This window comes from Kitasatospora sp. NPDC057223, from assembly GCF_042669755.1.
Taxonomy (GTDB): domain Bacteria; phylum Actinomycetota; class Actinomycetes; order Streptomycetales; family Streptomycetaceae; genus Kitasatospora.
In genome coordinates this window covers 1-55,444 of sequence record NZ_JBHUWW010000043.1, presented here as the reverse complement: position 1 = coordinate 55,444, position 55,444 = coordinate 1, and the positions used below count along the sequence as shown (strand labels likewise).

Genomic DNA, 55,444 nt, shown 5'->3' with positions numbered 1-55,444 from the left:
CACCGACAAGACCGTCACCGTCGGTATCCGCCCGGAGCACTTCGAGATCGTCCCGGCCGGCGGCATCGAGGGCGTGGCCGTCACGGTCAACGTCGTCGAGGAGCTCGGCGCCGACGGCTTCGTCTACGGCACCACCAAGATCGGTGGCGACGACAAGGACATCGTCGTGCGCGTGCACGGCCGTCAGATCCCCGAGCGCGGCGAGACCATCCACGTCGTGCCGATCGGCCACGAGACCCACGTGTTCAACTCCACCACGGGTGCCCGCCTGAGCGCCTGACGGCCTCGGGAACAAACGGACACGGCACAAGACGTATGACCTGAGCCCTGCCGGACGGCGGTCCGGCAGGGCTCAGTCGTGCCCGCAGCCGACCCGGGCCGGGCACCCGCGTCAACACGGTGACCGGACGAACCGGGACACGCTTCACTCATTGGTGTAACGGAATGCGATCCTGGGCATACCCAGCGCTACGCTCCTGAGCGTGAACCAGCTAGTGCGCCGCATCGGCCAGACCGTCGCCCTCACCCTGCCCGTGATCCTCGTGACCACCGGCACCCTCGCCGTGACCCGGGTGCCGTGGGCCCCGCCGACCTCGCTCGACCAGCAGGTCGTCGCGGCGTCGAGCAACGACGGCGCCGGGATCGGGCGCGCCGGCGCCGACAACACCTCCACCCAGGGCCTCGCCCCGCAGGACGCCCTGCGCACCGACCTCCTGGACGAGCTGCGCGCCAACAACCCCGGCACCGCGCTCGACCTGCTGGAGCGGACGATGCGCGAGAAGCCCTCGCTCACCCCGTACTGCAGCTCCCTCGCGATGGACCTGGGCAAGGCCGCCGTGCGCAAGTACCAGGGCGACGTCCAGCGCGCCCGGTCCTTCGCCCGCCCGGTCTGTGACGGCTCGTTCGCCTCCGGCGCCAACGGCTGACGGCGGGCGGGCAACGGCCGCCCAAGGGCGGCCGACAGCGGGCGGCGCCCGGCCGGATCCGCCGGCCGGCGGCCTATTGTTCTCGGCATGACCGCTGACTCCGCTCCCCTCGCCGCCCCCAACGTCACCCAGGCAGTGATCCTGGCCGGCGGGCAGGGCTCCCGGCTGCGCCCCTACACCGACGACCGCCCGAAGCCGCTGGTGGAGATCCCCGGCACGGGCACCCCGATCGTCGGGCACCAGCTGGCCTGGCTGGCCTCCGAGGGCGTGACGGACGTGGTGATCTCCTGCGGCCATCTGGCCGAGGTGCTGCAGGAGTGGCTCGACCGGACCGACCTGCCGCTGAACGTCCGGACCGTGGTGGAGAACGAGCCGCTGGGACGCGGCGGCGGCCTCAAGTACGCCTCCCGCGCGCTCCCCCGCCCCGAGGAGCCCTGGTACGCCACCAACGGCGACATCTGGACGCGCTTCAGCCTGCGCGAGATGGCCTCCTTCCACCACGAGCGGGACGCCGTCGCGACGCTCGCGCTGGCCCGGCCGCGGATCCCGTGGGGCGCCGTCGAGACCGACCAGTTCGGCAACGTGCTGGACTTCATCGAGGCGCCGCCCTCGCCGTTCCTGATCAACGCGGGCCTCTACGTCTTCAGCCCGGAGTTCGCGGCGCTGCTGCCCGATGTCGGCGACCACGAGCGCACCACCTTCCCGCAGCTGGCCCGCGGAAAGCGGCTGGCGGGCTACCAGCTGCCGCAGGGCGTCTACTGGCGGGCCATCGACACCGCCAAGGACCTCACCGAGGCGGCGAAGGAGCTGGCCTCCGTCGCGGGCCGGGCCCCGCAGTAGCCCCGGACGTACCGTGAGGCCCGCCGCGCGACCTGAGGGACCCTGGAGCGCTCCGGGGATCCCTGGGGACCGCTCCAGGGCGTGAGAGCAGCAGAGCCGGCCGGGACCCTCCCTGGGGAGGGTCCCGGCCGGCTCCTGTCGTACCCGGGTCGAACGTGCGTCAGGCCGACGACCCCGCACCGGGGCGGCTGCCGCCGCGCTGGGCACCGAGGGTGGGCAGTTCGGCGAGCGGGGCGCTGCCCAGCACGCCGCCGAGCAGTCCGGACCCGGGGCTGCTCTGGCTGGGCTTCGGCGCCGTACCGGTACTCGGTGCGGTGCTGCGGCTGCTGGGGGCGGGCCCGGAACTCCCCGCCGCCCCGGTCGCCGCGGGGGCACCGCCGGCGGGGGCGTTCGGCGTGCCGGCCGAGGGCGCGCCGTCGGTCTTGGTCGACCGGGGCTTGGGACTCGGGCTCGGGCTCGCCTTCGGCGAGGCGGGGGCGGACGGCGTCGGGGTGGCCGGGCGGGAGGGCGTGGGGGACGGCTTCGCGGACGGCGTCGGGGGCGTGCTCGGGGTCGCGGAGGCGCCCCCGGGCCAGACCGGGGTGCCGTAGTCGGTGCTGGGCCTGGTCGGCCCGGGGGCCGGACGGCCTCCGGTGCGGACGGCGGCGCCGAGCATCGAGCCGGTCAGCAGGGTGAGCCCGACGACCAGCGAGGTGACCACCGCGCCGCGCCGCAGCACCCGCCGGCGCAGCGCACCGGGTGCGGCCGCGCCGTGGCGCCGCCAGGCCTCCAGGGCGAGCCGGCCGTCCAGCGAGCCGAACGGCGCGCCGGCGATCAACAGGGGGCTCCAGGCCGCCAGGAAGATCAGGTCCGGCGTGTCGTAGACCGGCACGGAGCGCCAGCTGACGGTGAACAGCAGGACGGCCGAGAGCAGCATCGCGGTGCCGGCCGCCAGCCGCTGCCAGAGGCCGAGGATGGAGAGCACGCCGACGACGATCTCGGTGAAGGCGACGCCGAGGCCGGCCCCGACCGGGTGGGCCATCGCGAAGGCCAGCACCGGTTCGGCGACCCGCCAGGGGTGCAGCGAGGCGAGCCAGCGCATCATCGAGCCGCGTTCGCCGCCGTCGAAGTACACCGGGTTGCAGAGCTTGCTGAAGCCCGCGTAGACGGAGAGCGAGCCGAGCAGCACGCGCAGCGGGAGCAGCACGAGCCCGAGGTCGACGCGGCGGCCCGGGTACCAGGCGTGCCTGGAGTCGCCCGCCGCCACGGCGGAGACCTCCGGCAGCTCGCCGGCCGGTGTCCACCCCTGGGGCTGCCGGCCCGCCGGGGTGTGCGAGCCCGGCTGGCGCGGCACCGTCCGCGATCCGCCGTACGGCGGGATCACCTGGGTGTCGTCGTCCGCCCGGCTGCCCGAGGGGCCGCGGCCCGCTCCGGCCGGGGCCGGCACGGTGCTGAGCCGGACGGCCTCCAGCAGCCTGGTCGCCGCCAGGTCGCCGGGGGCGGCCTGGCCCGTCCAGGTGACGGCGGTGACCCGCCCCTTGCGCCGGGGCGCGCCGACGGCCGCGCCCGCGAGCAGCGGGACGGCGGCGGTGTCGACCACCACCTGGGGGGTGACCAGCGGGCGCCGGATGAACCCCTTGCTCGCGTACGGGTCGCCGAAGGCGGCGCCGTACGAGAGCAGGTCGGTGGGCGCGTCGATCAGGGGCGGCACCGGGGTGCCGAGTCTGAGCCGGAAGCTCGCCTGGGTGCTGCTCAGCCGGGCGGGGTCGGACGGTACCTTGACCGTGTTGAGACCGGGGCCGGAATCTATCCCCGCCGCGCCGCCGCCCTGCCCGGGGAACCGAGGTGTTCTGGTGTCCACACCCGTCTAACCGGGTGACGGGCGGTTAGGACACTCTCCCGGGTGGATTCTTGGCGGCCACTTGAAGTGATCATGAGAAAAGCGATCGGGCCCGGTCGGGCCCGATCGCTTTCATCCAACTGTGAGCAGGTCAGGAGGTCCGGGCCCGCAGACGGGCGGCCTCGTAGAGCACGATGCCCGCCGCGACACCGGCGTTCAGCGACTCGGTGGCGCCCGGCATCGGGATCCGCACCCGGATGTCGCAGGTCTCCGAGACCAGCCGGGACAGGCCCTTGCCCTCGCTGCCCGCGACGATCACGACCGGGCCGGTGAGCGCCTCCAGCTCGCCGACCTCGGCCTCGCCGTCGGCCGCCAGGCCGACCACCAGGCAGCCGGCCTTCTGGTACGCCTCCAGCGCGCGGGTCAGGTTGGTGGCGCGGGCCACCCGCAGGCGCGCCGCCGCACCCGAGGAGGTCTTCCAGGCGCCCGCCGTCATGCCGGCCGCCCGGCGCTCGGGGATGACCACGCCGTGCGCGCCGAAGGCGGCGGCGGAACGGACGACCGCGCCGAGGTTGCGGGAGTCGGTCACACCGTCCAGGGCCATGATCAGCGCGTCCTGGCCGAGGTCGGCCGCGACGCCGAGGAGGTCCTCGGGGTGCGCGTACTCGTACGGCGGGACCTGGAGCACCAGGCCCTGGTGGTTCAGGCCGCTGGTCATCTGGTCCAGCTGCGGGCGCGGGGCCTCCATCAGCGGGATGCCGCGCTCGTTGGCGGCCTGGAAGGCCTCGCGCACGCGGTCGTCGGTGTCGATGAACTGCATGACGTAGAGCGCGGTCGCCGGCACGCCGCCGATGAGCGCCTCGACGACCGAGTTGCGGCCGACCACCAGCTCGGCGGCGCCGGCCCCGCCACGGCCGCCACGGCCGCCGCCACCGCTGCGGCGCATGCCGGCGCGGGACTTCGCGTCCATCTCGCGCTTGACCGAGGCGTTGGCCTGGCGCTGCTTGATGTGGCCCTTGCGGGCGGAGGCGGGCGGGGTCGGGCCCTTGCCCTGCAGCGCCTTCCGGCTGTGGCCGCCGGTACCGACACTCGCACCCTTCTTCGACCCGGGGTTGCGGCGGTTCCTGCGTGCACTGTTGCCGGCCATGGCCTTACTTCCTGTCTGTCCGGCATGCCTCACTGCGACATGCTCTGCGTCCTGCGTGGGCCCTCCCCGCCCGCCCGCCGGAAATCCCGGCGGCCCGGACAAGGAGGGAGGGCCGCACCGTTCCGGTACGGCCCACCCTCACCCCTTCACAAGGGGTTACTGGTCAATTGATCGTCACAACGTGCTACTGGCTGTTGATCGTCCAGCGCGCGCCGGACGGGGTGTCCTCGATCGCCAGCCCGGCCAGGCCGAGCTGGTCGCGGATGGCGTCCGCGGTGGCGAAGTCCTTGCGGGCCCGGGCCGCCTGCCGCTGGTCCAGGACCAGCCGGACGAGCGAGTCGACCACGCCGTGGAGGTCCTCGCCGTGCTCCGCGCCGGCCCACTGCGGGTCGAGCGGGTCGAGACCCAGTACACCGAGCATCGCACGGACCTCGGCCAAACGTGCTACCGCGTTCTCCTTGTCGTCCGCCGTCAGCGCGCTGTTCCCCTGCCGGACGGCGGTGTGCACGATGGCCAGCGCCTGCGGAACGCCCAGGTCGTCGTCCATCGCCTCGGCGAAGGCCGGCGGCACCTCGGGCGCCGCCTCGACCGGCCCGCAGCGCTCCACGACCCGCTGGACGAAGCCCTCGATCCGGCCGAAGCCGGCCTCGGCCTCGCGCAGCGACTCCTCGCTGTACTCGATCATCGAGCGGTAGTGCGGGGCCGCCAGGTAGTAGCGGAGCACGATCGGGCGCCAGCGCTGCACCATCTCCGACACCAGCACCGAGTTGCCGAGCGACTTGCTCATCTTCTCGCCGCTCATGGTGACCCAGGCGTTGTGCACCCAGAAGTTGGCGAAGTCGTCGCCGTACGCCTTCGACTGGGCGATCTCGTTCTCGTGGTGCGGGAAGATCAGGTCCAGCCCGCCGCCGTGGATGTCGAAGGCGCGGCCGAGGTACTTGTGGGCCATCGCGGAGCACTCCAGGTGCCAGCCCGGCCGGCCCTGGCCCCACGGGGTGCTCCAGCTCGGCTCGCCCGGCCGCGCCGACTTCCACATCGCGAAGTCCCGCGAGTCCCGCTTGCCGGTCTCGCCCTCGCCCTCCGGCTGGCGGAGGTTCTCCAGCTTCTGGTTGGAGAGCGCGAGGTAGCCGGGGTAGGACTTCACGTCGAAGTAGACGTTCCCGTCCGCCGCGTAGGCGTGCCCCTTCGCGATGAGCGCCTGCATCATCTCGATCATCTCGGGGATGTGCCCGGTGGCCCGCGGCTCCACCGTGGGCGGCAGGCAGCCGAGCGCGGTGTAGCCGTCGCTGAAGGCGCGCTCGTTCGCGTAGGCGATCTGCCACCACGGCGTACCGAGCTCGCGCTCCTTGGCGATCACCTTGTCGTCGATGTCGGTGACGTTGCGCGCGAACGTCACCTGGTAGCCGCGGTAGGCGAACCACCGCTGCATGACGTCGAAGTTCAGGCCGGACCGGATGTGCCCGATGTGCGGCGGCGCCTGGACGGTAGCGCCACACAGGTAGATCGAGACACAACCCGGTACAAGCGGGACGAAGTCGCGTACCTGGCGGGTGCTGGTGTCGTACAGGCGAATGCTCACAGCGTCAAGCGTAGTGGGCACAGGGGGGTGCCCCGCGACATTCTGGAATGTCAATACTGCCGCGGGGTCGTTACGCGCACGTGGCCAACCGGAAGGCCGGCCTCCGCTCAGATGTTCCCGACCACCTTGCGGGGGGTCAGGCGGACGACGACCCGCACGTCGTCCGGGCCGTCGAAGCCGTAGGTCTTCTCGCCGCGGTACTTGTACGCCAGCTCGTCGATCAACTCGCGGCCGCCCTCGCGGGTCAGCGTGACCTCGCCGCGGGCCTCCAGGTACGTGTACGGGCTCTCGGCCGGATTGACCACCAGCGAGACCCGCGGGTCGCGGACCAGGTTCAGGTGCTTGCGACGGCCCTCGACCGTGGAGAAGAGCAGGTCGTCGCCGTCACGCTTGACCCAGACCACGGACGCCTGCGGGCTGCCGTCCGGCTGGACGGTGGCCACCACGGCGAATGCCTTGCCGTCGATCAGTGCCTTGGCCTGGTCGGAGAGCTGCGCGGTCATGAGGGCCTCTTCTCGTTCACTCGACGGTCGGGGTCGAGGGTTGACGGACAGTGCCAACGGTAGGGACGACTTCCCCCACCGACAGCGCTGAACACGCGTCACCCACGGGTCATTCCCCGCCCGTTCACCCCGTCGCGTAGACCAGCGCGGTGGCGAGCGCCGCCAGCCCCTCGCCCCGGCCGGTCAGACCGAGGCCGTCGGTGGTCGTCCCGGAGACCGAGACCGGCGCCCCGACCGCCGCCGACAGCGCCTGCTGCGCCTCGGCGCGGCGCTTGCCGATCTTCGGGCGGACGCCGATCACCTGCACCGACACATTGCCGATCTCGAACCCGGCGGCCCGGACCAGCCGGGCCGCCTCGGCGAGCAGCGTCACGCCGGACGCGCCGGACCACTCGGGCCGGTCGGTGCCGAAGTGCGCGCCCAGGTCACCGATCCCGGCGGCCGAGAACAGCGCGTCGCAGGCGGCGTGCGCCGCGACGTCCGCGTCCGAGTGCCCGGCCAGGCCGTCGCCCGCGCCCGGCCACTCCAGACCGGCCACCCACAGCGGGCGGCCCGCCTCGAAGGCGTGCACGTCGGTGCCGATGCCGACCCGCGGGATCAGCGGCGCCGGCTGCGGGCCGGCCGGGTCAGAAGCCATCGGAGGCCCTCCGTCGGGCGAGTACGGCCTCGGCGAGCACGAGGTCCAGCGGGCGGGTCACCTTGAAGGCCTCCTCGTGGCCGGGCACCACGACCACCCGGCCGCCGTACCGCTCCACCAGGCCCGCGTCGTCGGTGACCGGCGGCAGCCCGCCGCCGGCCTCCTCGGCCAGCGCCTTCTCGTGCACCTCGTGCAGCACGTCGCGGCGGAACCCCTGCGGGGTCTGCACCGCGCGGAGGGTGGACCGGTCGGGCGTGTCGAGCACCGGCTCGGGCCCGCCGCCGGGCTGCGGCTCGACCCGCTTCACGGTGTCGGCCAGCGGCACCGCCGGCACCACGGCCTCGGCCCCGCCCCGGACGGCGGCCGCCACCGCGTCCACCACCTCCACCGGGACGAGCGGACGGGCCGCGTCGTGCACCAGGACGATCCCGACGTCCGCCGGGATCGCGGCGAGCCCGAGCCGGACGGACTCCTGGCGGGTCGCCCCGCCGGCCACCACCCGGACGTCCTTGCCCTCCAGCCCGTGGCCGGAGAGCAGCCCGACGACCTCGGCCACCCCCTCGGGCGGCGCGGCCACCACCACCAGGCCGACCGCGCGGCTGCGCGCGAGCGCCCGGACGGCATGGACCAGCAGCGGCACCCCGCCGAGTTCCCGCAGGGCCTTCGGGGCACCCGGCCCCAGCCGCTCCCCGCGCCCGGCGGCCGGCACCACTGCTGCTGCGACTGCTCCTGCGGCGTTCAGGTTTCACTCCTTCGGCGAAGTGGGTATGGCCATGGCGTGCACGACGGACGCGAACCCTTCCGGACACGCCTCAGCGCCCGAAGTGCCACTGCACCACTGCGGGAGCGTGAGCACCCTCAGCGGCGCGCCGGCATCGGGCGCTGTGAGCGGGAGAGCGGACCTACGAGGCGAGCACCTCGTCGAGCAGCGTCTCCGCCTTGTCTTCGTTGGTGTTCTCGGCCAGCGCGAGCTCGCTGACCAGGATCTGGCGCGCCTTGGCGAGCATCCGCTTCTCACCGGCGGACAGACCGCGTTCGCGCTCGCGACGCCAAAGGTCGCGCACAACCTCGGCGACCTTGATAACGTCACCCGAGGCAAGCTTTTCGAGGTTCGCCTTGTAGCGGCGGGACCAGTTGGTCGGCTCTTCGGTGTACGGTGCGCGAAGCACCTCGAAGACCCGGTCCAGACCCTCCTGGCCGACAACATCGCGCACACCGACGAACTCTGCGTTCTCGGCGGGCACGCGCAGCGTCAGGTCACCCTGTTGCACCTTCAGCACCAGGTAGGTCTTGTCCACACCTTTGATCTGGCGAATTTCAATGGCCTCGATCAGCGCAGCCCCGTGATGGGGGTAGACCACCGTGTCGCCAACCTTGAACGTCATGTGACAGGACCCCTTCCGTGGCTTTCCAGAATAACACGCTTTTCGGCGCACCCGAAGGGCGTTTTCGCAGGTCAGGGCGGGTCTCGGGGCTTGACAAGGACCCCCATGACGTGCTGCGGCCGGGGTTCGCGGCGGGCTTCCCGCAGGTCGGAGGCGGTTCCGGTGCTCACCGAAACCTGCTGCAACACTCACGAAACCATGATTGGATCTTGAGTTTTCGTCGTTTATCGCGTCGTTTCCGGATCGTGATCCACAGTCGGCCGGTGACCGCGGTTCCCGGCCCGGCCTGGTTCGTGGACGTTCCTGAACGTTCGTGACCGGCAACCGGGCCGGCGCGGCGCGCAGGAGCGCCAGAGGGCGCACGTGCCCGCCCGCACCACCGGCGGGCGCCGCCCCACCACCGGCCCCGCTGCGGACCCCGCCCCGGACCCCACGGCCGGCCGCCCGGAAGTACTCCGACCACGACACGGGGCCACCCCGTGACGAGCCGTCGACAACGGTCGGTAACCTGAGGTCCGACCACCCGAAACGTGACAAAGGAGAAGCCGCCGCCGTGAGCCGCAGCCTTCGACGCGGCGGCCTCGCCGCCATCGCCGCCCTCGCCATCGCCTCGCTGTCAGCCTGCGCGGCCGGCAACACCGCGGAGACGCTGGAGGTCAAGCCGGACACCGCCTCGGCGACCCTCGGCACGAGCCTGCTACTGAACAACATCGTGGTCGTCACCGGGGCCGAGTCCTCGGGCGAGCACACCGGGCCCGCCAGCGTGACCGTCAACATCAGCAACACCGGGACGACCGACGCGACGCTGAAGACGGTCACCGTGGGCACCGGCACCGCGAGCCTCACCGACGCGGCCGGCGCGAGCGTCGACAAGCTCGTGATCCCGGCCGGCGGCAGTGTGCTGCTCGGCGGTCCGGGTGCGCCCTCCGCCCGGGTCGCCTCGACCAGCGTGCAGGTCGGCGGGTTCGCACCGACCGCGTTCGCCTTCGGGGAGCCCGGCGAGAGCGGCAAGGTCGAGGCCCAGGCCTCGGTCTACTCCGACAGCGGCATCTACAAGGGCTTCGGCCCGAAGGCCCCGGCGGCGACGGCCTCCCCCGGCGCCACCGCCTCGGCGAGCGCCACGGCCCTGCCGCCGGCTGCCTCCGCCAGCCCCTCGGCCACCGGCAGCCCCTCGGCCACCGCGACGGCAACAGCGACCGCCACCGCGACCGGCAGCCCCAGCCCCACCGCGCACTGAGCGACGCGAAGGGCCCTCCCCGCGGGGAGGGCCCTTCGTCATGCCACCGGCGGCGCGGTCTACGGCTCGAACTTGTAGCCCAGGCCGCGCACCGTCACCAGGTAGCGCGGGGCTCCCGGGTCCGGCTCGATCTTGGCCCGGAGGCGCTTCACGTGCACGTCCAGGGTCTTGGTGTCACCGACGTAGTCCGCACCCCAGACCCGGTCGATCAGCTGCATCCGGGTCAGCACCCGGCCCGCGTTGCGCAGCAGCATCTCCAGCAGGTCGAACTCCTTGAGCGGCAGGTCGACCTTGGCGCCGTCCACCGTCACCACGTGCCGGTCGACGTCCATCCGGACCGGGCCGGCCTCCAGCGCGCCGGGGCCGCCGCCGTCCGAACCGGGGCCGCCGTCCTCGCCGCGGCGGCGGAGCACCGCGCGGATGCGGGCGACCAGCTCACGGGTGGAGTACGGCTTGGTGACGTAGTCGTCCGCACCTATCTCCAGGCCGACCACCTTGTCGATCTCGCTGTCCTTCGCCGTCACCATGATCACCGGCACGTTGGAGCGCACCCGCAGCTGGCGGCAGACCTCGGTGCCGGGCAGGCCCGGGAGCATCAGGTCGAGCAGGACGAGGTCGGCACCGTTGCGTTCGAACTGCTCCAGGGCGTCGGGGCCGGTGGCGGCGATGGCCACCTCGAAGCCTTCCTTGCGGAGCATGTACGAGAGGGCGTCGCTGAACGACTCCTCGTCCTCTACGACCAGTACTCGGGTCACTTTCGGGCCTCCGGGGCACGCTGGGGGGTGGTGGTTGACAGGGGTCGGACCGTCGGCTCGGAAGTGGGCCGGTGGTCCTCGGGTGCCTGCCCGGCGGGCAGTCGGACGGTGAAGGTGGAGCCCTGGCCCTCGACGCTCCAGACCGAGACGGTGCCTCGGTGCGAGGCCGCCACGTGCTTGACGATCGAGAGGCCGAGCCCGGTACCGCCGGTCTGGCGGGAGCGGGCCGGGTCCACCCGGTAGAAGCGTTCGAAGACCCGCTCGCGGTCCTTCTCGGATATCCCGATGCCCTGGTCGGTCACCGAGATCTCGATCAGTTCGCCGTCCGCCTCGCCGAGCGCGGCGGCGCTGGAGATCCGCCGGGTGGCGATGGCCACCCGGGTGCGGGGCGGGCTGTAGTTGACGGCGTTCTCGACCAGGTTGCCGAGCGCCGCGGTCAGCTGGCCGCGGTTGCCGTGCAGGTAGAGGTCGGCTATGCCGCCGGCGGCGATGTGGATCTGCTTGGCGGCGGCCTGCTGGCGGCAGCGGTCGATCGCCTCGGCGATCAGCTCGTCCACCGGCACCGGCTCCGGGTCGACCATCAGGCGGTCGTCCTGGACCCGCGACAGGTCGATGATCTCCTGGACGAGGCTGGCGAGCCTGGTCGCCTCGATCTGCATCCGGCCGGCGAACCGCTGGACGGCCTCCGGGTCGTCGGATGCGTCGGCGACCGCCTCGGAGAGCAGCGAGAGCGCGCCGACCGGGGTCTTGAGCTCGTGGCTGACGTTCGCGACGAAGTCGCGGCGGACGGCCTCCACCCGGCGGCGCTCGGTGAGGTCCTCGACCAGCACGAGCACCAGGCGCGAGCCCAGCGGCGCGACCCGGACGGACACCGCCAGCGGATCGGTGGCGCGGGCCACCCCGGGGCGGGGCAACTCCAGCTCGGCCTGGCGGATCTCGCCGTCGCGGCGGGTCGCCCGGGCCAGCGTCAGCATCTGGTCGACGGCCATCGCACCGCCCCTGACCAGGCCCATCGCATAGGCGGCGGAGCTGGCCTTGACCACCTCGTCGCCGTCGCCCAGCACGATCGCGCAGGAGCGCAGCACGGAGAGCACCGTGTCCACCCCGGGGGGCAGAGGGGATTCCTGGGTGCTGGTCGTGCCACCCGCGTTCTTACCGCTGCTGCCGTTCCGGTCCCGGGCCTGTTCGCGTTCGCTCCAACGGAAGGCGATGGCGGCCGTGAGGCCGACGCCGAGCCCGGCTATGGCGCAGGCAGCGGCGGCGGCCACATTCACGTCCATGTGGCCAGCGTAAGCGCATCCCGACGGCCGTCCCCCCTGCTCGGATCAAGGCATCCGCCCTACGTTGCCGAGAATTCACCTTCAGGTAGCTGCCGGTTCACTGTGCGGGTCGTGCGTGGTCGCCCGGACGGCCCACTCTGGGTTGCGCGGCCCATGTGGGACGGGGAGACGGTACGCGGGCACCCGCCCGTCACCCCTGGTGCACGCGTACGATTCGCGCCACCAGCAGCGGCCGTCCCAGCAGTCCAGCGACTGCGGGGCGTCCGGTCGGCACCGCCACCGACACAGCTTTGAGGAGAGAGCATGCGCGACGCGTACCACGAGGAACTCGACTCGATCGGCGACAGCCTGGTCGAGATGGCCCGCCTGGTCGGCTCCGCGATGGGCCGGGCCACCACGGCACTGCTCGACGCGGACCTCGGCCTGGCGGAGAGCGTGATCGCCGCGGACGAGAAGGTCAACACCCTCCACCACGACCTGGAGAACCGGGCGATCGACCTGCTCGCCCGCCAGCAGCCGGTCGCCACCGACCTGCGCATCGTGGTCACCTCGCTGAGGATGAGCGCCGACCTGGAGCGCTGCGGCGACCTGGCCCGGCACGTCGCCAAGGTCGCCCGGCTGCGCTACCCGGCGTCCGCGGTGCCGCACGACCTGCACCCGATCGTCCTGGAGATGGGCCAGCTCGCCCAGCGCCTCGTCGCCAAGGCCGGCCTGGTGATCGCCACCAAGGACGTCGACGCGGCGCTGGAGCTGGAGCGGGACGACGACGCGATCGACGCCCTGCACCGCGAGCTGTTCGCGCACCTGATCGACGACCGCTGGCAGCACGGGATCGAGACCGGCGTCGACGTCACGCTGGTCGGCCGGTACTACGAGCGGTTCGCCGACCACGCGGTCTCGGTGGCCAAGCGGGTCGTCTACCTGGTGACCGGCGAGCACGTGGACGAGTTCGTCGCCTCGACGGGAACCGCGGCAGCGGAGTAGGCCCGGGCGCGGGCGGTGGGGGCGCACGGTGCGCCGGGCTCCCACCCCCGCGCGCCCGTTGACGGCCCGTCGGCGCGACGCTTCACTCGATATGTAGGCACCGACGTGTGCCCGTCACGAGGAGGGTCCAGCGCCATGAAGGCAACCCCCACCCGGCCCGCACCGCCGACCCGGTCGACCGATTCCCCGGCCCCGAAACTCCTGCCCGTCCTCGCCGCCGGCTGCGGCTGCGGCCCCGGGTGCGGCTGCGGCTGCCAGAGCGGCGCCCCCTGCCAGTGCGGCGGTGTGAGCGGAGGCTGCTGCGGCGGCCACTGAGTCCGCCGCTCCGCCCCGGGCCGGGTTCAGGGCCCGGCCCGGGGCGGGATCGCACTCCCTCAGCTGCTCAGCCGTTCGCCGGCCGGCCGGGCCTGCGGGTTCAGAACGTGAGGTCGGTGCAGGAGTAGAAGGCGTTGCCGGTGTCGGCGATCTCCCACACCGCCACGACCACCTGGTGTCCGGTACGACCGGTGGGCAGGGTCGCGACGTGGCTCACCGTGGTCGGCGGCTGGGCGCCGTTGTAGGGGACGGTGAGGAACGGCGTGAGGTCCAGGGTGGCCCTGGTCACCGGCTGGCTCGCGTTGTAGCCGGCCTTGGTGAGGAAGTACCGGAACGACGTGGTCGAGTGCCGCGCCGTGAACTTCCAGGTGAAGGTGAGTTTCTGCCCGGCCGTGACCTTGGTGGCCGGCCAGGCGCCGTTGCGCGGGGCGTCGAGCTGGGCGAACCGCGAGTTGCCGCCGGCGCAGATGGTGCCGTCCGAGGGCCCGGTCGTGGGGAACCCCTTCGTCCCCTCCACGCTCTGCGGCTCGTACTGGATGTCACCGCAGTTGGTGACGGTGCCCGCGGCGCACAGGGCGGCGCGGCTCGGCGGGGTGGAGATGTAGCCGTGCGACTGGGCGGGGACCGCGAGGCCCAGCGGGACGGCGGCGGCCGCGAGGGCCGCCGCGAGGATGTGACGCTTGCGCATGGTGCTCCTCCGTGGGGGTGGATGAACACGCCGGACACAGACTGCGCACGGGGGCGGCCGACAGAGATCGTTGGCATGTCTGCGCCAGGCCAATGCTCCCACGGTAGGATCCCGCCCGGCCGGGCGTCAATGGTCTGAACCATTTTCAGGACCCTTCACCCACAAGGGAGTTGACCCGCAGCGGACACCGGGGGCGCCAACGGGTCCGGCCCCGCCTCCCCGGGTCGGGGAGGCGGGGCCGGAAGGCCTGCGGTGAAACGGGTTACTTCTTGCCCTGGTTCTTGACCGCCTCGATGGCGGCTGCGGCCGCGTCGGCGTCCAGGTAGCGGCCGCCCTTGGCGAGCGGCTTGAAGTCGGCGTCCAGCTCGTACACGAGCGGGATGCCGGTCGGGATGTTCAGGCCCGCGATGTCCTCGTCCGAGATGCCGTCGAGGTGCTTGACCAGCGCGCGCAGGCTGTTGCCGTGCGCGGTGACCAGGACGGTCTTGCCGGCCGCGAGGTCCGGGACGATCGCGTCGTACCAGTACGGGAGCATCCGGTCGACGACGTCCTTGAGGCACTCGGTGGCCGGACGCAGCTCGCTCGGGATGTCGGCGTAGCGGGGGTCGTTCGCCTGCGAGTACTCGTTGTCGTCGGCCAGCACCGGCGGCGGGGTGTCGTACGAGCGGCGCCAGAGCTGGAACTGCTCCTCGCCGAACTCGGCGAGGGTCTGGGCCTTGTCCTTGCCCTGCAGGGCGCCGTAGTGGCGCTCGTTCAGCCGCCAGCTGCGGCTGACCGGGATCCAGTGCCGGTCGGCCTTGTCCAGCGCGATCTGCGAGGTGCGGATGGCACGGCGCAGCAGCGAGGTGTGCAGCACGTCGGGGAGGAAGCCCTCGGCGGCGAGGAGCTCGCCGCCACGTGCGGCCTCCTTCTCGCCCTTCTCGTTGAGGTCGACGTCGACCCAACCGGTGAACAGGTTCTTCTGGTTCCACTGGCTCTCGCCGTGGCGGAGCAGGATCAGTCGGTAGGTCGTATCAGCCATGGCCCCCAGCTTAGTGGAGGCAAGTTAACGGCTGGCAGCGGCCAGGGCCGCTGTGTAATGTACAACCATCGCTTGAGCCACTTACTGCCCCGCTGTTCGGTCCACCCCGCACCGCTCACCGGGACAACTGCTGCCCGGGAGCCCCGCCATGCCCGTCCCCGACCGCCTCCGGAGAGTCCTGACGGAGACGATGGGCGGGCTCCCCCGGCAGTTCTGGTGGCTCTGGACGTCGACCCTGGTGAACCGGCTCGGCGGCTTCGTCGTCACTTTTCTGGCCCTGTACCTGACCGCCGACCGCGGCTACTCCGCCTCGTACGCCGGTCTGGTCGCGTCCCTGTTCGGGCTCGGCTCGGCCGTGGCGTCCGTCGGGGCCGGGGTGCTGACCGACCGGATCGGCCGGCGGCCCACCCTGATGGCCGCCCAGGTCGGCACGGCGCTCTCCACCGCGGTGCTCGGTTTCGCGGACGGCCAGGTGGCGATCGCCTCGGTGGCGTTCCTCGTCGGGCTCTGCGGCAACGCCTCCCGGCCCGCCGTCTCGGCGATGATCGCCGACCTGGTGCCCGCGGCCGACCGCGTCCGCGCCTACTCCCTCAACTACTGGGCCATCAACATCGGCTTCGGGGTCTCGGCCGCCGCGGCCGGCCTGATCGCCGCCCACGGCTACCTCACGCTCTTCCTGCTCGACGCGCTCACCACGCTGCTCTGTGCGGTGGTCGTCTTCGTCAAGATCCCCGAGACCAGGCCCGAGGCCCCGGCCCTGCACCGGGACGCGCCGGCCGTGAGCCTGGGCACCGTGTTCCGGGACACCCGCTTCATGGCCGTGGTGGGGCTCACCCTGCTGCTGGCCCTGGTGGTCCAGCAGGGCAGCACCACGCTGGCCGTCGACATGGGGCAGGCGGGCATCTCGGCCGCCCGGTACGGGCTGGTGATCGGCCTGAACGGCCTGCTGATCGTGCTGCTGCAGATCCCGGTCACCCGGATGACGGAGGGCCGCAACCGGACGGCGCTGCTGGTCGCCGGCGCGCTGCTGACCGGCTGGGGCTTCGGGCTGACGGCCCTGGCCGGGTCCTCGGCGATCCTGTTCGCGGTCACCGTCGTCGTGTGGACGATCGGCGAGATCATGAACACGCCGACCATGATGGGCCTGGTCGCCGAACTCTCGCCCGCCCACGCGCGCGGCCGCTACCAGGGCGTCTACTCGCTGTCCTGGTCGCTGGCCTCCTTCCTCGGCCCGGCGCTGGGCGGTCTGCTGCTCCAGCACGCGGGCGGCGGCGCGGTCTGGGGCGGGTGCGCCCTGCTCGGGACGCTCGCCGCAGCGGGCCACCTGGTGCTCGGCCGCCGGACGGCCGATGCGCCCGCGTCCGCACCGGCTCCCGCCCCCGCGCCCGTGCCTGACGCCGGGTTGCCGAAGGCGGACGGCCTGCGGGCGACGAGCGCCTGACGCTACTCGGCGGGCCCCGAGGCGGTCGATCCTGAGGCGGCAGATCCCGGAGCGGCAGATCCCGGGTCGGCGGGCCCGGCCGCGGGCGGCGCGACCGGTGCGGCCAGGTGCGCGAAGGCGTCCAGGTTGCGGGTCGACTCGCCGCGCTTGGTGCGCCACTCCCACTCGCGGCGGATGGCGGAGGCGAAGCCGAGTTCGAGCAGGGTGTTGAACGGCTCGTCCGCGCTCTGCAGCACGGCGGCGAGCAGCCGGTCCACCGAGTCCGGGGTCAGCGCCTCCAGCGGGAGCCGGCCCGCGAGGTAGACGTCCCCGAGGGCGTCGATCGCGTACGCGATGCCGTACAGCCTGGTATTGCGCTCCAGCAGCCAGCGGTAAACGGCCTCGTGGTTCTCGTCCGGGCGGCGGATCACGAACGCGTTCACCGACAGGGTGTGGTCGCCGACCCGCAGGGCGCAGGCCGTACTCAGCTTTCGGACGCCCGGCAGCGCAGCGACCAGCGTGAACGGGTCGGTGGCGGCGGGCTCCCAGGCCACTCCTGTGTCGTCCAGGGCGGCGCGCAGGAGGGTCAGGGCCTCGTCCTTGGTGCGGATTGCCATGGAATTGACGTTACTCGGCGGTAGTGGCGGCGCGCAGCAGGGCCCGCCGGTCGGACCGGCCGCGGCCGGTCAGACCAGCCGCAGCCGGGAGGCGGCCAGCCGGCCGGCCTGGCGGGCCAGCGTCCCCGCGTAGACCTCGGCGGTGCTCGCGGCGGCGGCGCCCCAGCCGAAGACCGCGGCGTGCCGGGCCGCCGCCGCGCCCTGGCGCCCGACCAGGTCTGGCTCGGTGGCGTACGGCTTCAGGGCGTGCGCCCAGTCCTGCGGATCGTGGCCGCGCACCAGCGTGCCCGTCACGCCGTCCCGGACGGCGACCGGCAGGCCGCCGACCGCCGCGGCCACCACCGGTGTGCCGCAGGCCTGCGCCTCCAGGGCGACCAGGCCGAAGGACTCGCTGTACGAGGGCATCACCAGGGCCGTCGCGGCGCGGTACCACTCGGCGAGGTGCTGCTGTCCGACCGGCGGGTGGAAGCGCACCACGTCGCCGATGCCGAGCTGGGCGGCCAGCTTGTGCAGGCTCTCCGGCTTGGCGAGGCCGGTGCCGGAGGGGCCGCCGACGATCGGCACGATCAGGCGCTCGCGCAGCGCCGGCTCCCGTTCGAGCAGCACGGCGACGGCCTGCAGCAGTACGTCCGGGGCCTTGAGCGGCTGGATCCGGCCGGCGAAGAGCAGCACCGACGCGTCCTGCGGCAGGCCCAGCCGGGCCCGGGCGGCCTGCTGGTCGCCCGGCCGGAACACGTCCAGGTTCACGCCGGGGTGGACGACGGCGAGCTGGTCCGGCCGGGCCGCGTAGTGCAGGGACAGCTCGGCCGCCTCCTCGGCGGTGTTGGCGATCAGCCGGTCCGCCGCCTCGACGACCTGGGTCTCGCCGATCACCCGGGCCGGCGGCTCCGGACAGTCGCCGGCGGCCAGCGCGGCGTTCTTGACCTTCGCCATGGTGTGCATGGTGTGCACCAGGGGGACCCCCCAGCGCTGCGCGGCCAGCCAGCCGACCTGGCCGGACAGCCAGTAGTGCGAGTGGACGAGGTCGTAGTGCCCGGGGCGGTGGCCGGCCTCGGTGCGCAGCACCCCGTGGGTGAAGGCGCAGAGCTGGGCCGGGAGGTCCTCCTTGAGCAGGCCCTCGTACGGCCCGGCGGTGACGTGCCGGACGAGCACCCCGGGGGCCAGCTCGACCGTCGGCGCGTCGTCCGAGCAGATCGCGCGGGTGAACACCTCGACCTCGATGTTCAGCTCGGCGAGGCGCTTGGCCAGCTCGACGATGTAGACGTTCATCCCGCCCGCGTCGCCGGTGCCCGGCTGGTGCAGCGGCGAGGTGTGCACGCTCAGCATGGCTATCCGGCGCGGTCGGCGGGACCTGGCGCCGACAAGACTCTGGAGCCGGCCGCGGGTGGGCGGACTCGGCACACGACGAACCGACCGTACGGGGTGCTGGACCACGTGGCTGAAGCCTCCTCTGTGCTCCCCGATTTCCCTGCTGCTGCCCTGCTGGTACTGCTATCGGCGCTGCCGCGACTCCTGTCGGTCACGCCGGGTACTGCTCGGCGCCGCCCTGTCGTCACCCCCCGTGCCCGGACAGGTCTCGCCGCCAGTGTTCAAACCACCGGTCCGGCTCCCCGCATTCCCGCCCCGGCCCATGAATCTGCCGGGCTCCGCCGCGTACCCTGCTGGGATGGCCGCCACCTTCGACCCCGCACCCCCGTCCGCCCGCGGCCGGGCGGCCCGGCCGGTCGGAACGGTCACCCGCGGCACCACCAACACCAACCGGTTGCGCCGGATGGACCGCTGGATCGCGCACACGCTCGGCCCCGCGCTGCGCTCGGCCGCGCGGCCCCCCGTCGCGGTGGACCTCGGCTACGGGGCGGCGCCCTGGACTGCGGTCGAGCTGGCCGGCCGGCTGCGGGCGGTCCGGGCGGACGTCCGGGTGGTGGGCATCGAGATCGAACCCGAGCGGGTCGCGGCGGCCCTGCCGTACGCCGAACCACCGCTGCTGACCTTCCGGCGCGGCGGCTTCGAGGTGCCGCTGGACGGCGGCGGGCCGGCCCAGCTGATCCGGGCGGCCAACGTGCTGCGGCAGTACGACGAGTCGGCGGTGGCCTCGGTCTGGGACCGGCTGCGGGGCCGGCTGGCACCGGACGGACTGCTCGTCGAGGGCACCTGCGACGAGATCGGGCGGCGGCACGTCTGGGTCGCGATCGGTCCGGAGGGGCCGCGCACGGTCACCTTCGCGGCCCGCCTCGGCGGCCTCGGCCAGCCGTCCGATCTGGCCGAACGGCTGCCGAAGGCGCTGATCCACCACAACGTGCCGGGGCGGCCGGTGCACGCCTTCCTGTCCGACTTCGACCGGGCCTGGGCGGCGGCCGCGCCGTACGGGGCGTTCGGCGCCCGGCAGCGGTGGGCGGCGGCCTGCACCGCGCTCTCCTCGCACTGGCCGCTGGTGGACGCCCGGGGGCGGTGGCGGCAGGGTGAGGCCACGGTGCCGTGGAGCGCGCTGGCGCCGTAGGGCCCGTGCCCCGGACCTTCCCCCGGGCCCGGCTCCCGGGGCTGCTTCCGGGGCTGCTTCCGGGCCCGGCTCCCGGGCCGCTTCGGAGGTGCAGGTGAGCGAGCCGACGGATTCACTCGAACGAGTTATCGAATAACTCTGGCGTGTTGACGCCCCGTCACGCCACCATGGGAACAGCTGAATACGGCCGGGGCAGCGCTCTCCGCCGCACCCGCCCGTGCCCGCTCAGCCCTGCTGCCCCAACTCCTGCCGCACCCGATCGAACGCCGCGTACGACTCCGCCCCGAACAACACGAACCGCACCTCCTCCAGCCCCGACCCCGAAGCCGTTCCCGCTCCCGTTCCCATTCCCGATGCTGTTTCCGTTCCCGATGCCGTTCCCGATGCCGTTTCAGACTCCACCGTCGTCAGGGCGATCCGGGCCGCGTCGTCCAGCGGCCAGCCGTACACCCCGGCCGACACCGCGGGGAACGCCACCGTTCTCGCCCCGAGAGCAGCCGCAGCCCGCAGCGACTCCCGGTAACAGGAGGCGAGCAGGCCGGCCCGCTCCTCGTACTCCTCCGCCAGGTACACCGGCCCGACGGTGTGCACCACCCAGCGGGCCGGCAGCCGGCCGGCCGTCGTCACCACCGCCTGACCCGTCCGAAGCCCCTTGCCGTAGTGCGAGGCCCGCAACCTGCGGCACTCCGCCAGGATCTCGGGGCCGCCCCTGCGGTGGATGGCACCGTCGACCCCGCCCCCGCCGAGGAGGGAGGAGTTGGCCGCATTCACCACCACGTCCACCTGCTGCTCCGTGATGTCACCCTCGACCAGCGTGATCCGCGTCACCGCACCGTCCTCCCGTCCCGGGCCCGCCCCGGCCGGGCCACCCGCGTTCCGCACGCTATCCAGTCGGACCGGCAGCGGCGTGGCAATGACCACACCGGCGCCCACAGGCCGTAGAAACCCCCGGAGATCACGTTATGGTCGCGAGAAGTTCCCCGACACGCGGTGCCAGGCGGGCACTGCGCACGGACGCCGACCGTTGCCCAGTCGGGGAAAGGGAGGACCGACCGATGCCCGCACAGGGAGACGGGCGGGTACCGGGCGCCGACGAGCTGCCGGGCACCCCGGCCGATGCCCCGGACGGCCATGCCCGCAACAGCTCCGTCCGTGAGGACGGCGCCGCCCGCACCACCGTGGCCGCGGCCCCGATACCTCGCCCGCGCGCCACGCCCACGGGCGACACGGTCGCCTCCCCCGCGGCCACCCGCGCCACGACGGTCCCGGCCCGGGCGGCCGGCGAGGCCGCACCGCTCAAGATCCTGGTGATCGAGGACGACGCCGAGGGCGCCCGGCTGATCAAGTCCGCGGCCGCCGACAGCGGCACCGCCATCGAGGTCCACTGGGCCCGCGGCATGGACCACGCGATCGACCTGCTCGCCGCCGCACCGCCGTGGACGCGCCGCAACCGTTCGCGCGGTGCGGACTTCGGCTGCGTACTCCTCGACCTCGCCGAGCCCGGGACCCGGTCCGCGGCGGCAGCGGCCGAGGCGGACCCCGACGGCCTGAGCCGGCTCCGCGAGCTGCTGCAGCGCGCCCCGCAGACCGCCGTCGTGGTCCTCACCGACGCCGGCGGGGCCGAGCTGGGCGCTGCCGCCGTCGCCGCCGGAGCACAGGACTTCCTGGTCAAGCACGAGACGAACGGCCCGCTGCTCGCCCGGGCCCTGCGGTACGCGGTGGAACGAAAACGGGCCGACGAGTCCCAGCGCCGACTGGTCGAGGCCGAGCTGCGCGGCCAGGAGAACGCCCGCCTGCAGCGCCACCTGCTGCCCACCCCGCTGCTGGACGGCGCCGGGCTGTCCTTCACCCGCCGGTACCGCCCGGGCCGCCGCCGCGCCCTGCTCGGCGGCGACTTCTACGACGCCGTCCGCACCGACGACGGCACCGTCCACGTGGTGATCGGCGACGTCTGCGGCCACGGCCCCGACGAGGCCGCACTCGGTGTGGCCCTGCGGATAGCGTGGCGCACCCTGGTGTTCGCCGGCCTGACCGGCGAGGCCCTGCTGACAACCCTCCAGCACGTCCTCGAACACGAACGCCGCAGCGACGAGATCTTCGCGACCCTCTGCATGCTGGTGATCGAGCCGGACGGGAACGGCCCCGGCGCGGACGGCACCGACACCGGTACGAGCACCGGCAGCGGCACGGGGCCCGCCGTCGAGCACGCCCGGCTCTACCTGGCCGGGCACCCCGCGCCGCTGCTCCTCGGCGCCGACCACGGCCCGCTGCTGCTCCCGGCCGAGCTGGCCGGCCCGGCCCTCGGCCTGCTCCCCTGCGACGACAGCCAGGCGAACTGGCCGTCGCAGCGGCTGGAGCTGCAGCCCGACTGGCGGCTGCTGCTCTACACCGACGGCCTGATCGAGGGCCGGGTCGGCGCGGGCTCCCGGCGTCTCGGGCAGGACGGCCTGGCCGAGCTGATCGGCGACCACCAGGCGGCCGGGCTCACCCGGGGGCGACTGGTCGACAGCGCGATCGCCGAGGTGGAGGACCTCAACGGCGGGGCCCTCACCGACGATGTCGCCGTACTGCTGCTCGAACGCAACCCCGCACCGCTGATCCTCGGCTGACACGGACGGGCCGGGTGCCTGCGCACCCGGCCCGTTCTCCGTTCCGCCACACGTCCCCGCCGGTCACCAGGGCCCGTACGGCCCCGTGTTCCGCGAGTCCTTGCCGCCACGGCCGTCCGTCAGCTGCTTGATCGCCGGCCGGACGTCGACCATGTAGACGATCGCGGCCACCAGGCCGCCGAGGGTCAGGAAGCTGGTCAGGAAGTTGGCCCCGAAGAGCAGGTCCACCCCGAACGCGATGCCCAGGATGGCCAGCCAGAACGGCTTGCTCTTCTTGTCCGCCGCGCGGTAGGCCTCGTCCCGGCGGCTCGCGGCGTCGAGGAGAGCGGCCAGCTTGAAGCCCAGGATGCCGACCGCCAGCCACCAGAAGGGGTTCAAGAAGTCCAAGGCCAGGACTTGGCCCAATCCACCCACTGCGGTCTCCTCACTCAGGCCCTACCGGTCATCTCCGTGGCTACGGCGCCGTCCATCCTGGCACGGCCGCCCGCCACAGCCGGGACAACGTACCGGCCGGCCGGGATGTGCCCCGGAACGGCCCGGCTGCCGGTGCTCCCGCCACCCACCTACCCGCCGGGCCGCGGCCTCACCCACGACGGACTACTTGCCGGCGCCGGGCGCCTTCCGCGGCCGCGGGCTCTTCTTCGCGGCTTCGGGGGCCCCGGCCTCGTCGACGAGTTCGGCCTCGACGGGCTCCTCGTCCACGGGCTCCCCGTCCACCGGCACCTCGTCCGCGGGCTCGGCGTCGGCCCACAGCGGCGCGGCGGTCTCCGCCAGCTCGCCGGTCTCCTCCGTGCCCTCGGCGCGGCCCTTGTCCACGACGCCCTTGCCGCGCACGGCAAGCTCGTCGTAGGCCTCCTTGGCCTTCACCGCGAGCTCCACGGCCCGGCCCACCTGCTGGAGTGCGAAGGTCTGGGCCTTCTCCTGCAGCACCTTGATGTCGGTGGGCAGCGTGTTCACCGAACCGGCCACCTTCGCCTGCGCCTCGACCAGCCGGGCCTGCGCCTCCTGCAGTCGCGCGGCGGCCCTCTCCTGCGTGCCCTTGCGGTCCGCCGCGAGCGCCTCGACCTTGCCGGGCACCTCCCGCAGCTTCTCGTACGCCAGGTCGCCGGCGCCGGCGAGGGCGTACAGCGGCGTCGGGTCGTTGAGGGTCTTCTTGATCTCGTCCGTGATCGGCATGACAGGTCCTCCTGGCGTCTAGGTCTCTCGGTCGCTGCCGGCCGTGGCGGCCGGCTGCTCGGCCCGGGGTGCGTGCTGCCCCTCGGCGGCCTGGTCCTGCTTCGGAGCCGCCCTCTTCGGGGCCGGGCCCCGCGGAGGCGTGTTCTCCTTCAAGAAGGTGTCGTAGACCGCGAGCAGCGCCTGCTTCTGCTGCTCGTTGATCAGCGGATCGGCCAGGATCGCGGCCCGCAGTTCCAGGCCGTCACCCTGCCGCTCCTCCAGGATCCCGGCCTGGACGTACAGCGTCTCCGCCGAGATCCGCAGCGCCCTGGCGATCTGCTGCAGGATCTCCGCACTCGGCTTGCGCAGCCCGCGCTCGATCTGGCTGAGGTACGGGTTGGACACACCGGCGGCCTCCGCCAACTGCCGCAGCGAGTACTGCGCGGTGCGCCGCTGCTCGCGGATGTACTCGCCCAGCGAGCCGACGTTCAGGGAGGCCATGCCCACAGCGTGCCCGACCGTGCTTGCAATTGCAAGCACATCGCTAGCGCCAGCAAACGCGTGTCGCGACGACCGCGCGCACCCGGCCGTACCGGGCGCCGGGCACGGCCGGGCGGGCGGGCGGCCCGGGCGGCCCGGGTGGCCCGGGTGGCCCGGGTGGCCCGGGCATCGCGTGTCAGAGCCGGCCGGTGACCTTGTCCGGGGTGATGCGGACGACGACGCGGGGGCCGTCGTCCTTCGAGGCCGGGTTGAAGACGGCGTACTCCTGGCCCGTGTACTTGACCGAGAGTTCGTCCAGCAGCTCCCCGGTGGTGTCCGGCGTGACGGTGGCGCTGCCGCGGACCTCGGCGTAGGTGTAGGGGTTCTCCGGCGGACTGATCAGGACGGTGACGCGCGGGTCCCGGGCCGCGTTCTTCCCCTGCAGGCGGTCCAGCGTGGTGGAGAACAGCAGGTCCTCGCCGTCGCGCTTGATCCAGACGATCGTGAGGTGCGGTCGTCCGTCGGGCAGCACGGTCGCCACGGTGGCGAAGGCGCGGGAGTCGTCGAGGTACTTCTTCAGTTCGTCCGAGAGGACGGCTGCCATGGTCGGAGCCCTTCCTGGGAGGCGGATCCGGGTACGCCCCCGTCCGGGTGCGCGCCACTGCCAACAACCCACGGGGAAAAGGAAATTCCGGCCCGGGCGGGTGCCACCGGACCGCCGGAATCCAGTGGAGGGCCCGGCCGCGGCCGTGTGATGATCACGTCCATGCCGCACTTCACCGCATACGACGGGACCCTCCTGCACTACGACGTCTCCGGGGCCGGCCCGGCGCTGGTCGCCCTCGCCGGCGGGCCCGGAATGGACGCCCGCTACCTCGGAACGCTCGGCGGCCTGGACGGCCACCGGACGCTGATCACGCTGCACGCCCGGGCCACCGGACGATCCGAAGTGCCTGCAGACCGGGCCAGTTGCTCGTTCGCGGCGCAGGCCCGCGATGTGGACGGGCTGGTCCGGGAGCTCGGGCTCGACCGGCCCGACGTGCTCGCGCACTCGGCCGGGGCGCTGACCGCCCAGCGGTACGCGGCCGACGCCCCCGACCGGGTCGGGCGGCTGGTGCTGGTGACGCCGGTGGGCCGGGCCGCCCGGGAGCCGGACGACGCCGAGGTGGCGGAGATCCGGGCGGGCCGGGCCGGCGAGGACTGGTACCCGCGAGCCGCAGCGGCGGACGAGAAGCTCCGGGCCGGGGCCGAGCCCACTGCGGAGCTCCTCGCCGAGCTCGCGCCGTTCTCCTGGGGCACCTGGTCCGAGGCGGCGCGCCGGGCCGTCAGCCAGCCGCTGACCGCCCCGCAGCCGTGGATCCGGCAGGCCTTCTACGCGTCGGCGGGCCGACCGGTGCCGCTGGCACGGACACCCGTCCTGGTGGTGGCCGGCGGCCTCGACGGCCTGATCGGCACCACTCCCGCCCGGCTGACCGCCGAGTGCCACCCCCGGGCCCGGCTGGAGGTGCTGGACGACTGCGGCCACCGCCCGTGGGTCGAGGCGCCCGAGCGCTTCCGGCGCCTCGTCCTGGACTTCCTCGACCACTGACGCCCGCAGCACGGGTCGCAACGCGCCGGCCGGGGCGGGAGGCAGGATCCGCCGGTCCCCGGCGGGCTCGGCCGGGCGCGGCTCAGGCCGAGGCGGGCTCGGTCAGCCGGACGGGCATCAGGAGCGAGAAGGTGCCGTTGCTGCCGGGCGTCCGGATCGCCAACGGTGCGATCGGGCCGCCGAGTTCGAGCACGAGCTGCTCCGAGGCGCCGGCCCGGATCGCGTCCAGCAGGAACTCCCGGTCGACGGCCACCCGCAGTGCGGCTACCCCGGCTGTCCCGGCTGTCCCGGCTGCCCCGCCCTCCGCCGTCCCGGCGTCCGGCGTCCGGCCGTCGTCGGCGCCGAGCGTGCCGTCCTCGGCGATGCTGAGCACCGCGATCTCGCAGTCCACGCCGTCCTGCGTGCGCGGCATCCGGCGGGTGGCCGCGTCGGCGAGCACCTGCCGCAGGGCGGTGGTGGTGGTCTCCACCCGGCGGGCCGGCTCCAGTCGCACCAGCCGGCGGTAGTCGGGGTAGTCGTGGTCGAGTGCCGCGCCCTCGATCCGGTGGCCGCCGGCCGCCAGCGCGACCGTCGCGCCGCCGAGGGTGAGCTCGGCCCGCCCGCCGCCGGCCAGCAGCGCACGGGCCCCGTCGACCAGCGCCGCCGGGACGATCGCGGCGGCCGGGCCGCCGTCCGCCACCGCGACGGCGGCCTCGGCGACGGCCAGCCGGTAGCGGTCGGTGGCGACCAGCCGCAGCAGCTCGCCCTCGATCTCGAACAGCACCCCGGCCAGGGCGGGCTGTTCGGGGTCGCCGCCGACGGCGAAGCGGACGGCGTCCAGCGCGGCGGCCAGTGCGGCGGCGTCGACGGTGACCCTGGTCTCGGTGCGGTGGTGCTCCACGGGGTTCTCCCTCTGGTCGAGAAGTGCTCGGATGAAGGAGAGTTCGCGGCGGGCATCGGCGAGGCCGTTCTCCAGCCGTCGCAGGTGCGCGTCGACGACGCGGTGTGCGGCTGCCGACCCGGCGGACCGGTCGAGGACGAGCCGGATGTCCGCGAGCGGCAGGCCGACCCGGCGGAGCCTGCTCAGCAGCCGGGCGTCGGCGAGCTGCCCCTGCTCGTACCAGCGGTAGCCGGTCTGCGGGTCGACCCACGCCGGGCCGAACACGTCGGCGCCGTCGTAGTACCGCAGCGCACTCACGGTGAGGCCGCTGTCCCGGGCCATCTCGCCGATGCTGCGCATGTCGCTCTCCATGCCGAGGACTCTGGGGGCTCGACCAGGTCGAGGGTCAAACCGGGGCCGGACGGCACCGGGCCGGGCCGCACCGGGGCAGCGGCTCCGGCGCGAGCGAGGTCGCCCACCCGTGCGACGCTACCGCAGGCCCCGGCGCCGGCCCCTGCGGTCGGGCGGTGGACGCCTGCGGTCAGGCGGTGAACGCCTCGTACGCCGGAGCCAGCAGCACCGCGAGCTCGCGACCGCGCACCGTGATACCGGACGGCCCGAGGCCCGCGAGGGCGGTGGCCTGCTCCGGGGGCGGCGCGTCCGGCTCCTCCCGGAGGGTGAAGGAGCCCTTCCAGTAGTCGGCCAGGAACTCCTCCAGCGGCCACTCGTCCGGCGGGCGCCCGTCGTTCTCCACTGCCATCTCCCGTACTCCCCTACTCCCCCACCGCATCGGCCGAGAGGGCCACCAGGGCCCGCAGTTCAGCGGTGGACAGCTCGGTGAGCCAGTGCTCGCCCTCGCCGACCACGGCCTGGGCCAGGGCGCGCTTGGACTCGATCATCTCGGCGATCCGCTCCTCGACGGTGCCGACGCAGACGAACCGGCGCACCTGGACGTCGCGCCGCTGGCCGATCCGGAAGGCCCGGTCGGTGGCCTGCTCCTCGACCGCCGGGTTCCACCAGCGGTCCAGGTGGATCACCTGGTTGGCGGCCGTCAGGTTGAGCCCGGTGCCCCCGGCCTTCAGCGAGAGCAGGAACACCCCGGGCCCGCCCGGCTGCTGGAAGCGGGCCACCAGCTCCTCCCGCCGCCGCTTGGGCACACCACCGTGCAGGTAGAGCACCTCCTCGCCGAGCCGCTCGGCCAGGTACGGCTGGAGCAGCGTGCCGAACTCGGCGTACTGGGTGAAGACGAGCGTCCGGTCGCCCTCGGCGAGTGCCTCCGCCAGGATCCCGGTCAGCCGGGCGACCTTGCCCGAGCGGTCCGCCAACGCCGATCCGTCGTGCAGGAGTTGGGCCGGGTGGTTGCAGACCTGCTTGAGCCTGCCGATGGCGGCGAGGACGGTGCCGCGCCGCTCGACACCGCGGATGCCCTGGACCCGGTGCAGCAGCTCCGCGACCACCGCCTGGTAGAGGCCGGCCTGTTCGGTGGTGAGGTTGCACCAGACGGTCATCTCCTGCTTCGCGGGCAGCTCGGCCGCGATCAGCGGGTCCGTCTTGAGCCGCCGCAGCACGAACGGCGCCGTCCGGCGCTGGAGTTCGGCCGCGACTGCGGCGTTGCCGTGCTGCTCGACCGGGATCGCGTACCGCTCGCGGAAGCGCGCGGCGGAGCCGAACAGGCCCGGGTTGGCGAAGTCCAGGACGGCGTGCAGTTCGGCCAGCCGGTTCTCCACCGGGGTGCCGGTGAGGGCGATCCGGTGGGTGGTCACCGGCAGTGAACGGACGGCCCGGGCCTGGGCGGTGGCGGAGTTCTTGACGGACTGCGCCTCGTCGGCGACGACCCGCCGCCACTCGATCGAGGCCAGCTCCTGCGCGTCGCGCTGGACGAGCCCGTAGGTGGTGATCACCAGGCCGGCGTGCCGGACGGCCGCGCGCAGCCCGTCCCCGGTGGGCCGGTCGGCCCCGTGGTGGACGTGCACCCGCAGGTCGGGGGTGAACCGGGCGGCCTCCCGCTGCCAGTTGCCGACCAGGGACATCGGGCAGACCAGCAGGGTCGGCGCGGTGACGCCCTCCGCCTGCTCGACCGCGAGCAGGGCGAGGGTCTGGACGGTCTTGCCGAGGCCCATGTCGTCGGCCAGCACCGCACCGAGGCCGAGCGCGGCCAGCGAGCGGAGCCAGGCCAACCCCCGCTCCTGGTAGGGGCGCAGGGTCGCGAGGAAGTTCTCCGGGAGGACGGCCCCGGGCGCGGGCGCCACCCGCCCGGCGAGCAGCTCGCCGAGCGGTCCGTCCGCGTGCACGGCGGTCACCGGCAGCCCGCCGACGGCGGCCTCCGGGTCGAGTGCCGTCCGCAGCACCTCGGCGGTGGACATCGCGCCGCTCGCGTGGCCGGTGAGGAAGGCCAGGGCCGCGGCGATCTGCTCGGCGTCGACCTCGACCCACTGGCCCCGGATCCGTACCAGGCCCTGTTTGGCGGCGGCGAGGTCGGTCAGGTCCTGCTGGGTGAGGGCGAGTCCGCCGAGGGCGGCCTGCCAGCGGAAGGCGACGACGGCGTCCCGGTCGACCTGGCTGCCGGTCTCGACGGCGGCGACGGCGGGCGTCCGGACGTTCAGGGTGAGGCCGAGGGCCGGCCGGCGGCGCCACCAGGTGGGGAGCAGCACGCCGAAGCCCGCGGCGGTGAGGTCGGGCGCGCCGCTGCGCAGGAAGTCGAGGGCGCCGGCCCGGTCGAGGCGGAGCGCGGCCGGGCGGCGGGACCGCAGGGCCTCGCGCAGCGCGGGCCAGCAGCGCACGGCCCGGTCGAGTTCGGCGGCGTAGGCGTCGAGCGGGTCCGCGGCCTTCTGGGTGAGCGCGGCCAGCGCCGGGCCGCCGAGCCGGAAGTCGGCGGCGGGCACGAGCAGGGACGGCTCGTCGGTGGCCTGGAGCAGGAATTCGAGCTGCCAGTGGTCGTCGGAGGGGCGGCCCTCGGGGTCGTCGGGGTCGGGGCCGACGGGCTCGGCCAGCCGGAAGCAGAGGCGCAGCGGGGCGTCGGCCGGGGCGGTGCCGGCGTACCAGGCGGCGAGCTGCTGCCCGAGGGCGGCCAGTTCGGCCCGGTTGCCGGCCGGGTCCTCCTGCGCGGGCTGCCCGGCGGCGCCGTCGGGTGTGCGCAGCGCGGTCAGCCAGTGTTCGACTGCCGTGCCGGGGGCCGGGCGGCCGGTGCGCAGCAGCGGGGGTACGTCGGCGAGGACGGCGCGGGCCTCGGCGTCGGCCAGGGTGTCCAGCAGGTCGGCGACCAGGGCGGTTCCGCTGCGCCCGGCGGGCGGGCCCGGCCACTCGCCGCGGCAGACCGGCGGGCAGCCGGCGGCCAGTGCGGCGGCCTCGCGGCGGCCGTCCTCGTCGGGGGCGGGGCGCCAGCGGGCGTGCGGTGCGCCGTTCTCGGTGGTCGGCAGCGGCAGGACGCGGCCGCGGTGGACGAGCCGCCAGGCGAGGTCGTGGACGGCGGTGAGCCAGCGCAGCGAGGCGCCGTGGGTGATCTCGACGCGCCCGGCGGCGGGGAGCTCGGCGGTGGTGACGGCCCAGCGGGGGTCGAAGAGCTCGCCGAGGAGCTGGGCCGCGCCGGCGGCGTCGAAGAGCAGTGCGGGGACCCGCCAGGGTGTCAGGGAGGTGCCGCCGCGGCTGGGCGGCACGGGCAGTTCCGGGGACGGGGTGGGTACGCCGCCGAGGGTGGGCAGGCGCAGGGTGGCCCAGCGTTCGGGGGCCTGGTCGGCGAGCCAGCCGAGTCCGGGGCCGATGCCGGCGAGCAGGGCGGCGACGGCGCCGGCCGGGCAGGCGTAAGGGTGGGCCCGGACGGCGCGGGGGCCGGGGCCGGCTCCGGTGTCCGGTGCGGGCTGCGGCGGCGGGTAGGCGCGGGCGTCCTCCGCCCAGAGGGCCAGTCGCCCGTCGGCCCGCCAGAGCGCGTGCAGGGCGTACATGGGCGGGCCTTCCGGTCTGCGGAGACGGGTCCCTGAAGCGTATCCGCCCGCCCTGTCATTCGAACATGCGAACGATCGAGCCCCGTGCGGACGACTGGCCGAGACGCATGGTTGAACTTTGAACGAATCGGGTCTATGGTTGAGCCATCAAGTTGAAGCCTAAACAAACGGCTTCGAACCGAAGGAGGAGCCATGGGCCTTTTCAACCGCACCAAGACCGCTGACACCGCCGGCACGACCACCACGAACACGGTCGGCACCGCCGTTGCCGAGGCCCCCGCAGGCCCCGGCCTGGGCCACCTCACCGGCGACTGGACCATCGACACCACCCACAGCCAGGTCGGCTTCGCGGTGCGCCACGCGATGGTCACCAACGTCCGCGGCTCCTTCGCCGAGTACGACGGCAAGCTCCACCTGGACGGCACCCACCCCGGCAACTCGTCCGCCGAGCTGGTGATCAAGGTGGCCAGCATCGACACCAAGCAGGCCCAGCGCGACGAGCACCTGCGCACCGGTGACTTCTTCGCCGCCGAGACCTACCCGGAGATCACCTTCCGCAGCACCTCCGCCGAGCGCCTGCGCGGCGACTCCTACCGGCTGACCGGCGACCTCACCATCAAGGACACCACCCGCCAGGTCGTCCTCGACCTGGACTACACCGGCAGCGCCACCGACGCCTACGGCGCCGACCGGGTCGGCTTCGAGGGCGCGGCCACCATCGACCGCACCGACTGGGGCCTGTCCTACAACGCCGCACTGGAGACCGGTGGCGTGCTGATCGGCGAGAAGATCAAGCTCAGCTTCGACATCTCCGCCGTCAAGGCGGCCTGACCCGGCCACCCACGACTGCGCCACCTCTCCGCCCCTGCCGTCCCCGGACGGCAGGGGCGGCGCCATGCCCGGCCCGCGCTCACCGCACCACCGGCCCCGCGCACTCAGCCCGCCAGCAGGGCCGCATCCGCCGCCGGCAGCCAGCACCCGGGCGGGCGCCGCAACCAGCCCTCCCTGCGGCCGAGTTCGGCAGCCGCCCGGATCAGTGCGGCCAGCCCCGGGTGGCGCAGGTCGGGCCGGTGCACCAGCCCCACCAGACTGAGCGGCACCGGGTCGACCAGCGGGACGGTGACGACGCCCGGGATCTGCGGGCCGCCCGTCGTGGTCAGCATCAACTCGCCGTGCCGGCGGAGGTAGTGGGCCGTCTCGACCAGTCCGACCGGCGGCAGGTGCTCCGGCGCGGCCGCCAGGCCGTGTTCGGCGAGAAGCCCGGCACCGAGGTCCGCCCACTCGGTGGTCGCCGGATTGCCCGCGCAGATGTCCACCGGGTGACCGGCCAGTTCGGCGAGCGGGAGCTCGGTGCGGCCGGCCAGCGGATGCCCGGTCGACATCATCACCGCCATCGGCTCCAACCGCACCGGCACGTGGACGAGTTCGGCGCGCAGCCGGGCCGGCAGCCCGGCGAAGCGCCCGAGCGAGACGTCGAGCCGGTGGGCCACCAACTCGGCTGCGGCGGCGCCCAGTCCGCCGTGGAAGCGGGCGAGCAGTTCACCGTCGGGCCAGGCCTCCCGGGCGTGGGCGAGCAGGCGGTCGGCGGTCAGGTCGTCGCCCGTCACGTCGCTGTTGAGGTCCAGCAGCAGCGGCCGGTGCCCCTCGCACGCCACGGTGCTGAGGATCTCGTCGTGCAGGACGAGCAGCCGGCGGGCCCGGGGCAGCAACCGGGCGCCCGCCGCGGTGAGTTCGACGCTGCGGGTGGTCCGGGTGAACAGGGCGCCGCCGAGCGCCTGTTCCAGCGAGCGGATGTCCCGACTGAGGGCCTGCTGGGCGATGTGCAGCCGTTCGGCGGCGCGGCCGAAGTGCAGGGTCTCGGCGGTGGCGACGAAGCCGCGGAGCAGGCGCGGGTGCAGGTCACGGGGCATGCCGGGATATTAACAACAGTTCGTTGTGAGTACGGCGAAACAGGTGTTGGACCGTGCCGCCGCCCTGCCGCGAGGCTGGTGGCTTCCCGCCACCGCCCGGCACCGGACCCACCCGGCTGCGCCCCGCCCTGGAGCCACGACCCACGTGTTCACCTCGTACCGCCGTATCTTCGCCGCCCCCGGCACCGTCGCCTTCACCCTGGCCGGACTGCTCGGCCGGATGACCTTCTCCATGACGGGCGTCTCCATCGTGGTGATGATCGCCGCCCGCCGCGACTCGTACGCGCTGGCCGGCACCGTCTCGGCCGCCGGACTCGTCACGGCGGCGGTCGGGATGCCGCTGGTCGGACGGCTGGTGGACCGCTACGGGCAGGCCCGGGTGACCGTCCCGGCGACGCTCCTCAACCTGCTGCCGGCCGGCGCCCTGCTGCTCTGCGTCCACTCCGGCGCCCCCGACTGGACGCTGTACGTCTGCTGGGCCGCCGCCTCCTTCGCGCCGAACCTCGGCGGCATGGCCAGGGCCCGCTGGGCGCACGTCCACCGCGACGACCCCGAGGCCCGGCACATCGCCAACTCGCTGGAGCAGGCGCTAGACGAGCTCTGCTTCATGGCCGGCCCGGTGCTCGCGATGCTGCTCTGCACCTCGCTCTTCCCGGAGGCCGGAATGATCGCCGCGGGCACCTTCGGCACCACCGGCGCGCTGCTGTTCGCGGCCCAGCGCCGCACCGAGCCGCCCGTCCAGCCGGCGGCCGGGGACGGCACCGGCAACGCCTCGCCGCTGCGGCTGCCGGGCCTGCGGGTGATGGCGGCGGCGTTCCTCGCCACCGGCGTCGTGTTCGGCTCGATGGAGGTCACCACCCTCGCGTACGCCGACGCACTCGGCCACAAGTCGCTCGCCGGCGGCATGCTGGCACTGGTCGCGGGCGGCTCCTGCGCAGCCGGCCTGACGCTCGGACTGCTCCGGCCGCGCCGCGCGCCGGCCGTCCGCTTCCTGCTCGGGGCGGCCGCGATGGCCGTCCTGCTGCTGATGCCGCTGACCGTGGCACTGACCGGGGCCGGGCTCGGCGTGCTCGCCGCCGTGCTCTTCGTGGCCGGCACCGGCACCGCGCCGACCATGGTCACCGGCATGACCATGGTCCAGGAACTGCTGCCGCAAAGGCAGTTGAACGAGGGCATGGCGGTCGCGGTGTCCGGCATCGTGATCGGCATCTCGGCCGGAGCGGCGGCCGGCGGCGTGATCGCCCAGCACGCCGCCCCCGGAACCGGCTACTGGCTGACGGCGGGAGCCGCCTGGACGGCCCTGCTGACCGCCCTCGCCGGCCGCCGCAGCCTGCGCCCCGCCCTCCCCGCACCGGCCGACGACCCGGCGCCCGGCCTCGCCGTCGGAGCCGGCCACTGGAGCTAGTCCGACCACTCCCGCCGGCCGGCGGGTCAGCCGTGGGCGGCGGGTCAGCCGTGGGCGGCGACGGCCTCGGCGGGCCAGCTGTACTCGTACTCGGGCAGCACGAACCCGCCGGGGAAGAAGCCCTCCTGCTCGGCGGTGCGCACGCCCCCCGCCCGCTCGTAGAAGGCGACCGCGCGGGTGTTCTCGCACAGCACCTCCAGGTAGAGGCCGGCGCCGGGGTGCTGCGCGGCGGTGTGCGCGAGGGCGGCCGACATCAGCAGGCGGCCGGTGCCCCGGCCGGTCCTGCCGGGGCGGACGTGCAGGTTGTCGAGCAGGATCCGGCCGTCGGGCTGCGGGACGAGGTACGCGAAGCCGACGGTCTCCCCCGCACTCCCCCCTGCGCCCGCGCGCTCGGCGATCAGCAGGGTGGGGGTGTTGGCGGGCTCGCCGTAGTCGACGGTCAGCCGGAGCGTCCACAGGTCGAGCCGTTCGGCCGCCAGGCCGTCGCCGAGCGCGTCCTCGGGGACGATCCCGCTGTAGGCGGTGCGCCAGCTCTCGGCGTGCAGGGCGGCGACGGCCCCGGCGTCCTCGGGGGTGCCGGTCCTGACGGTCACTCCGGTCGGGTCCTGCTCGCGCTGGCTGGTCATACCACGAGGGTCCCATGGTCCGACGAGAGCCCGACGCCGACTTGAACGCGTTCAAAATGGCGGCTACAGTCGGACCCGGCAGCTTTGAACGCGTTCGAAACGAGGTGGTCCCCGATGGCCCGCGCCCAGGCGACCACCCGGACGGGCCGTGCCGCACCGGGTGCGGAGGGGGCATCCGGTGCGGCGCGGCGCGACGACAGCGCCTGGTCCGTCCGCCCTCCGCACGGGCGGCCGGGCCGTCGCACAGCCGGAGCCCGCCCGGGATCGGGCTAGGCTCAGCAACCGTGGACGACGTGACACCGACGAACGGCGCGAACGGCACCAACGGCAGCACCGGCCCGCAGGGCAGCGGGCAGGGCGACCCGCCCGGCACGCCCGGGCAGGCCGCCGGGAGCAGTGGCGGCCCCGCCGCGGGCGGCCGGGCCGGGCCGGCCGGCGAAGTGCCCGGCGGGCGGGCTCTGCCCAAGACCGGCAAGAGCGAGCAGACCCGGGCGCTGATCCTCGACACGGCCATGCGGCTGTTCAGGGAACGCGGCTACGACAAGACCACGATGCGGGCGATCGCCGCCGAGGCCGGGGTCTCGGTGGGGAACGCCTACTACTACTTCGCGTCGAAGGAGTTCCTGATCCAGGGCTTCTACGACTCGATGACGTACGATCACGCCGCCGACGCACGGGCCCGGATGGAGGGGCACAAGGACTTCGCGGACCGGCTGGAGATCGCGCTCACCTCGTGGATCGACTGCGCGGCGGAGTACCACGGGTTCGCGTCCCAGTTCTTCCGGACGGCGGCCGACCCGACCAGCTCGCTCAGTCCGTTCTCGAACGAGTCGCACCCGGCGCGGGCCACCGCCGTCCAGCTGTTCCACGAGGTGCTGTCCGGCTCGGACATCGCCCCCAAGCTGGATGCCGAACTGGCCGAACTGCTCCCCGAGATCCTCTGGCTGTACCTCATGATCGTGGTGCTCTACTGGGTCTTCGACCAGACCCCGGACACCGAGCGGACCAGGGAGTTCGTCCGGCGGTCCGTGCCGATGTCCGCACGGGTGATCAACCTGTCGCGCTACCGGGTGTTCCGGCCGATCGTCCGCGACGCCAAGGGGCTGATCCAGGACTTCATCCTGCCGTCGATCGGCCGCAACGCGAAGCCCTGACCCGCAGCGACCGCGCCACGGGCCGGGCCGGGGCGGGACGGGGCGCCGGGTCAGAAGCCGTTCGGGTTCCAGGCGGTCAGGGGCGTGCGCAGCAGCAGGTCGGCCGCCGCGGCGGCGCCCGGACGCAGCTCGGTGACCAGCGAGGCGGCGGCCAGCCGGGGCACCGTCTCGCCGCCGAGGTAGAGCGAGCCGAGCTGCGAGACACCGAGGGCGAGGTCCGGTTCGTCGGTGGTGGCGGTGGCGCGGCCGGTGCCGTCGGCAGCGGTCTCCAGCGCCCAGCGGCCGTCGGCGTGGCCCGCCGGGTCGGCGACGTCCAGCACCACGCGGCCGGGCGCACCGTACGTCCGGGCTCCGAAGGCGGCCTCGACGTCGAGCACACGCAGCCAGGTGAAGTCGGCGTTCGCGACGTGCGGGGTGGCTGCGCGCGGATCGTGGAGCAGCAGCGGCAGCGGGTCGTCCACGCCGATGTTCTCGACCGAGACCCGGCGCACCCAGTCCACCGAGAAGGCGAACCGCCACAGCGCCACCGCGGTCTCGGTGTCGAGGGCCATGAAGTCGCTGACGGTGAGCGTGCAGTTGGGGTAGCTGCCGTCCCAGACGTCGTCGATCCGGTAGACGACCAGGCCGGTGACGGTGCCGCCGGAGTCGCGGTGCAGGGCCGCGAACGGCTCCTTCCACTCGCTCCCCGGCATCCGGCTCTCGCCGGTCTGGTGGCGCCACATCGCGTCGGGGCGGGCGATCGCGCCCGGCTGGGTGCGCCGCCAGCGGTCGTGCAGCTCCGGCCCCGCCTTGCGCAGCTCCTCCATGGTGGCGAAGTCGATCCGGCCGCCGGCCGGGCCGGCCAGGCCCGGACGCAGGCCGCCCGCGCGCAGCAGGTCGATGTTCCAGCCGTGGCCCCGGGTCGCGGGGCCGAAGCCGAAGCGGCCGTAGATGTTGTACTCGGCGGCGATCAGGATCGCGACGGGGTTGCCCCGCTCGCGGGCGGCGGCGAGGTCGCGGTCCATCATCGCGCTCAGCACGCCGCGCCGGCGGTGGGTGGCACTGACGGTGACGGCGGTGATCGCGTCGGCCAGGACGGTCGCGCCGCCGGGCACCGTGAGTTCGGTGTCGAAGCTGCGGAACGTGGCGACGCAGCGGCCCGCGTCGTACCCGCCGAGCGAGCGCCCCGGGGTGAAGGTGAGCCGGCGCAGCTCGGTGCCGTCCTCCACGTGCGGGCGCAGGAACCCGTACGCCAGTGCGCGGTCCCACCCGGGGAGGTCGTCGTCCGTGATCTCCCGGATCTCGACGGTGCCTTGCTGCCGGCCGGTGCCCGGATCGCGGGTCTCGCCGTGTGCGTCGTTGCCCATCGGTCCACGGTACGACCGGTCAGCGGTGACAGCACCTCATTTTCCGGGGCACCGGCGGCCGGGCCGACGCTGCTCACAGCCGCTCGGCGGGGTTGCCCGGGGCCGCTCGGCGGGGCCGCTCACGGCCGGGCGTAGAAGTCGGGCGTGCCCATGATCCAGAGGCTGGCCTGCTTGATCGCCATGCCGGCCCGGGGCGCCTCGATCATCTGGTCGTCGCCGATGTAGAGCGCCACGTGGTAGATGTCGGCGGCGCGGCCGGTGTCCGTCCAGAACACCAGGTCGCCCGGCCTGAGCTGGCGGTACGTCAGGGGCGTCGAGCGGGCGTACTGGTCGGCCGCGAAGTGCGGCACGCGCCGGCCGCCGGCACGCCAGGCCATCATGGTCAGACCCGAACAGTCGTAGCCGTCCGGACCCTCGCCGCCCCAGACGTACGGCAGGCCGATCTTGGACCGGGCGAAGGCGATCGCGGCCGCCGCGCCGGTCGCGGACCAGCGGCCGGCGCCGGGCGGCGGGAGCGGCGCGGCGGCCCGGTCGACGGCGGTCCGGTCGACGGCGGTCCGGTCGACGGCTGCGTCCCCGGTCTCACCGGCCTCACCGGTCTCCCCGGTGTCCCCCGTCTCCCCCGCTGCCTGCAGGGCCTGCGCGGCCGCCGGCTGCTCGGCGGCCGCCCGCTCCGCCGCCGCCTGTTCCGCGGCTGCCTTCTCCGCCGCCGCCTGTTCCGCGGCTGCCTTCTCCGCCGCCGCCGCCGCGGCTTCGGCGGCCGCCCTGGCCGCCGCCTCCGCCTCGCGGGCGGCGATCGCCTCCAGGGCGTCGCGGCGGCGGCGTTCGAGGCCGACGGTGGTGTTGCGGGCGGCGGCGAGTTCGGTGAGGAGCTGTTCGCGGCGGCGGCCGATCTCGGCGACCTGGGTCTGCCGGGCCCGGGTGGAGGCCTGCGCGTTGTCCTTGGCCGTCCTGACCTGGGCGGCGGCGCGTTCGGCGGCGGCCGCGGCCTCCCGGGCGGCGGCCGAGGCGCGGACGGCGGCGGCCGCGGTACCGGTCGCGGCGTCCAGGATCTGGCGGGTGCGGGAGCTGATCACGCCGATCACGGCGGCCTGCGCGCCGGCGGCGTGCGGGCCGCGGGCGCCGAGCAGGGCGTCGATCGCGGAGAGTTCGGCGGTGGTGCCCTGGCGGTAGGTCTCGGCGGCGAGGCCGGCGGCGTCCTCGGCGGCCTCGTGGCGGGCGAGTTCCGCGACGGCGGCGCGCTGGAGGGCGTCGCTCTCCTCCGTCCTGGCCCGGGCGAGCCGGGCCTGCGCCCCGTTGTAGGACTCCACCGCCTGCTCGGCGGCGCGGTGGGCCCGGTCGCGCTCGACCTCGGCGGCGGTGAGCCGCGCTTCGATGGCGGTGCTCGCGGCGGCCCTCCGGTCGGCCTCGGCCCGGGCGGCGGCGATGTCGCCGGTGGAGGGGTACGGGTCGGTCGTCGCGGGCGCGGACGACTGCGTGCCGGAAACCGGCGGCGGGGGCGGGGGCGACAGTGCGACGAACGGGGCGCGCGCAGCGGTGGCCGTGGCAGCGGGGAGCATCCCCGTCACGGTGGTCAGGGCCAACAGGATGCCCGGCAGGAATCGGCGTGCCACGAGAAGCCCTTCTCACGGGTCCGGCGAGTAGCCAAATATCTCATCACGTGACAAGTCAGTCACTCGCCGTAATATTCTCAAATCCGGCGACTCCTACACCCCGGATTCCCGCAGCCAGCCGGGTGAGATGTCCGGGCGGGCGCCCCGGACGGGTGCAGGCAGCGCGCGCAGGCCGGGCCGGGCGGGGTGGCTTCCGGCCGGGCGGCGGCACCCGGTCAGCGGCGCACCCGGGGCGTGCGCGGGCGCAGGTGCCGTTGGGCCGGCCGCTGCTCGGACGCCTTCACCGCAGCCGGGCGCGCCTCGGCGGCTCCTCCGGCCGGCGGCTGTGCGGCGGCGGCCGCCACCTGCTCCGGCCGGGCGGCGGGCGGCTTGGTCCCGGCGTACGACCTGCTGCGTCCGGCCCGCACGGTGCGGCGCCGACGGCGGGCCTCGCCCTGCCGGTCGCCCCGGCCGGCTCCCGGTGCGGGCGCGCGGCCGCCGGCCGGGGCCGCCGCCGAGCGCCGGTCCGCGAGCCGGGCGGAGCGGCGGGCGAGGGAGCGGGCCACGTGGGCGTCCAGGTGGGCGGTGGCACGGGCGGCCATCTGTTCGGCGACCCGGTGGGTGGCGGTGTGGTGGGCGGGGACCTTGTCGGGGGCGCCGGCGATCAGGTCGAAAAGCCAGGTGCGGGCCCGGTCCGCACGCCGGTGCAGCAGGCGTTCGCGCCGGAGCGCGCGGGCCCGCCTGCGCGGACGGGTGGCGTACCGCCAGCGCGCCCAGGGGCTGCTCGGCCGGGCCAGCCGGATCGCGCCGATCCAGGACAGGCCGGGCACCATGATGCCGAGCAGGCCCGTCCAGACCTTGCCCTTGAGCAGGGCCACCAACGAGACCAGCGTGTTCAGCACGATCACCGCGACCAGGCCCCATCTGGTGCCCTGGCTGGGCACCACGCCCAGCGGGACGTAGCCGGTGAGCAGCAGCGCGGTGAACAGGATGCCGAAGATCACCGCGTCCACCGACTTGCGGCCCTGGGCGCTCCAGTAGACGTCGTCCAGGTGCAGGATCAGCGCGAACTCGTCCAGGACCAGGCCGCAGCCGATGCCGAAGGCGAGGCCGAACCAGTCGATCCACGGGTGCCCGCCGTTGGTCGCGAACACCCCGATGCCGCCGACCAGCAGGAAGCCGAGGCCGAACACCATGTGGTGGATGTGCAGCCCGCCGGGCGTGATGTTGCCGGGCCACCAGCGGACCTCGGCGCGGATCATCCGGACGCTGAAGCGGATGCCGACGAAGGAGCAGATGAACCCCACCAGCAGCAGGAACAGCGGCTGCTTGTGCGCGTCGACGATGTGCCGCCGGTAGCCGTCCAGCAGCGTGTCGGCGCTCAGCTGTGCGAGGTGCATGGGTCGTACCTTCGTTCCTGGTGGTGCGCCGGCCGGTCCGTGAGCCTGGGGTGTCGGTGGCTCTAACGTCCGCTCAGAAGCCCCGGGTGCGTTTGGCGGCGCGCCGTGGGGCGACCGGGTACAGGGGCGGCAGCTCGGAGCCGCTGGGGATCTTCATGAAGAGCCGGGCGATCTCACCTCCCAGGTTGACGCCGACGGCGAGTGCGAGGGCGATCGCCGCCGCGCGGCTGATCGAGACCAGCCCGGCGCTGGAGTGGCCCTGGGCGAAGGAGAGCATCCCGAGGTAGATCGCGGAGCCCGGCATCAGCGGGCCGATCGCGGCCGTCACGTACGGGAGGGCCGAGGCGTAGCGGTAACGGGCCATCAGCTGGCCGGCGAGGCCGACCATCCCGGCGGCGACGCCGGTGGCGACGATCGGGGAGACGCCCGCGTTGTAGACCAGGACGCCGTAGGCGGACCAGCCGAGCACACTGTTCAGGACGACCAGCGGAAGGTTTCTGCGGTCGGTCTGCAGCAGCATCGCGAACGCGAGCGTCAGCACCGTCGCGGCCACCAGCTGGACGGGCGGGGCGCTGATCCCGGCCAGGCCCTCGTCCGGGTTGAGCCGGGCGTCGAAGCCGACGCCCAGGTAGAGGATCAGCATCACGCCGACCACGATGCCCGCGACCAGGTAGATCACCTCCAGCAGCCGGGCGGCGGCGGTGATGTAGAAGCCGGTCAGGCCGTCCTGGACGGCGGCGACCATGGCCCGTCCCGGCAGCAGCGCGAACAGCCCGCCGGTGATCACCACCGAACCGCGCAGGCCCAGGTCGTTGAAGGAGAGCACGATGCCGGATATCGCGGCCGGCATCGCGGCGATCACGAACTGGTAGAACTCCGGCAGCCCGCGCCGGGCGATCAGCGAGGCCAGCCGGTCGCCGAGAACGGCGGCGACGAAGGCGCTGACGAAGACCAGCCACGCCTTGGCGTCCACCCGGCCGCCGACCAGGAAGGTCGCGGCGCCGGCCAGCAGGCCGGTGGTGAGCGAGAGCAGCCAGGCCGGGTACGGGTGCCGGTTGCGGCGGATCTCGGCGAGCCGCCGGTACGAGTCGTTGACGGTCACCTTCTCGCCGGTGATGTCGGCGACCAGCTTGTAGACGGCGGCGAGCCGGGTGTAGTCGGAGGTGCGGCGGCGGACCACCCGGTCCGCGGTGACGGGCGGCTCCACCAGCGACGGCTGGTAGCTGATCCCGATCAGCGTGAAGGTGACCTGCGGCTCGCAGTGGTCCAGCCGGTACGCGTGGACGATGCCGAGCATCGCGGCCTCGACGTCCTCGGCGGCCTCGCCGCTGGCCAGCAGCAGCTCACCGATGCGCAGCGACAGGTCGAGGATGCGCGGGACGTTGCGGGCCGCGGCCGGGTGCAGCTCCCGGGCCGTCCGTTCGAAGGCCGGGCGCTCGGACATCGGGGTGCGCAGGAGCGTGCGCATCCGGTCGGGCCAGGGGGCGTCGCCGGGCGCGCCGGGGCTCAGGGTGGGGACGGCGATGCCGGTGGGCGGGGCGTAGCCGGCGGCGCGCCAGTCCTCGGGGGTGAGGGTGTCCTCCGGTCCGCCCCAGGTGTCGGGCCTGCGCACCTCCGCGGCCGGGTGCAGCAGGCCCTCGGTGGCGGGGGCGGGGTGGCCGGGGGTGCCCCCGGCGGGCGGGGCGGGATGGCCGAGCAGGCCCTCGGTGGGCGGGGCGTCGGCGGGGCGCACCCGGGGTGCGGGCCCGGCGGGCCGGGCCGCCCTGCCTCCCCTGGCCTTCTTGCCGCCGCCCGGTCGGCCCCGCTTCGGCACGTCCGCTCCTCGCCACCCCTGGTGGCCGGGCCACCCTTCGATCTTCCGTTACACCTTGCCTGATCGGGCTCCCGGACGCACATGTACGCGGTGGCCTGCCGGGTTGCCGCCTTCGGACCGTCGGGCGCGGTCGGCCTCGGCCGGGGCGCCCCGGCCGCGCCGGGCCCGGAGCAGCTCGACGGCGACCGGCACCACCGAGAGCAGCACGATGAGGATCAGGATCGGCTCGATGTTGTCGCGGACGAAGGCGATCCGGCCGAGGAAGTAGCCGAGTACGGTGACGCCGGCGCCCCAGAGCACGCCGCCGATGACGTTGAACAGCACGAAGCTGCGGTAGTTCATGCGGCTGACCCCGGCCACGACGGGGGTGAAGGTCCGCACGATCGGCACGAAGCGGGCCAGCACGATCGCCTTGGGGCCGTGCCGTTCGAAGAACGCGGTGGCCTTCTCGACGTTCTCCTGTTTGAAGAGGCGGGAGTCCGGCCGCCGGAACAGGCCGGGCCCGACCTTGCGGCCGAAGAGGTACCCGACCTGGTCGCCGGCCACGGCGGCCAGCACCACCAGCAGGCAGACCAGCCAGAGCGGCTGGTCGAGGTAGGTGCCGCCGGCCACCAGCATGCCGGTGGTGAACAGCAGTGAGTCGCCGGGCAGGAAGAAGCCGACCAGCAGGCCGGACTCGGCGAAGACGACGGCCAGGATGCCGATCAGGCCGAAGGTCGAGATCAGCGTGGTCGGGTCGAGCCAGGACGGGCCGAGAGCGAGGGCGGTCACGTGATGACACTCCTGAAAGGGTCGACTTTGGCAATGAAAGAGTAAAGCATTTGCCAAGTCGTCACGCGTTCGGCCGAGACGAACCGTCAGATACCGGACATACTTACCGTTCATGAGCGAAGCGCAGCAGGAGAGCGTCACCACCGTGATCGTCGCGGGCCTGTGCAACCTCGGGATCGCCTTCGCGAAGGCGGTGGCGGGGGCGGTCAGCGGCTCCGGCGCGATGCTCTCCGAGGCGGCGCACTCCTTCGCGGACACCGTCACCGAGGTGCTGCTCTTCTTCTCCCTCAGACGCAGCAGCCGCCCGGCCGACGCGGCGCACCCCTTCGGCTACTCCCGCGAGCGCTACCTGTGGGCGCTGCTCGCCTCCCTCGCGACCTTCGTCGGCGGCGCCGTGTTCTCCGTCAACGACGGCATCCACACCCTGCTCGACGGCGAGGAGCTGGGCGACCCGCTCCTCTCGTACGTGGTGCTGGCCGTGGCGTTCCTGCTGGAGGGCACGTCGCTGGCCACCTCCGTCCGGCAGATCCGGGGCGAGTCCCGGCGGCTCGGTGTGCCGCAGCGCCGGTACGTGCGGCACACCGCGGACACGGCGGTGAAGGCCGTACTGCTGGAGGACGCGGCCGCCCTGGTCGGTCTGCTGCTCGCCTTCGGCGGACTGCTCGGCGCGCAGCTGACCGGCTCCGCGGTCTGGGACGGCCTCGCCTCGGTGCTGATCGGGCTGCTGCTCGCGTGGGTCGCGTACGTGCTGGCCCGGGACAACGCCTCCCTGCTGATCGGCCGGGCGCTGCCGGCGGCGATGCGGGAGCGGATCGCCGCCGCGCTGCGCGCGCAGCCGGACGTCGAGGACGTGCTGGAGCTGGTCACCATCGTGCACGGGCCGAAGGACGTGCTGGTGGCGGCCAAGGTCGACTTCCGGTCCCTGGCCACCGCCGAGCAGGTCGAGGCGTCCTGCGAGAGCGCCGAACGGGCCGTCCGGGAGCTGTACCCCGCCGTCACCCGGGTCTTCCTCGACCCCACCCCCGGGCCGGGCCGGCCGCCGCCGGACGGGCGGGCGCCGGCCCGGCCCGGGGAGACGGCCGGTCAGAGGCCGTAGCGGCGGACGGTCTCCTCGTGCGGCGCGATGTCGGCACCTGCCGCCGTGGCCAGGTCGAGCCAGGCCAGCGGGTGCTTCCAACGCTTCGTCAGCCGGGCCAGCAGGGCGTCCGCCTCGGCGCTGCCGGCCGTCGGCGGCACCCCGAGGGCCGCGTAGATGCCGGGCAGCGTGCCGTCCTCCTTCTTCGGGTCGGTGACGGCGTACTCGTCCCCGCTGTAGGCCCACACGCCGTAGCCGGCCTCGGCGAGGTCCTTCCCGAAGGCCGCCCACTTGCGGTCGCCCGGCCACGCGCCGTCGATCCAGTACGTCGTGTAGCCGGCCGGGTCGAGCAGCGTCAGCTGCCGGAAGACCGGCCGCCAGCGCTCGCGCACCTGCTCCGGGGCGTCCGCGGCCGGCGGGGGCTCCAGCAGGGCGGGGGCGAAGACCACCACGTCACCGTGGTTGAGCGGCACGTCGTCGCCGAGCACCGGGACGATGCGGGCGGTGGCCGGTCCCGTCCGCACGGCCGGGAGGTCGACGCCGGCGCCGTTGGCGCGGGTGGCCCGGATGGTGACCGTCTGCCACTCCTCGTCGACCGGCCCGGCGGGCTCGTCGAACTCGATGCCGAGCCGGGCGCCGGTGGCGCGTACCGCGGGCCAGTCCCGGTTGGCGCTGGCGGCGGTGACCAGGTGCCAGAGGTCCTGCGGCTGGACGGTGCGGTACAGCTCCTCGGGCGCGGTGCCCTCGACCGGGAGGGCGTGCTCCAGGATCTCCTCGTACAGCCGCTGGGCCCGCACGTGGTCGCCCAGCTCGGTGGCGGCGCCGGCGGCGAGCCGGCGGGGGTTGATCCGGTCGGGGTCCAGCGCCAGCAGCGCCGCGCAGTGCTCGCCGACCTCGGCCCAGCGGCTCTCGGCGGCGGCCCAGCGGGCCCGCGTCCAGTACGCGTCGGACGGGTTGGCGGCGTGCTGGCGCTCGCTGAGGCGGCGGACGCCCTCGGCGTCGCCGGCGTCGATCAGGACGGAGGCCAGCAGGCCCGGCAGCTGCTCGTGGCCCGGGTCCTCGTCGAGGCGCTGCCAGAGCAGGTCGGTGGCGGCGCGGGTGTGGCCCAGGCCGCCGAGCAGGGCGGCCAGCCGGACGACCAGGTCGCTGCCGACGGCCGGGTCGGCGGCCGGGTCGCCCTGGTGGCGGGCGTGCGCGGCGGCGAGCAGGTCGGCGTCCGCCTCCGGGTCGCCGTCGCGGCCGGCCGGCAGCGCGAGCAGGTCGGCGGCGGCGGGCGGCTCCGCCACCGGCAGCGCCTCGGCGGCCGCCCGCAGCGCGGCGACCTGCTCGGCCACGCCGTCGGTGCGGCGCAGCTGGGTGAGCTTGCGTCCGCCGGTGGCGGCGAGGGTCAGCGCGACCGTACGGGCGCCGCGGGCGAGCGCGAGCCGCCCGGCGGTCAGCAGCAGGTCCACGCAGGGGCGGTGGGAGCCGGTGGAGTCCAGGTAGCCGACCCAGCCGGTCAGTGCGGCGCCGAGTCCGGCGGTGTTCTCGTGGGCGCCGGCGCCGGCCAGGATCTCGACGGTGGCGGCCCAGATCGGCCGCAGGTCCGCGTACTGCTCGGCCTCGGCGAGCGGCGGCAGCAGGGCGAGCGCCTCGTCGCTGCGGCCGAGCCGGGCCAGCGCGCGGGCCCGGAGCAGGGCGCCCCAGCGGCGGTCGCTGTCGTCGAGTCCGCCGCCGCGGGCCTGTTCGGCCTTCTCGGCGGCGTCGAGCAGCGGGAGGATCTCCTCGTGCCGGCCGAGCAGGTTCAGGGAGCCGGCCCGGGCGTGGTGGAAGTGCAGGGAGAGCCGCTGGCCGGCGGCCTGCATCCGGGCGGCGGCCGTGTCGAGGTGGGCGAGCGCGTCGGCGGGGCGCCCGTCGTCCTCCAGGGTGTCGGAGTACTCGCGGGACAGACAGTCGAAGCAGGCCCGGGCGGGTTCGATCCGCTCCAGCGTCTCCTCCAGCACGGCGAGGCGCTCCGGTACGTAGCCGGGGCCGTCGACCCGGGCGTGGCAGATCGCGAAGTCCTGCACCACGCAGACCGACTGCGGGCAGCTCGCGGTCTGCTCGCGGTGGGCGAACTCCAGCAGGTCCACCACCTCGGGGAGGGCCTGCTCGCCCTGGTGGCGCTTGTTCAGCAGGTTCTGCATCCGCCAGTGCCGCAGGTAGACCTCGACCCAGGGCAGCTCCAGCGCCCGGGCGGCGGCGAGCGCCTCGGGGAAGACCGCGTCGAGCTGGTCGTTGCGCCCCTCGTTGGCGTGGCCGGGGAGTTCGTAGATGGCGTCGGCGAGCCGGTGGTGGCCCTGCTCGGCGAGCTGCCGGTGGGTGTCGTGGACCCAGGCCCAGATGTCGGTGCTCATGTGTTCTCCCCCTGCGGGCCGTGCGGTGTGCTGCTGACGAGTGTGCGGGCCGGCGCTGACAGTCCGTCCGGGTTCACGGCTGCTCCCCCTCCGGCAGGGTGTCCGGCACGGCGGGCAGGCCGGCCGGCTCGGCGGCGGTGAGGGCGGCGACGGCGGTGCCGACGCCCGCCAGCGCGGCGGTCAGGTCGCCTGCGGCCGAGCCGGCCGCCGCGGCCATGATCACCTTGAGGGAGCGGAGCAGCCCGGCGGCGGTGGCGGCGCCGGTGTGCCCGGCCCGGTAGGCGGCCAGCAGGTCCTGGACGGCGGGCGCGGCGAGGTTGAGGTACAGCCGGGCCTTGACCTCGCCGTCGGTGCGGGCGGTGAAGGCGCGGGCGAGCCGCAGGGCGGCGGACGGGATGCGGGAGTCGGCCCGGTCGTCCTCGATCCTGGCCTTGAGCTCGGCCTCGCGGTCGGGCACCAGGACGAGCGGCAGGCCGGGCGGGTCGAAGCGGGCCGGCACGAGCTGCTCGCCGTCGTCGGCGAGGGCGGCCGCCAGCCAGGCGCTCTCCTCGGCGGGCAGCGGCTGCCCGGGCTCGCGGAACAGCTCGCGGTTGCCGCTCTCGCTGCCGAGTTCGACGATCCGGCAGTCCCGCAGCTGCGCGTAGCGGCGCAGGAAGGGCAGGACCGCGTAGCGGTCGCCGCGCGCGATCGGCACCTGCATCGCGCGGTAGAGCATCTCCTCGAACCCGCCGCTGCTGCCGAGCGCGATGTGCACCGCTCCGCCGCCCGCCGCGCGCAGCGCGCCGGCCGTCAGGTCGCCCTGCGAGGTGGGCACCGGGACGTCGTCGGCGAGCAGGGTGAACAGCCGGTCGTCGCAGAGCGCGGCGCCGAGGAGGTCCTGGCCGTGCCGGGAGAGGATCCGGCGCCAGGCGGCGGGGTGCAGCCGGGCGGTCTCGTAGAGGCCGTCGACGATGGCGTCGGTGAGGGCCTGCTGGAGGGCCCGGTAGTGCTCGTCGCGCTGGAGGTCCTCGCGGCTGGCGGTCGGGGTGAGGCGGCTGGACTCGACCACGCCGCCGATGAAGCCGGCCCAGCCGGGCAGCAGGTCGCGGGCGTCGTCGGAGAGCAGCATGCCGCGCAGGTAGACGGCGAGGTCGCGGTTGTCGGTGCTGCCGTACGTGCCGCCGTCCTGCACCCAGAGCAGGCCGGCCGCGTCGGTGCTGCCGTCCTCGGCCGGGCTGACGGGGAAGGCGGTCAGCGGTTCGAACCGGCGGCCGAAGGCGGCGGCGAAGCGCATCCGGGCGGCGTGCCGGTCGCCCGGGATCTCGTGGCGCCACGGCACCGGGACGTCGTTGACCGGCCGCTCGTCGTCGCCGACGTACACCGGGACGGTCAGCAGGACGCAGTACCGGGCGAGCACCTCGCGCAGCGCGTCCTCGTCGGCGAGGTGGGCGTGTTCGGCCTTCAGGGTCAGCTCGACGAGGCTGCCGGGGGCGGGGCGGGCGGCCACCGGCTCGACGCTGTACTGCTCGCCGCCGCGGCTGCGGTAGCGGTGGCCGAGGGCGGGTTCGCGGTGCGAGGTGGTGGTGACGGTGACTTCGTCGGCGACCGAGAAGGCCGACAGGAAGCCGAGGCCGAACGCGCCGATCAGCTCGTCGTTGCCGGTGACCTCGCGCAGCAGCCGGGTGTAGCCGGTGCCGACGGTGGCCAGGTAGGCGTGGATCTCCGGTTCGGTCAGGCCGGCGCCGGTGTCCTCGATGCCGACGGTGCGCCGGGCCGCGTCGCCGCGGACCCGGATCAGCGGGGTGTGGGCCGCGTCCGGGTCCTCCAGGCGGCGCCGGGTGTGCGAGTCGTGGGCGTTCTGGACGAGTTCGCGCAGGGCGACCAGCGGCGTGGAGTAGAGGTGCGTGGCGAGGACGCTCACCAGACCGCCGAGGTCGACCTCGGTCGTACGCAGATCTTCGGCGGGCACGGGACCGGAACGGTGGCCTTCAGACATGAGGCCACAGTGTGCCAGTACGACTATTGCGCCGACCATTTCTTAAAACCGCGGCCGAAACCCGCTGTCACACCATCGGGCGAATTGTGCCCCATTCGGTGGAATCAGGCTTCTGACCTGGTGAATGCTGACGGTGCGACGTCAGGAACGGCGCACCCGGGGCGGCCACTCCGGAGCGCCACTTCTCGCACCGACTCCTCTAGGAGACCACCGTGTCCCGCATTCGCACAGCCGCCGTCGTCACCGCCCTCGGGGCCTTCCTCCTCGCCGGCGCCGGCACCGCCCAGGCCGACAACGGCGCGGCCGCCGCAGACCACGCGAACAGCAGCATCGTGGGCAACACCGGCTCCGGCAACATCGTCGGCGGCGTCCTCGGCAACGCGAACGGCTCCCAGCAGACGGCCACCGGCTCCGGCGGCGCCAACCAGAACAACACCGCCGGGGTGGCCGGCAACTCGGGCGGCGTCGCAGCCCTGCAGGGCAACGGCAACTTCTCGCACCAGGTCTACTACCCCTTCGTCCTGTACTAGAGCCGGTCCGGCACCGCCGGGACGACCGCACCCCTATCGACAGCACCCTGAACGACAGCACCTGAACGACAGCACCTGAACGACACCGGGCCGGGGGCCCGCCCCACCAGCGCGGGGGCGGGCCCCCGGCCACGTCCGGGTCCGCCCCGGCGGGGAGGGGAGGCCGGCCCGCATCGCCGGATCGTCCCAGGTGGGCCATCGTGGCAGCATCCTGACCGTGCTCCGGCAGGGCCCGCGCAAGCCCTGGACAGCGAAAGCTACCCACGATTAACTTGTGCCGCGATCCACCTGGCGGCCGAGCGCGCCGGGCCCCCTGCAGGAGCATCACCGAAGGGAGCGCCACCGTGCGCCGCACCGTGTTCAACGAGGACCACGAGGCCTTCCGGGAGACCATCCGGGACTTCATCGCCAAGGAGGTCACCCCGGTCTACGAGAGCTGGGAGGCCGAGGGGCACCCGCCGCGCGACTTCTACCGCAAGCTCGGTGCGCTCGGCGTCTACGGCATCGAGGTCCCGGAGGAGTACGGCGGCGCGGGCGAGACGGGCTTCAAGTACCAGGCCGTCGTCACCGAGGAGGTCGCCCGCGCGGGCGTGTCCTTCGGCTCCTCCGGCGTGCACACCGGCCTGGTGCTGCCCTACCTGATGGAGTACGCGAACGAGGAGCAGAAGCAGCGCTGGCTGCCCGGTTTCGTGTCCGGCGACATCATGACCGCCATCGCGATGACCGAGCCGGGCGCCGGCTCCGACCTCGCGGGCATCACGACCACCGCGAAGCTGTCCGAGGACGGCACGCACTACGTGCTCAACGGCGCCAAGACGTTCATCACCGGTGGTGTGCTCGCCGACCTGGTGCTGGTGATCTGCCGCACCGCGCCGCACGACCCGGCCGACCGCCGGGCGGGCCTGTCGATCCTGTGCGTGGACACGAAGTCCGAGGGCTACGCGGTCGGCCGCAAGCTGCAGAAGATCGGCCTGCGCACCTCCGACACCGCCGAGCTCTCCTTCACCGACGTCAGGGTGCCGGTGGCGGACCTGCTCGGCGAGGAGGGCAAGGCCTTCGGCTACCTGACCCACAACCTGGTGCAGGAGCGCCTCGCCATCGCGGTCGGCGCGTACGCCGCCACCGCGGCGGCCGTCCGCTTCGCCGTCCAGTACGTGAAGGACCGCAAGGTGTTCGGCAAGGCCGTCGCCGAGTTCCAGAACACCAAGTTCACGCTGGCCGACTGCGAGGCCCAGGCGGTCGCCCAGCAGTCGATGGTCGACCGCGCCCTGGAGCTCTACCAGAGCGGCGAACTGACGGTCGCGGACGCCGCCGCCGCCAAGCTGTTCTGCACCGAGTCGGCCTCGGTCGTGATCGACAAGTGCCTCCAGCTGCACGGCGGTTACGGCTACATCCTGGAGTACCCGATCGCCCGCCTCTACACCGACAACCGGGTCTTCCGGATCTACGGCGGCACCAGCGAGGTCATGCGCAGCATCATCGCCAAGTCGCTCGGCCTGTAGCGTCGTCGCGGCAGCGGCCCCGCCCCCGGGCGCGGGCCCGCTGCCGCCCGCCCCGCCGGCGCCCCGGCGACGCCGCCCCGGAGGACGTCATGACCAGCGATTCCCTCGCCCTGGTGACCCGCGTGCAGGCCGCCCTCCGCGCGCCCGGCATGCCCTTCGCCGTCACCGGCACCCCCGCCGGCCCGCACTACGACGACGGCCCGCGCACCCTGCGCGAGCTGCTGGACGCCACCCGCGCACACGGCGACCGCCCGTTCCTGCTCGCCGACGGCACCGTCCTCACCTTCGCCGAGCACTACGCCAGGGCCGCCGCCCTGGCGCACCGTCTGCTCGACGGGTACGGGCTGCGCGCCGGCGACCGGGTGGTGATCGCGATGTCCAACCTCCCCGAGTGGCAGATCGCCTTCTGGGCCGCGCAGGCGGCCGGCCTGGTCGCCGTACCGCTCAACGCCTGGTGGGAGGCACAGGAGCTGGCGTACGCGCTGGACGACTGCGCGCCCGCCGTGGTGATCGCCGACCGGGAGCGGGCCGACCGGATCGAGCCGTGGCTCGCCCGCCGCCCGGCCGCCGACCGCCCCCGGCTGCTGACCGTCGGCGCCCCGCCGCGCCCCTGGGCGGAGCGCTTCGAGGACCTGCCGGCCCCGGCCCCCGGCACCACGTCACCGGACGCACCGATCGATCCGGGCGCCGACGCCACGCTGCTCTACACGTCGGGGACCACCGGCCGCCCCAAGGCCGTGGCCGCCACCCACGCCGCCTGGTGCGCCGCCGCCGTCACGCCCCGGTTCTTCGCGGCCACCGCGGTGCTCTGCGCGGGCGGCGAACTCGCCGGCGTCCGGCCGCAGACCGTGCTGATGACGTTCCCGTTCTTCCACGTCGCCGCGTTCACCACGATGCTGCCGGTGATGACGGGCGGCGGCACGGCCGTCCTGCTGCGCAAGTGGGATCCCGCCGAGGCCCTGCGCCTGATCGACCTCCACCGGGTCACCACCTTCACCGGCGTGCCCACCACCGCGCTCGGCCTGCTGGACGCCGCCGACCTCGGCGGCGCGCGGCTGCCCAGCCTCGCCATGATCAGCACCGGCGGCGCCGCCGCGCCGCCCGGGCTGGCCCCGCGGATCACGGCCCGCTTCGACGGCCGGGTCGACGTCCGCAACGGCTACGGGCTGACCGAGACCTGCGGCGGCGTGCTCGCCAATCTGGGCGACCGCTACCGCGAGCACCCGGACAGCGTCGGGCGCCCGTGCCCCGCCGTCGAGGTCCGGATAGCCGACCCGGCCGACCCGGCCGGCGCTGCGCTGCCGGACGGCGAGGTCGGCGAGCTGTGGCTGCGCGGCCAGCAGGTCTTCCGCGGCTACCGGGGTGACGCGGCGGCCACCGGGGCCGCGTTCCGCGACGGCTGGTTCCGTACCGGCGACCTGGCCCGGCTGCGGGACGGCGAGGTCTACATCGTCGACCGGCTCAAGGACATGGTGATCCGGGGCGGCGAGAACGTGTACTGCGTGGAGGTGGAGGGCGTGCTCTGCGGGCACCCCGCGGTCGAGGACGCCGCCGTCCTCGGCGTGCCGCACCCGGCGCTCGGCGAGGAGGTCGCGGCCGTGGTCGTGCTGCGCCCCGGCGCCACCGCGGCCGAGGACGCGCTGCGCGAACACGTCGCGGGGCGGCTCGCCGCCTTCAAGGTACCCGCCCACCTGGTGTTCCACCCGGGGCCGCTGCCGCGCAACCCGACCGGGAAGCTGGTCAAGCAGGTGCTGCGCGAGGCGGTCACGGCGAAGCTGCCCCGGTAGGCGGTGGCCCGCCGGGGCAGCGCGGCGGGCCGGTCCGCCGGTCGCCGGTTCGCCGGTCGTTCAGTTCGCCGGTCGTTCAGTTCGATGAGCCGTGTTCGGCCCGCCAGGCCTCCCAGCCCGCCATCGAGGCGACCTTCGCCTCGCGCAGCGTCCGGCTCGCCAACGCGCTGGGCGGGGTGTCCAGTTGCTGCACCCACCCGCGCCCGGCCGAGGCGAGCGCCACGCCCACCATGGCCGCGCCGGCCAGCCCGAGTACGGCTCCGATGCCGGTGAGCACCGCGCCGCCCGCCAGCAGCGAGCGGTTGACCTGGAATCCGCCGAAGACATTCTGATTCGCCATGTGACCACCATCGGCGAGGCCGTCCGATCCCGCATTCCGGGCGGAGCCGAAGGAGTGGCGCCGACGGGGCGCCCCTGCGGCGGCCGGGGTGCGGGAGGGGCCCCGGCCGACCTAGGGTCACGAACGGGAGACCCGCCAGGAGCAGCAGGAGGACCCGATGGACGATCTCGTACAGCTCGCCGACGACCAGGCCGCGAAGGCCGCCGCCGGCCCGCACGGGCGCAGCGCCCATCTGGTGGTCCACGACGGCGTGCTGCGCCAGACCGTGATCGCGCTGACCGCCGGCACCTCCCTGGACGAGCACAACGCCCCGGTCGCCGCCAGCCTCCAGGTGCTGCGCGGCCGGGTGTCCCTGACCATCGCGGGCCGCCACGAGGAGCTCTCCACCGGCCAGCTCCAGGCCCTCCCCCCGGAGCGCCACGGCCTGCTGGCCCACGTGGACTCCGTCGTCCTGCTGACGGCCGTGACCAACTAGCGGCCCGGGTCGGACCCTCGGCCGGGCGGAACCGGGGCATCGGAGATCCAGGGCCGTTCCCCCGCCTCGCAGTGGTAGCACCGGGCAGACACGTCGTCGTGGTTGCACCACTCGTGTGCCCCGCAGTCCCGCTTCCCCTTGGCTGCGAGACCGGAGTCCACCAGGACCCACGGCAGTCGCGTCCGCAGGCGCGTGCGCCACCGATATCTGCCCGTCCCCGTCATGGGCGGAGGCTAGCGCGGCGGATGCGGACGCCCGGACGAACTACCGGCCCGCCGGTCCGAGGCGCGCCACCGGCCGGCGTTACGGCCTCAGGACGGTGGCGCTCACCAGTTTGAGGCCGCGCAGGAAGTCCTGTCCGGTGGGGGCCTGGTCCGGGGAGGCCAGCCACTGGAGGGCCAGGCCGCTCAGCAGGGCCTGGTAGAAGATGCCGCGCGACAGCTCGGTCTCGTTGTCGGGCACCTCGTCCAGGTCCTGGAAGTGGGCGGAGAGGGCGAGCCGGCCCATCCGCTGCACCTTGGCGAGTTCGTCCCGCAGCTCCGGGGAGTGCTCGGTCTGGGCGATCGCCTCGATCTGCGAGGCCCAGAGGCCGCGGTGCTCGACGAAGGTCTTGAGCACCTCGTCCCAGACGGCGGCGAACTGCTGCTCGGGGTCGTCGGAGCTCGCCCGCGCCGCGGTCACCGCGTGGGCGAGGGCCTCGCCCCACTCCCCGGTGGCCTCGATCAGCGCCAGGTTGAGCAGCGCCTCCTTGGAGCCGAAGTGGTAGCCGATGGCCGCCAGGCTGACGCCGGAGGCGGAGGCGATGTCACGGGCGGTGGTGCGCCCGTAGCCCTTCTCGTACAGGCAGCGCTTGGCGCCTGTCAGCAGGTCTTCCCTGTTTCCCATGGTCAGGATCGTACGCCAGTTATGGACAGATGTCTTGGACGAGCGATTTAGACATACGTACTAGACAAGTGTCTGACACGCCCGTACCGTCTTCTCCATGACCTCCTCCCACGGCCTCGCCGGCCGCCGCGAATGGCTGGGCCTCGTGGTCCTCCTGCTCCCCGTCCTGGTCCTCTCCATGGACATGGGCGTCCTCTTCTTCGCCGTCCCGTTCATCAGCACGAGCCTGGCGCCGAGCGGCACCGAGCAGCTGTGGATCATGGACATCTACTCGTTCCTGCTCGCCGGGTTCCTGATCACCATGGGCGCGCTGGGCGACCGGATCGGCCGCCGCCGGCTGCTGATGATCGGCGCGGCGGGCTTCGCCGGGGCCTCGCTGCTCGCCGCCTGGTCGGGCAGCGCCGACCAGCTGATCGCCGCCCGCGCCCTGCTCGGCGTCGCCGGCGCCACCGTGATGCCCTCGACCCTCGCGCTGATCCGCAACATGTTCCACGACCCCCGGCAGCGCCAGATCGCACTGGGCGCCTGGGGCGGGGCTCTCACCGGCGGCGCCACGCTCGGGCCGGTGGCCGGCGGGCTGATGCTCGGCCACTTCTGGTGGGGCTCGGCCTTCGTGATCGCCGTCCCCGTGATGGCCCTGGTCCTGCTGGTCGCACCCGTACTGCTCCCCGAGTACCGCGCGCCGCGCTCCGGCAGCTTCGACCTGCCCGGCGCCGCCCTCTCGATGGCGGCGATCCTGCCGCTCGTCTACGGCGTCAAGACCATCGCCATCGAGGGCTGGAGCCTGCTGCCCGCCCTGGCCGTGCCGGCCGGCCTGCTGCTCGGCCTCGCGTTCCTCCTGCGGCAGCGCGCCGCGGCGCACCCGCTGATCGACCTGAGCCTGTTCCGGATCCGCACCTTCAGCGGCGCGATCACCGTCAACACGATCGCGATGTTCGCCATGATGGGCTTCACCCTGTTCACCTCGCAGTACCTGCAGCTGGTCAAGGGCATGAGCCCGCTGGCCGCCGCGCTCTGGGCGCTGGTGCCGAGCGTCGGGGTCGGCGCGGCGGTGGGGACGGGCGGGGCGCTGGCCGGCAAGGTCCGCCCGGCGTACCTGATGGCGGGCGGCTTCCTGATCGGCGCGGTGGGGTTCGCGGTGATGACGCAGGTCGGCCCGCACTCCCCGCTGGCCCTGATCCTGACCGGCGCCGGGGTGCTGGCGGCCGGCAGTGTCGGCACCATGACGCTCACCGCCGAGATGGTCGTCTCGGCCGCGCCGCCGGAGCAGGCCGGGGCCGCCTCGGCGACCTCGGAGACGGCCGTCGAGCTGGGCAGCTCGCTGGGGATCGCACTGCTCGGCGCGGCCGGTGCGGCGGTCTACCGCGGCGGGCTGGACGACGCGCTGCCGGCCGGGCTGCCCGCCGGGGCGGCCCGCGCGGCGCAGGACACCCTGGGCGGCGCGGTCTCGGTGGCCGGGCAGCTGCCGGGCGGCCTCGGCGGCGACCTGCTGGCGGTCACCCGGTCCGCGTTCACGGACGGGCTGCACGTGGCGGCGGTCGTCGGCCTGCTCTTCATGGTGGGGGCCTCGGTGCTGGCCTACCGGCTGCTGCGGCACCTGCCGGTGCCGGCCGCCCACCCGAAGCAGGCGCGGCCCGAGCCGGCCGCCGTCTGACACCCCCGCCGGCCGGGGCCGTCCGGGTGGAACAAGGTCCGGACCGCGTGAGCGGCCGGGTGCCCTGTTCCACCCGGACGGCCCCGGCTCGTTGACCACCGTTTCCCCGGCGGTGTATACGTTCGACGCATTCAACAGGCATACTGGCCAAGTCGGGCGGCCCGCCCGGCCCTGCAACGGCGAGAATCGAAGGGACCGGTGGTCAGGGATGCTGCGTAACGGTCTGGAGCCCTGGCACCTCCTGGTGGTGCTGGCTGTCATTATCCTGCTTTTCGGCTCGAAGAAGCTGCCCGAGATGGCCCGCGGCCTCGGTAAGTCGATGCGCATTCTGAAGGCGGAGACCAAGGCGCTGCGCGAGGACGACCCGCCGGTCGACGCCGCCGCCAAGAACGCCACCGCCGCGTCCACCGCGTCGCCGGCTGCCGAGCAGCCGCGTCCGGCCGTGACGCCGGTCAACATCACCACGGCGGCCGAGAACACCAAGTCGGCCACCGGCGCCTGAGCCAGGCACCCCCGCTTTCTCCGGAGCCCGCGGCCCGTCATCTGACGG

The 55,444-nt window shown here is 74.1% G+C and carries 52 protein-coding genes (1 of these 52 cut by a window edge); 20 read left to right on the top strand and 32 right to left on the bottom strand.

The genetic code is table 11. The features are described from left to right. The 3 genes from ACFUK0_RS17690 to ACFUK0_RS17680 form a co-directional block, all read left to right on the top strand. Positions 1-280 carry the end of an ABC transporter ATP-binding protein gene (locus ACFUK0_RS17690; RefSeq protein ID WP_380251073.1) on the top strand. 812 nt of this gene lie to the left of the window's left edge, so the window shows 280 of its 1,092 coding nt (coding positions 813-1,092); the start codon falls outside the window, past its left edge; the stop codon is at positions 278-280. 202 nt (positions 281-482) lie between these two features. Continuing rightward, positions 483-926 carry a hypothetical protein gene (locus ACFUK0_RS17685; protein ID WP_380251071.1) on the top strand — a complete coding sequence of 148 codons (444 nt, stop codon included), beginning with the start codon at positions 483-485 and terminating at the stop codon, positions 924-926. An 87-nt stretch (positions 927-1,013) separates the two neighbouring features. After that, on the top strand, positions 1,014-1,766 hold the full coding sequence (locus ACFUK0_RS17680; RefSeq protein WP_380251069.1) for an NDP-sugar synthase: 753 nt from the start codon (positions 1,014-1,016) through the stop codon (positions 1,764-1,766). Between the two features lie 160 nt (positions 1,767-1,926). Here ACFUK0_RS17680 and ACFUK0_RS17675 read toward each other — a convergent pair whose 3' ends face one another. From ACFUK0_RS17675 to ACFUK0_RS17645, 7 genes are all read right to left on the bottom strand, one after another. Next, positions 1,927-3,606 (bottom strand): DoxX family membrane protein, encoded by a 1,680-nt coding sequence (locus tag ACFUK0_RS17675; protein WP_380251067.1) that lies wholly within the window; start codon positions 3,604-3,606, stop codon positions 1,927-1,929. A gap of 130 nt (positions 3,607-3,736) precedes the next feature. After that, positions 3,737-4,732 carry a 23S rRNA (guanosine(2251)-2'-O)-methyltransferase RlmB gene (rlmB, locus tag ACFUK0_RS17670; protein ID WP_380251065.1) on the bottom strand — a complete coding sequence of 332 codons (996 nt, stop codon included), beginning with the start codon at positions 4,730-4,732 and terminating at the stop codon, positions 3,737-3,739. Between the two features lie 184 nt (positions 4,733-4,916). Further along, entirely contained in the window at positions 4,917-6,311 is a 1,395-nt protein-coding gene (gene cysS / locus ACFUK0_RS17665; RefSeq protein WP_380251063.1) for a cysteine--tRNA ligase, read from the bottom strand. Between the two features lie 107 nt (positions 6,312-6,418). Beyond that, positions 6,419-6,814, bottom strand: coding sequence for a PPOX class F420-dependent oxidoreductase (locus ACFUK0_RS17660; RefSeq protein ID WP_380251061.1), 396 nt, complete (start codon positions 6,812-6,814; stop codon positions 6,419-6,421). Between the two features lie 124 nt (positions 6,815-6,938). After that, positions 6,939-7,451, bottom strand: coding sequence for a 2-C-methyl-D-erythritol 2,4-cyclodiphosphate synthase (gene ispF, locus ACFUK0_RS17655; RefSeq protein WP_380251059.1), 513 nt, complete (start codon positions 7,449-7,451; stop codon positions 6,939-6,941). Beyond that, positions 7,441-8,163, bottom strand: coding sequence for a 2-C-methyl-D-erythritol 4-phosphate cytidylyltransferase (ispD, locus tag ACFUK0_RS17650; protein ID WP_380251057.1), 723 nt, complete (start codon positions 8,161-8,163; stop codon positions 7,441-7,443). The genes ispF and ispD overlap by 11 nt, the downstream gene beginning before the upstream one ends. A 190-nt stretch (positions 8,164-8,353) precedes the next feature. Next, positions 8,354-8,836, bottom strand: coding sequence for a CarD family transcriptional regulator (locus ACFUK0_RS17645; protein WP_030244332.1), 483 nt, complete (start codon positions 8,834-8,836; stop codon positions 8,354-8,356). Positions 8,837-8,853: 17 nt separating this feature from the next. Between ACFUK0_RS17645 and ACFUK0_RS17640 the strand changes: the two genes are divergently transcribed. Next, complete coding sequence (locus ACFUK0_RS17640) at positions 8,854-9,153, top strand: hypothetical protein (RefSeq protein ID WP_380251055.1); 300 nt, start codon at positions 8,854-8,856, stop codon at positions 9,151-9,153. Positions 9,154-9,389: 236 nt separating this feature from the next. Then, positions 9,390-10,073, top strand: a complete 684-nt coding sequence (locus ACFUK0_RS17635) for a DUF461 domain-containing protein (protein ID WP_380251053.1) — start codon at positions 9,390-9,392, stop codon at positions 10,071-10,073. Positions 10,074-10,132: 59 nt separating this feature from the next. Here the strand turns inward: ACFUK0_RS17635 and ACFUK0_RS17630 are convergent, their stop codons facing one another. After that, entirely contained in the window at positions 10,133-10,828 is a 696-nt protein-coding gene (locus ACFUK0_RS17630) for a response regulator (protein ID WP_380251051.1), read from the bottom strand. Then, positions 10,825-12,108 (bottom strand): sensor histidine kinase, encoded by a 1,284-nt coding sequence (locus ACFUK0_RS17625; protein WP_380251049.1) that lies wholly within the window; start codon positions 12,106-12,108, stop codon positions 10,825-10,827. Before ACFUK0_RS17625 ends, ACFUK0_RS17630 begins: the two co-directional genes overlap by 4 nt. Positions 12,109-12,411: 303 nt before the next feature. Here ACFUK0_RS17625 and phoU point away from each other — a divergent pair, with 303 nt between their 5' ends. Then, positions 12,412-13,092 (top strand): phosphate signaling complex protein PhoU, encoded by a 681-nt coding sequence (gene phoU / locus ACFUK0_RS17620; protein WP_380251047.1) that lies wholly within the window; start codon positions 12,412-12,414, stop codon positions 13,090-13,092. Positions 13,093-13,507: 415 nt separating this feature from the next. Here the strand turns inward: phoU and ACFUK0_RS17615 are convergent, their stop codons facing one another. After that, positions 13,508-14,095, bottom strand: a complete 588-nt coding sequence (locus ACFUK0_RS17615; protein ID WP_380251044.1) for a lytic polysaccharide monooxygenase — start codon at positions 14,093-14,095, stop codon at positions 13,508-13,510. A 262-nt stretch (positions 14,096-14,357) separates the two neighbouring features. Then, positions 14,358-15,116 carry a phosphoglyceromutase gene (locus ACFUK0_RS17610; RefSeq protein ID WP_380251042.1) on the bottom strand — a complete coding sequence of 253 codons (759 nt, stop codon included), beginning with the start codon at positions 15,114-15,116 and terminating at the stop codon, positions 14,358-14,360. A 148-nt stretch (positions 15,117-15,264) separates the two neighbouring features. Between ACFUK0_RS17610 and ACFUK0_RS17605 the strand changes: the two genes are divergently transcribed. Next, positions 15,265-16,557 carry an MDR family MFS transporter gene (locus ACFUK0_RS17605; RefSeq protein WP_380251040.1) on the top strand — a complete coding sequence of 431 codons (1,293 nt, stop codon included), beginning with the start codon at positions 15,265-15,267 and terminating at the stop codon, positions 16,555-16,557. Between the two features lie 2 nt (positions 16,558-16,559). Here the strand turns inward: ACFUK0_RS17605 and ACFUK0_RS17600 are convergent, their stop codons facing one another. Further along, a complete protein-coding gene (locus ACFUK0_RS17600) occupies positions 16,560-17,153 on the bottom strand; it encodes a YbjN domain-containing protein (RefSeq protein ID WP_380251038.1) in 594 nt (197 codons plus the stop codon). Between the two features lie 69 nt (positions 17,154-17,222). Further along, positions 17,223-18,587, bottom strand: coding sequence for a D-inositol-3-phosphate glycosyltransferase (mshA, locus tag ACFUK0_RS17595; protein ID WP_380251036.1), 1,365 nt, complete (start codon positions 18,585-18,587; stop codon positions 17,223-17,225). Between the two features lie 232 nt (positions 18,588-18,819). Here mshA and ACFUK0_RS17590 point away from each other — a divergent pair, with 232 nt between their 5' ends. Continuing rightward, on the top strand, positions 18,820-19,650 hold the full coding sequence (locus tag ACFUK0_RS17590; protein WP_380251034.1) for a class I SAM-dependent methyltransferase: 831 nt from the start codon (positions 18,820-18,822) through the stop codon (positions 19,648-19,650). Positions 19,651-19,875: 225 nt separating this feature from the next. On the opposite strand, the gene ACFUK0_RS17585 is transcribed toward ACFUK0_RS17590, so the two are convergent. Then, positions 19,876-20,478, bottom strand: coding sequence for an O-acetyl-ADP-ribose deacetylase (locus tag ACFUK0_RS17585; protein WP_380251032.1), 603 nt, complete (start codon positions 20,476-20,478; stop codon positions 19,876-19,878). Between the two features lie 227 nt (positions 20,479-20,705). Here ACFUK0_RS17585 and ACFUK0_RS17580 point away from each other — a divergent pair, with 227 nt between their 5' ends. Next, positions 20,706-22,259, top strand: coding sequence for a PP2C family protein-serine/threonine phosphatase (locus tag ACFUK0_RS17580; RefSeq protein WP_380251030.1), 1,554 nt, complete (start codon positions 20,706-20,708; stop codon positions 22,257-22,259). Between the two features lie 63 nt (positions 22,260-22,322). Here ACFUK0_RS17580 and ACFUK0_RS17575 read toward each other — a convergent pair whose 3' ends face one another. From ACFUK0_RS17575 to ACFUK0_RS17560, 4 genes are all read right to left on the bottom strand, one after another. Continuing rightward, positions 22,323-22,646, bottom strand: coding sequence for a DUF2516 family protein (locus ACFUK0_RS17575; RefSeq protein WP_380251029.1), 324 nt, complete (start codon positions 22,644-22,646; stop codon positions 22,323-22,325). A gap of 210 nt (positions 22,647-22,856) precedes the next feature. Next, entirely contained in the window at positions 22,857-23,435 is a 579-nt protein-coding gene (locus ACFUK0_RS17570; protein ID WP_380251027.1) for a hypothetical protein, read from the bottom strand. Positions 23,436-23,453: 18 nt separating this feature from the next. Further along, complete coding sequence (locus ACFUK0_RS17565; protein ID WP_380251025.1) at positions 23,454-23,915, bottom strand: helix-turn-helix domain-containing protein; 462 nt, start codon at positions 23,913-23,915, stop codon at positions 23,454-23,456. A 175-nt stretch (positions 23,916-24,090) separates the two neighbouring features. Next, positions 24,091-24,498, bottom strand: coding sequence for a PPOX class F420-dependent oxidoreductase (locus ACFUK0_RS17560; protein ID WP_380251023.1), 408 nt, complete (start codon positions 24,496-24,498; stop codon positions 24,091-24,093). A 162-nt stretch (positions 24,499-24,660) separates the two neighbouring features. On the opposite strand from ACFUK0_RS17560, the gene ACFUK0_RS17555 reads away from it, so the two are divergent. After that, positions 24,661-25,482 (top strand): alpha/beta fold hydrolase, encoded by an 822-nt coding sequence (locus tag ACFUK0_RS17555; RefSeq protein WP_380251021.1) that lies wholly within the window; start codon positions 24,661-24,663, stop codon positions 25,480-25,482. An 82-nt stretch (positions 25,483-25,564) separates the two neighbouring features. On the opposite strand, the gene ACFUK0_RS17550 is transcribed toward ACFUK0_RS17555, so the two are convergent. The 3 genes from ACFUK0_RS17550 to ACFUK0_RS17540 all read right to left on the bottom strand — a co-directional run bounded on the left by ACFUK0_RS17550 (position 25,565) and on the right by ACFUK0_RS17540 (position 30,279). Beyond that, entirely contained in the window at positions 25,565-26,713 is a 1,149-nt protein-coding gene (locus ACFUK0_RS17550; protein ID WP_380251019.1) for a MerR family transcriptional regulator, read from the bottom strand. 169 nt (positions 26,714-26,882) lie between these two features. Continuing rightward, on the bottom strand, positions 26,883-27,101 hold the full coding sequence (locus tag ACFUK0_RS17545; RefSeq protein WP_380251017.1) for a hypothetical protein: 219 nt from the start codon (positions 27,099-27,101) through the stop codon (positions 26,883-26,885). A 13-nt stretch (positions 27,102-27,114) separates the two neighbouring features. Further along, positions 27,115-30,279: an SNF2-related protein gene (locus tag ACFUK0_RS17540; protein WP_380251015.1), complete on the bottom strand. Its 3,165-nt coding sequence runs from the start codon at positions 30,277-30,279 to the stop codon at positions 27,115-27,117. A gap of 192 nt (positions 30,280-30,471) precedes the next feature. Between ACFUK0_RS17540 and ACFUK0_RS17535 the strand changes: the two genes are divergently transcribed. Beyond that, positions 30,472-31,110, top strand: a complete 639-nt coding sequence (locus ACFUK0_RS17535) for a YceI family protein (RefSeq protein WP_380251013.1) — start codon at positions 30,472-30,474, stop codon at positions 31,108-31,110. Between the two features lie 104 nt (positions 31,111-31,214). Here the strand turns inward: ACFUK0_RS17535 and ACFUK0_RS17530 are convergent, their stop codons facing one another. After that, entirely contained in the window at positions 31,215-32,189 is a 975-nt protein-coding gene (locus ACFUK0_RS17530; RefSeq protein WP_380251011.1) for a LysR family transcriptional regulator, read from the bottom strand. 145 nt (positions 32,190-32,334) lie between these two features. On the opposite strand from ACFUK0_RS17530, the gene ACFUK0_RS17525 reads away from it, so the two are divergent. Beyond that, positions 32,335-33,594, top strand: coding sequence for an MFS transporter (locus ACFUK0_RS17525; RefSeq protein ID WP_380251009.1), 1,260 nt, complete (start codon positions 32,335-32,337; stop codon positions 33,592-33,594). Positions 33,595-33,638: 44 nt separating this feature from the next. On the opposite strand, the gene ACFUK0_RS17520 is transcribed toward ACFUK0_RS17525, so the two are convergent. Then, on the bottom strand, positions 33,639-34,220 hold the full coding sequence (locus ACFUK0_RS17520; protein ID WP_380251007.1) for a GNAT family N-acetyltransferase: 582 nt from the start codon (positions 34,218-34,220) through the stop codon (positions 33,639-33,641). Between the two features lie 284 nt (positions 34,221-34,504). Here ACFUK0_RS17520 and ACFUK0_RS17515 point away from each other — a divergent pair, with 284 nt between their 5' ends. Continuing rightward, positions 34,505-35,374 carry a TetR family transcriptional regulator gene (locus ACFUK0_RS17515; RefSeq protein WP_380251005.1) on the top strand — a complete coding sequence of 290 codons (870 nt, stop codon included), beginning with the start codon at positions 34,505-34,507 and terminating at the stop codon, positions 35,372-35,374. 50 nt (positions 35,375-35,424) lie between these two features. Here the strand turns inward: ACFUK0_RS17515 and ACFUK0_RS17510 are convergent, their stop codons facing one another. The 5 genes from ACFUK0_RS17510 to ACFUK0_RS17490 all read right to left on the bottom strand — a co-directional run bounded on the left by ACFUK0_RS17510 (position 35,425) and on the right by ACFUK0_RS17490 (position 42,296). Continuing rightward, positions 35,425-36,720: a GNAT family N-acetyltransferase gene (locus ACFUK0_RS17510; RefSeq protein ID WP_380251003.1), complete on the bottom strand. Its 1,296-nt coding sequence runs from the start codon at positions 36,718-36,720 to the stop codon at positions 35,425-35,427. Positions 36,721-36,839: 119 nt separating this feature from the next. Then, entirely contained in the window at positions 36,840-38,333 is a 1,494-nt protein-coding gene (locus tag ACFUK0_RS17505; protein WP_380251001.1) for an NlpC/P60 family protein, read from the bottom strand. A gap of 215 nt (positions 38,334-38,548) precedes the next feature. Next, entirely contained in the window at positions 38,549-39,712 is a 1,164-nt protein-coding gene (locus tag ACFUK0_RS17500; RefSeq protein ID WP_380250999.1) for a hypothetical protein, read from the bottom strand. Positions 39,713-39,785: 73 nt separating this feature from the next. Beyond that, the gene (locus tag ACFUK0_RS17495) at positions 39,786-41,525 is read right to left on the bottom strand and encodes a threonine/serine exporter family protein (protein ID WP_380250997.1); all 1,740 of its coding nucleotides are present in this window, start codon (positions 41,523-41,525) and stop codon (positions 39,786-39,788) included. Positions 41,526-41,573: 48 nt separating this feature from the next. Then, the gene (locus ACFUK0_RS17490) at positions 41,574-42,296 is read right to left on the bottom strand and encodes a DedA family protein (protein ID WP_380250995.1); all 723 of its coding nucleotides are present in this window, start codon (positions 42,294-42,296) and stop codon (positions 41,574-41,576) included. A 112-nt stretch (positions 42,297-42,408) separates the two neighbouring features. Between ACFUK0_RS17490 and ACFUK0_RS17485 the strand changes: the two genes are divergently transcribed. Then, a complete protein-coding gene (locus tag ACFUK0_RS17485) occupies positions 42,409-43,392 on the top strand; it encodes a cation diffusion facilitator family transporter (protein WP_380250993.1) in 984 nt (327 codons plus the stop codon). Here ACFUK0_RS17485 and ACFUK0_RS17480 read toward each other — a convergent pair. Together ACFUK0_RS17480 and ACFUK0_RS17475 are read right to left on the bottom strand one after the other, a co-directional pair. Then, on the bottom strand, positions 43,380-45,746 hold the full coding sequence (locus tag ACFUK0_RS17480) for a tetratricopeptide repeat protein (protein ID WP_380250991.1): 2,367 nt from the start codon (positions 45,744-45,746) through the stop codon (positions 43,380-43,382). The two genes, ACFUK0_RS17485 and ACFUK0_RS17480, sit on opposite strands and share 13 nt — an antisense overlap. A 73-nt stretch (positions 45,747-45,819) precedes the next feature. Further along, entirely contained in the window at positions 45,820-47,694 is a 1,875-nt protein-coding gene (locus tag ACFUK0_RS17475) for an ATP-binding protein (protein ID WP_380250989.1), read from the bottom strand. 239 nt (positions 47,695-47,933) lie between these two features. Between ACFUK0_RS17475 and ACFUK0_RS17470 the strand changes: the two genes are divergently transcribed. The 3 genes from ACFUK0_RS17470 (at position 47,934) to ACFUK0_RS17460 (ending at position 51,540) form a co-directional block, all read left to right on the top strand. Next, entirely contained in the window at positions 47,934-48,251 is a 318-nt protein-coding gene (locus tag ACFUK0_RS17470) for a hypothetical protein (protein WP_380250987.1), read from the top strand. Between the two features lie 344 nt (positions 48,252-48,595). Beyond that, complete coding sequence (locus tag ACFUK0_RS17465; RefSeq protein ID WP_380250985.1) at positions 48,596-49,753, top strand: acyl-CoA dehydrogenase family protein; 1,158 nt, start codon at positions 48,596-48,598, stop codon at positions 49,751-49,753. An 89-nt stretch (positions 49,754-49,842) separates the two neighbouring features. Further along, on the top strand, positions 49,843-51,540 hold the full coding sequence (locus ACFUK0_RS17460) for a class I adenylate-forming enzyme family protein (RefSeq protein WP_380250983.1): 1,698 nt from the start codon (positions 49,843-49,845) through the stop codon (positions 51,538-51,540). A 76-nt stretch (positions 51,541-51,616) separates the two neighbouring features. Here the strand turns inward: ACFUK0_RS17460 and ACFUK0_RS17455 are convergent, their stop codons facing one another. Continuing rightward, on the bottom strand, positions 51,617-51,880 hold the full coding sequence (locus ACFUK0_RS17455) for a hypothetical protein (RefSeq protein ID WP_380250981.1): 264 nt from the start codon (positions 51,878-51,880) through the stop codon (positions 51,617-51,619). A gap of 157 nt (positions 51,881-52,037) precedes the next feature. Here ACFUK0_RS17455 and ACFUK0_RS17450 point away from each other — a divergent pair, with 157 nt between their 5' ends. Then, entirely contained in the window at positions 52,038-52,355 is a 318-nt protein-coding gene (locus ACFUK0_RS17450) for a cupin (RefSeq protein WP_380250979.1), read from the top strand. Positions 52,356-52,658: 303 nt separating this feature from the next. On the opposite strand, the gene ACFUK0_RS17445 is transcribed toward ACFUK0_RS17450, so the two are convergent. Next, entirely contained in the window at positions 52,659-53,240 is a 582-nt protein-coding gene (locus ACFUK0_RS17445; protein ID WP_380250977.1) for a TetR/AcrR family transcriptional regulator, read from the bottom strand. Positions 53,241-53,337: 97 nt separating this feature from the next. Here ACFUK0_RS17445 and ACFUK0_RS17440 point away from each other — a divergent pair, with 97 nt between their 5' ends. Beyond that, positions 53,338-54,894, top strand: a complete 1,557-nt coding sequence (locus ACFUK0_RS17440) for an MFS transporter (RefSeq protein ID WP_380250975.1) — start codon at positions 53,338-53,340, stop codon at positions 54,892-54,894. Between the two features lie 208 nt (positions 54,895-55,102). After that, complete coding sequence (tatA, locus tag ACFUK0_RS17435) at positions 55,103-55,396, top strand: Sec-independent protein translocase subunit TatA (RefSeq protein WP_380250973.1); 294 nt, start codon at positions 55,103-55,105, stop codon at positions 55,394-55,396. The last annotated feature ends 48 nt before the right edge of the window (positions 55,397-55,444 follow it).

What these genes read in the sequence shown, in the direction of transcription:
- ACFUK0_RS17680 (WP_380251069.1), top strand. Translation starts at nt 1,014, where the DNA reads ATGACCGCTGACTCCGCTCCCCTCGCCGCCCCCAACGTCACCCAGGCA.
- rlmB (WP_380251065.1), bottom strand. Translation starts at nt 4,732, where the DNA reads ATGGCCGGCAACAGTGCACGCAGGAACCGCCGCAACCCCGGGTCGAAG.
- ACFUK0_RS17660 (WP_380251061.1), bottom strand. Translation starts at nt 6,814, where the DNA reads ATGACCGCGCAGCTCTCCGACCAGGCCAAGGCACTGATCGACGGCAAG.
- ispF (WP_380251059.1), bottom strand. Translation starts at nt 7,451, where the DNA reads ATGGCTTCTGACCCGGCCGGCCCGCAGCCGGCGCCGCTGATCCCGCGG.
- ACFUK0_RS17645 (WP_030244332.1), bottom strand. Translation starts at nt 8,836, where the DNA reads ATGACGTTCAAGGTTGGCGACACGGTGGTCTACCCCCATCACGGGGCT.
- ACFUK0_RS17625 (WP_380251049.1), bottom strand. Translation starts at nt 12,108, where the DNA reads ATGGACGTGAATGTGGCCGCCGCCGCTGCCTGCGCCATAGCCGGGCTC.
- phoU (WP_380251047.1), top strand. Translation starts at nt 12,412, where the DNA reads ATGCGCGACGCGTACCACGAGGAACTCGACTCGATCGGCGACAGCCTG.
- ACFUK0_RS17615 (WP_380251044.1), bottom strand. Translation starts at nt 14,095, where the DNA reads ATGCGCAAGCGTCACATCCTCGCGGCGGCCCTCGCGGCCGCCGCCGTC.
- ACFUK0_RS17610 (WP_380251042.1), bottom strand. Translation starts at nt 15,116, where the DNA reads ATGGCTGATACGACCTACCGACTGATCCTGCTCCGCCACGGCGAGAGC.
- ACFUK0_RS17605 (WP_380251040.1), top strand. Translation starts at nt 15,265, where the DNA reads ATGCCCGTCCCCGACCGCCTCCGGAGAGTCCTGACGGAGACGATGGGC.
- ACFUK0_RS17600 (WP_380251038.1), bottom strand. Translation starts at nt 17,153, where the DNA reads ATGGCAATCCGCACCAAGGACGAGGCCCTGACCCTCCTGCGCGCCGCC.
- ACFUK0_RS17590 (WP_380251034.1), top strand. Translation starts at nt 18,820, where the DNA reads ATGGCCGCCACCTTCGACCCCGCACCCCCGTCCGCCCGCGGCCGGGCG.
- ACFUK0_RS17580 (WP_380251030.1), top strand. Translation starts at nt 20,706, where the DNA reads ATGCCCGCACAGGGAGACGGGCGGGTACCGGGCGCCGACGAGCTGCCG.
- ACFUK0_RS17570 (WP_380251027.1), bottom strand. Translation starts at nt 23,435, where the DNA reads ATGCCGATCACGGACGAGATCAAGAAGACCCTCAACGACCCGACGCCG.
- ACFUK0_RS17565 (WP_380251025.1), bottom strand. Translation starts at nt 23,915, where the DNA reads ATGGCCTCCCTGAACGTCGGCTCGCTGGGCGAGTACATCCGCGAGCAG.
- ACFUK0_RS17560 (WP_380251023.1), bottom strand. Translation starts at nt 24,498, where the DNA reads ATGGCAGCCGTCCTCTCGGACGAACTGAAGAAGTACCTCGACGACTCC.
- ACFUK0_RS17555 (WP_380251021.1), top strand. Translation starts at nt 24,661, where the DNA reads ATGCCGCACTTCACCGCATACGACGGGACCCTCCTGCACTACGACGTC.
- ACFUK0_RS17550 (WP_380251019.1), bottom strand. Translation starts at nt 26,713, where the DNA reads ATGGAGAGCGACATGCGCAGCATCGGCGAGATGGCCCGGGACAGCGGC.
- ACFUK0_RS17545 (WP_380251017.1), bottom strand. Translation starts at nt 27,101, where the DNA reads ATGGCAGTGGAGAACGACGGGCGCCCGCCGGACGAGTGGCCGCTGGAG.
- ACFUK0_RS17540 (WP_380251015.1), bottom strand. Translation starts at nt 30,279, where the DNA reads ATGTACGCCCTGCACGCGCTCTGGCGGGCCGACGGGCGACTGGCCCTC.
- ACFUK0_RS17535 (WP_380251013.1), top strand. Translation starts at nt 30,472, where the DNA reads ATGGGCCTTTTCAACCGCACCAAGACCGCTGACACCGCCGGCACGACC.
- ACFUK0_RS17530 (WP_380251011.1), bottom strand. Translation starts at nt 32,189, where the DNA reads ATGCCCCGTGACCTGCACCCGCGCCTGCTCCGCGGCTTCGTCGCCACC.
- ACFUK0_RS17520 (WP_380251007.1), bottom strand. Translation starts at nt 34,220, where the DNA reads ATGACCAGCCAGCGCGAGCAGGACCCGACCGGAGTGACCGTCAGGACC.
- ACFUK0_RS17510 (WP_380251003.1), bottom strand. Translation starts at nt 36,720, where the DNA reads ATGGGCAACGACGCACACGGCGAGACCCGCGATCCGGGCACCGGCCGG.
- ACFUK0_RS17500 (WP_380250999.1), bottom strand. Translation starts at nt 39,712, where the DNA reads ATGCACCTCGCACAGCTGAGCGCCGACACGCTGCTGGACGGCTACCGG.
- ACFUK0_RS17485 (WP_380250993.1), top strand. Translation starts at nt 42,409, where the DNA reads ATGAGCGAAGCGCAGCAGGAGAGCGTCACCACCGTGATCGTCGCGGGC.
- ACFUK0_RS17480 (WP_380250991.1), bottom strand. Translation starts at nt 45,746, where the DNA reads ATGAGCACCGACATCTGGGCCTGGGTCCACGACACCCACCGGCAGCTC.
- ACFUK0_RS17460 (WP_380250983.1), top strand. Translation starts at nt 49,843, where the DNA reads ATGACCAGCGATTCCCTCGCCCTGGTGACCCGCGTGCAGGCCGCCCTC.
- ACFUK0_RS17455 (WP_380250981.1), bottom strand. Translation starts at nt 51,880, where the DNA reads ATGGCGAATCAGAATGTCTTCGGCGGATTCCAGGTCAACCGCTCGCTG.
- ACFUK0_RS17450 (WP_380250979.1), top strand. Translation starts at nt 52,038, where the DNA reads ATGGACGATCTCGTACAGCTCGCCGACGACCAGGCCGCGAAGGCCGCC.
- ACFUK0_RS17445 (WP_380250977.1), bottom strand. Translation starts at nt 53,240, where the DNA reads ATGGGAAACAGGGAAGACCTGCTGACAGGCGCCAAGCGCTGCCTGTAC.
- ACFUK0_RS17440 (WP_380250975.1), top strand. Translation starts at nt 53,338, where the DNA reads ATGACCTCCTCCCACGGCCTCGCCGGCCGCCGCGAATGGCTGGGCCTC.
- tatA (WP_380250973.1), top strand. Translation starts at nt 55,103, where the DNA reads ATGCTGCGTAACGGTCTGGAGCCCTGGCACCTCCTGGTGGTGCTGGCT.